Raw genomic sequence first — 43,917 nt, 5'->3', positions numbered from 1 at the left:
AGCGCCGCGGCGATCCAGGTGTCGCGGGTTCAGACGCGCCAGANCCTTCGGCCCGGCGATCCGGCGCGCCGGCTTCGGCCGAGGCGGCGAAGCCCGCCCGCGTCACCGCCGCCGCCAGCGCCTGCGCCGTCGCGGCGCCCTCCCACAGCACCACCTGCGCCCGGCGGGTCGCCAGATTGGCGCTGGCCGAGATCACCCCCGGCTGCGCCCTTAGCACCCGCTCCACCCGCCCGGTGCAGGAAGCGCAGGTCATGCCCTCCACCGAAAGCGTCAGCGCCTGCTGCCGCGCCGGGTAGCCGGCCTTGGCCACAGCCTCCGTCAGGGCCTCCGGCGTGGCGGGGGCGGCGAAACGGATCTCGGCTGCCTCGTCGGTCAGGCTGACGCGGGCCTCGCTCACCCCCGGCACGGCGGCAAGTGCACGCTCCACCCGCGCCACGCAGGAGGCGCAGCTCATGCCGTCGAGATGCAGGCGCAGGCTGGAGGCGGGGGATACCGGTTGGGAAATGGTCATGGGACTCTCCTTCGTCACCCTACATGGGGTTTCCAGTCACTGGAAGGTCAAGCCCCGTGGCGAAATGTCCTTGCCCCTTGACCTTCCCGCCACTGGAAGCCCCATCTGAAGCGGGACAGCCAGAGGAGCCGCCTATGACCACGCTTTCCATTCCCGACATGAGCTGCGGCCATTGCCGCGCCTCGATCGAGACCGCCCTCGCCGCGATTCCCGGCGCCGGGCCCGTCCGCTTCGACGCCGAGGCCCGCACCGCTCGCGTCGAGGGCGATGCCGCGCCCGAGACCCTGATCGCCGTGCTGGACGGCATCGGATTCCCGGCGACGGTGCTGCGCTGACCGACGGATTGTTTCAGTTTCGTGCAGGTTTGCGCCATTTGCTGCCAAGGCGGTAAGCACGTTGCAGAAATGACGCGGCTGTTACCGCTATCCCGCTTGTGGCCTCTGAAGGCAGGGCCTAGATCGAGCGGACTGTGTCAAGATGTCCCAGCGACAGACACGAAGAGCCAGCACCGGAGCAGTCAAATGGCCACCACCTCGCAGACCCCGCAACCGCAGCAGGGCAGCACCCCGTCTTCCTCGCAGATGACGGGCCAGTCCAGCCCGCAGCAGCCGGGTCAGCAGAAGCCGATCTTCCGCGACTGGGCCTCGATCTGATCCAGATCTGATCCTGCCCTGAACGATCTTGCGCGACGACGGCCAGCGGTTACGCTGGCCTTTTGCATTTCGGGCCGGCGCATGACCGCAATCACCACCATCCGCAATCTCGGCCCGGCAACCGAGGCCGCCTTCGCCCGCGCCGGGATCACCACGGCCGAGGAGATCCACGCTCTGGGGCCGGACGAGGCCTATCGGCGCCTGATGGAAAGCGGCACGCCGCCCCATTTCATCGGTTACTATGTTCTGGTGATGGGGCTGCAGGGTCGGCCCTGGAACGACTGCAAGGGCGCCGAAAAGGCGGCGCTGCGCAAGCGCTTCGACGCGCTGAAGGCCGGAATGCCGAAGGGCCGCTCCGAGCTGGAAGCGGCCCTCGACAGGATCGGGGTGGTGGAGCGGCGGCGCTGAGGCGCGCCGCCCCGGCCGGATCAGCCGACCAGTTCGAGGCCGGAGAAGAAGAAGGCGATCTCTTCCGCGGCGGTTTCCGGCGCGTCCGACCCGTGGACCGAGTTCTCGCCGACCGAGAGGGCGAATTCCTTGCGGATGGTGCCCGCATCGGCGTTGGCCGGGTTGGTCGCGCCCATCACTTCGCGGTTCTTCAGGATCGCGCCTTCGCCTTCCAGCACCTGCACGACCACCGGCTCGGAGGCCATGAACTCGGTCAGCTCGGCGAAGAAGCCGCGCTCGGAGTGGACGGCGTAGAACTTCTGCGCCTGGGCGAGCGACAGGTGGATGCGCTTCTGCGCGACGATGCGCAGGCCGGCATCCTCGAACTTGGCGTTGATCTTGCCGGTCAGGTTGCGGCGGGTGGCGTCGGGCTTGATGATCGAGAGCGTGCGTTCGATGGCCATGAGGCGTCTCCTCGGAGTGGTGAAAACTTGCCCGCGGCCTCTACCATGCGGACTTCTGCGACAAAAGGGCCAATCCGCGCCGCCTGCCCTGCCGGGCTGCGGTTGACATGCGCCGGTGGGTCGGTCAATCACCCGCCATGCTGCGCATCTCAGACATCACCTATTCGGTCGAAGGCCGGCCCCTGCTCGTCGGGGCCTCCGCCACCATTCCCACCGGCCACAAGGTCGGCCTCGTCGGCCGCAACGGCTCCGGCAAGACCACGCTGTTCAAGCTGATCCGCCGCGAGCTGGTGCTGGAGGGCGGCGACATCAGCCTGCCCGCCCGCTCCCGCATCGGCGGCGTGGCGCAGGAGGTGCCGTCATCGTCCACCTCGCTGCTCGACACCGTGCTGCAGGCCGACACCGAGCGCGCTGAGCTCTTGGCGGAGTCGGAAACCGCGCGCGACCCGCACCGGATCGCCGAGATCCAGAACCGGCTCGCCGATATCGACGCCTGGTCGGCGGAGGGCCGCGCCTCGGCCATCCTCAAGGGCCTTGGCTTCGACGCCGAGGCGCAACTGCGTCCCTGTTCCGATTTCTCGGGCGGCTGGCGGATGCGCGTGGCGCTGGCCGGGGTGCTCTTCGCCCAGCCCGACCTGCTGCTGCTCGACGAACCGACCAACTACCTCGATCTCGAGGGCGCGCTCTGGCTGGAAAGCTATCTCGCGAAATATCCGCATACCGTCATCATCATCAGCCACGACCGCGGCCTTCTGAACCGCGCGGTGCAGGGCATCCTGCATCTCGATGCCAAGAAGCTGACCTACTGGAACGGCCCCTACGACCAGTTCGCCCGGCAGATGGCGGAAAAGCGCGCCGTGCTGCAGGCCGAGGCCAAGAAGCAGGACGCCCGCCGCGCCCATCTTCAAAGCTTCGTCGACCGCTTCAAGGCCAAGGCCTCGAAGGCGGTGCAGGCGCAATCCCGCGTGAAGATGCTGGAGAAGATGACCCCGATCACGCCTCCCGAAGAGGCGAAGAAGCAGGTCTTCACCTTCCCCAAGCCGGAAGAGCTGTCGCCGCCTATCATCACCATGGAAGGCGTCTCGGTCGGCTACGACGGCCCGCCGGTGCTGAAGAAGCTGTCGCTGCGCATCGATCAGGACGACCGCATCGCGCTGCTCGGCCGCAACGGCGAGGGCAAGTCGACCCTGTCGAAGCTGCTCGCCGGCAAGCTGGAGCCGCGCGACGGCAAGATGGTCAGCTCCTCGAAGCTGCGCATCGGCTATTTCGCCCAGCATCAGGTCGACGAGCTGCACATCGACGAAACACCCTTGCAGCACATCATGCGGCTGCGCCCGGCCGAGGGCCAACCCCGGCTGCGCGCGCGGCTGGCGGGCTTCGGGCTGATGGCGGATCAGGCGGAGACCGTGGTTGGGCGGCTTTCGGGCGGGCAAAAGGCGCGGCTCTCGCTGCTTCTGGCCACCATCGACGCGCCGCATCTTCTGATCCTCGACGAACCGACCAACCACCTCGACATGGAAAGCCGCGAGGCGCTGGTCGAGGCGCTGACGGAATACTCCGGCGCCGTGGTGCTGGTCAGCCATGACATGCACCTTCTCGGCCTCGTGGCCGACCGGCTCTGGCTGGTGAAGGGCGGCGCCGTGGTGCCCTATACCGAGGATCTGGAGGAATATCGCCGCCAGCTTCTGGCCGGGGACGAGACGCCGAAGGAAAAGCCCGCCGTCGAGAAGCCCAAACGCGCCAGCCGCGACGACATCCTCGCGATGCGCGCCGAAGTGCGCAAATGCGAGGAACGGCTCGACAAACTGAACGTGATGCGCGACCGTCTGGCCAAGAAGCTGGCCGATCCCGAGCTCTACGAGCCGGGACGCGGGTCGGAGGCCGAGACCTGGCAGAAGAAATATGCCGAGGTCATGGAAGGGCTCGACCGGGCCGAGGCGATGTGGCTGAAAGCGCAGGAAAAGCTGGAGACAGCCAGCGCATAAGAGGGACGGATGGTCGAGAGCGCATTCCTGATCACCGCCTTCGCCACCATGTTCGTGGTGGTCGATCCGCCCGGGCTGATCCCGATGTTCATCGCCCTGACGCCGGGCATGACGCGCGAACAGCGCCGCGCCATCGGCCTGCGCGCCTGCGTGGTGGCCATCGGCATCCTCATGGCCTTCGGCCTGCTGGGCGAGGCTCTCCTGGGCTTCATCGGCATCTCGATGTCGGCCTTCCGCATTGCGGGCGGAATCCTTCTGTTCCTGACCGCGCTCGACATGCTCTTCGAGCGGCGCACCCAGCGGCGGCAGGGCCAGACCGCCGAGCACGATCACGACCCGTCGGTGTTCCCGCTGGCGATCCCGCTGATCGCCGGGCCCGGGGCCATCGCTTCGATGATCCTGCTGGTCGGTCAGGCCGATGATCTGGCGGGCGCCGTCGCCGTGCATCTGGTGATGATCGTCACCGTCGCCTCGGCCTTCCTTCTGTTCCTCGTCGCCGGTCCCATCGAGCGTTTCCTCGGCCGCACCGGCAACGTCGTCATCACCCGGCTTCTGGGCATGCTGCTCGCCGCCCTCGCCGTTCAGTTCGTCATTGACGGAATCGTGGGCACCGGCCTGCTGGACTGAGCCGCTCCCGCCCCCCATATTGCCCGGGGCAGAGCGGAGGGCAGGATGGACGGAGACATGATCGGGCGGCTGGGCTATCTCGGCCTGCTCATCGCGGTGCTCGGCGCATGGGTCATCGTGGAGTATCGCGGGCGGCTCGGGGCGGCGATCCGCGCGGGCATGGCCTGGGCGCTGATCTTCGTGGCGGTGCTCGCGGGCTACGGGCTCTGGTCCGACATCCGCGGCGAGCTGATGCCGCAGCAGGCGGTGATGCAGAGCGGCCAGATCGAGATCCCCCGGCCCGCGACGGGCATTTCTACATCACTCTCACCATCGACGGCACGCCTCTTCAGTTCATGGCCGATACTGGCGCCACCTCGGTGGTGCTGTCGCAGGCCGATGCCGAAAAGCTCGGCATCGACATCGACGGCCTTGCCTATGGCGGCGAGGCACGAACGGCCAATGGCATCGTGCGCACCTCGCGGGTGCGGCTCAGCGATGTGACGCTGGGGCCGATCACCGACAACCGGCTCGACGCCTGGGTGAACGAGGGGCCGATGGACGGCTCGCTGCTCGGGATGGATTATCTGCGCCGCTACCGGATCGAGATCGACGGCGACAAGATGATCCTGACCCGCTGAGCCGGGGAACCCGCGCGGCGCAACCGGCGTTGCCTCCTATCGCCGGTCTGCGGCGGTCCTTTGGGAGGAGGCATCGCATGAACCTTTTCGACCCCGGCGGGCACGGATCGCGCCTGCCCTTCGCGCTCTGCATCGCGGCTCTGGCACTGCTGGCCGTCCTGGCGGCGGTGCTCGACCTGCAGCTGATCCTGCCGCACGGCTGAGGCTACTTCTCGGCCTTCTTCTCCCAGCGGCCCGACTCCTCGGACCAGTATTGCGCCGGCAACCCCGCCGCGACGACGGCCTTCCACTGGCCGCGCGCGTGGTTCAGCGCTGCCTCGTCCATCCCGTCGAACAGCACCCAGACCCGTTGCAGCGGTCCGGCTTCCACCGGATCGACCGACGCGCCGTCGAGCAGCATCAGCACCGAGGCGCCGTTGCGGATCGGGCCCTCTCCCAGCAGGATCGGCTGGTCGGCGTCATGCGGCCCGCCCTCCAGCCCGTGCGGCAGGAAGTGATCGTCCGGCCCGCGCCAGAGGGCGTCATCCAGATCGCGCAGCCGAGCCGGATCGGCGCCACGCACCATCGCCCGCCACCCGGCCTGCAGGGCGCGCGGCAGCAATTGCGCCGCCGTCTCCTCCGGCGTGGACCGGGTGAGATGATAGAACATCACGACGCCCATCTGCCCGTCCTAGGCCCGGCTCACTTCTCGAACATGTCGTGGATCAGCCGGTTCAGCGCCATCACGCCCCAGCCGGTCGCGCCCTTGGGCGCCAGCGTGCTGTCGGCCTTCAACAGCGCCGTGCCGGCGATGTCGAGGTGGATCCACGGTGTTTCCGGCTTCACGAAGCGCTGCAGGAACTGCGCCGCCGTGATCGACCCGCCGTCGCGCCCGCAGGAGTTCACCATGTCGGCGATGCGCGACTTCAGCTTGGCGTCATAGCCATCGCCCATCGGCAGCCGCCAGGCCCCCTCGCCCTCCGCCGCCGCGGCCTTCAGGAAGGCGTTGCAGAGCGCGTCGTTGTTCGAAAACACCCCGGTGTTCTCATGCCCCAGCGCCACGATCACAGCGCCGGTGAGGGTGGCCAGATCGATCATGCCGGTCGGCTTGAACCGCTCCTGCGCATACCAGAGCACATCGGCCAGCACCAACCGCCCCTCGGCGTCGGTGTTGATCACCTCGATCGTGTCGCCCTTCATCGAGCGCACCACGTCGCCCGGGCGCTGCGCCTTGCCGTCGGGCATGTTCTCGACGATGCCGACGAGGCCGACGACATTGGCCTTGCACTTGCGCATCGCCAGCGTCCGCATGACCCCCGCGACGACACCGGCGCCGCCCATGTCCATCGTCATCTCTTCCATGCCGGCCGAGGGCTTGATCGAGATGCCGCCGGTGTCGAACACCACGCCCTTGCCGACCAGCGCGAAGGGCGCCTCGCCCTTGGGCCCGCCGTTCCACTGCATCACCACCAGCTTCGAGGGATGCTCCGACCCCTGCCCGACGCCCAGAAGCGCGCGCATCCCGAGTTTCTCCATATCCTCTTCCTCGAGGATCTCGACCTCCAGCCCCAGCTCGTGCATGGCGGCGAGACGGGCGGCGAAATCGAAGGTGGAGAGCACGTTGGCAGGCTCGTTCACCAGATCGCGGGTGAAAAACACGCCCTCGGCCAGCGCCGCCATCGGCGCAGCCTCGGCGGCCACGGCTTCGGGCGACTGGGTCATCAGGGTCACCGGGCCGGGCAGCGGGTGCTCGCCCGACTTGTGCGGCGTGAACTCGTAGGCGCGCATCGCGATGCCGAAGGACAGATCGGCGGTGCGCTGCAGCCCGTCGCTCAGCACCAGCGTCGCGACCTTGCTCAGGCTGCGGCCGATGGCCCCGCCCGCCTTGCGCGCGGTGGCCACGTCGGCGCGGCGGTCGAGCTTCACCAACTGCACCGCGTCGGCCTCGAGCCCGGCGGGGAAGCCCAGCTCCAGCGCCTCACCCTGCTTCAGCTTGCCGAAGGCCTCCGAGGCCGCCGCCCGCTCCAGCGCGCCGCGGGTCAGCTTGTTCAGCCGTTTCGCACCGGCTCCCAGCGCTCCGCCCTCGGCCGCGAAGGCCACGATCCGGCCCTTGGCCGTGGCGAGCTGGTCGAGATCGACATCTTGGAACTGGAGCGGAACGGGATGGGTCATGGATAGGTCTCCGGAGAACAGGACGGACAGCGCGGTTTCGCCGGACGGTAGCGGCTGGCATGCCGCTTGACCAGATATGAGTTTTCCCCGCCCGGGAATTCCGCTAGCGTCCGCCGAAAAGCAAAAGAGGGAGCAGGCCCGCGTGTCGAGATTCGACAGATACATGCTGTCGCAACTGGTTGCGCTGTTCGGCTTCTTTTCGCTGGTGCTGGTGCTGGTCTACTGGATCAACCGCGCCGTCGGACTGTTCGACGACCTGATCTCCGACGGGCAGTCGGCGCTGGTCTTCCTCGAATTCTCGCTCCTGGCGCTGCCCAACGTGATCCGGCTGGTGCTGCCGATCTCGGCCTTCGCCGCCACGGTCTACATCGTGAACCGACTGACGCAGGATTCCGAGCTGGTGGTGATGCAGGCCACCGGCTTTTCCTCCTTCAGGCTGGCGCGGCCGGTGCTCTATTTCGGGCTCATAGTGGCGCTGATGATGCTGATCCTGATGAACGTGCTGGTGCCGCAGAGCCGCGCAACACTGTCGGCCCGGAGCGCCGAGATCTCGCAGAACGTCACCGCGCAATTCCTCAAGGACGGGACCTTCATGCATCCGGCCAAGGGGGTGACGCTCTATATCCGCGAGATCACCGACCTGGGCGAGCTGCGTGACATCTTCCTCGCCGACGACCGCGGCGCGACCGAGCGCACCACCTTCACCGCCCGCAGCGCCATCCTGGCGCGCGGCGACAGCGGGCCCAAGCTGGTGATGTTCTCGGGCATGGCCCAGACCCTGACCCGCGAGGGCGCGCGGCTGGCGGTGACCCGGTTCGAGGATTTCACCTATGATCTCGGCGCGGTGCTCGGCGCCAGCGGGCCGAAACGCCGTGTGATGGAGGAGCTCCCCACCCTCGCCCTGTTCTCGCCCAGCGAGGCCTTGCTGACCGAGACCCGCTCCAGCCGCGCCGAATTCCTCTACGAGGCGCACAGCCGGATCGGCCAGCCCTTCCTCGGGATGGCGGCGGCGCTGGTCGGCTTTGCCGCGCTGCTGCTCGGGGCCTTCAGCCGCTTCGGGCTGTGGCGGCAGATCCTCTTTTCGGTGCTGCTGCTGATCGTGATCCAGATGGTCAACGTCGCGGCCTCCGGCGCCGGGGGCAAGGACGAGGCGCTCTGGCCCTTGGCCTATGCCGCGCCGGCCGTGGGGCTGGTGATCGGCGCGCTGCTCTTGTGGCTGTCGCAACGGCCGCGCCGGCTCGGGCGCGCGGTCCGGGGAGTGGCCGCCGCATGACGCTCGCCTTCTACATCTCGCGCCGCTTCCTGCGCATGTTTCTCGTCGTCTTCCTGATCTTCTTCGGGATCATGATGCTGATCGACATGCTCGACCAGATGCGCCGCTTCGCCGACGAGAACATCAGCCTCGCCCAGGCCGCCGAGCTTTCGGCGATGAGCGTTCCGTCCAGCCTCTACCGCATCCTGCCGCTGATCGTCATCCTCGCCTCGGTGTCCATGTTCCTCGGCCTCGCCCGCAGCAGCGAGCTCGTCGTGGTGCGGGCGGCGGGCCGGTCGGGGCTGCGCTTCCTGATGATCCCGGTGACGACGGCGCTGGCGGTCGGGGCCTTCGCCGTGGCGGTGCTGAACCCGATCGTCGCCGGCACGGCGAAACATTACGAGACGGTGTACAACCGGCTGCAGAATGGCGGCGGCAGCGTGCTGTCGATCAGCGACGAGGGGCTCTGGCTGCGCCAGGGCAGCGATGGCGGCCAGACGGTGATCCATGCCGCGCGCTCCAATCTCGACGGAACCCGGCTCTATGGCGTGACCTTCCTCAGCTACGATCCCGAGGGCATGCTGACCGAGCGGGTCGAGGCCGGGCAGGCGACGCTGGAGAGCGGCTACTGGCAGTTGTCGGAGGCCAAGCGCTGGGACCTTCAGGCCGCGAACCCCGAGGCGACCGCCCGGTCCGAGGGCGCGATGCGGCTCGGTTCCGACCTCACCCGCGACGCGATCCACGACAGCTTCGGCACCCCCTCGGCGATCCCGATTTGGGATCTGCCCGCCTATATCGCCGCGCTGGAGCGGGCCGGCTTCTCCGCCCGCCAGCACCGGGTCTGGCTGCAGATGGAGCTGGCGCTGCCGCTGCTGCTCGCCGCCATGGTGCTGATCGCCGCCGGCTTCACCATGCGCCACGCCCGCTCCGGCAAGACCGGCACCATGGTGCTCTTCGCCCTGCTCGGCGGTTTCGGCATCTTCTTTCTGCGCAACTTCGCCCAGGTCATGGGCGAGAACGGCCAGATCCCCATCGCGCTCGCGGCATGGAGCCCGCCGCTCGCCGCGGTGCTGGGATCGCTCGGCCTGCTACTGCATCTGGAGGATGGCTGATGCCCCGTCCGTTTCGGCCCCTGTTGAGCCTCGCCCTCTGGCTCGCCGTGCTGGCGAGCCCCGTCGCGGCGCAGGATGCCGCCAGCCTGATCGCCGACAGCGTGTCGATCAACGGCGATTCCGTGCTGGTCGCCGAGGGCAATGTAGAGGTGCTCTACCAGGGCCGCCGGCTGACCGCCGAACGCATCGTCTATGACAAGGCCGGCGACAGCCTGACCATCGACGGCCCGATCGTACTGCGGGAGGGCGAGGGCAGCTTCATCCTCGCCGATCAGGCGGCGCTGTCGGCCGATCTGGAAAACGGCGTGCTGACCTCGGCGCGGCTGGTGCTGAACCAGCAGCTGCAGCTCGCCGCCTCGGAGCTGAGCCGGGTGGGCGGGCGCTACACCTCGCTCGGCCGGACAGTCGCCTCCTCCTGCCAGGTCTGCGCCGGCAACCCGACGCCGCTCTGGGAGATCCGGGCGCGGCGCGTGGTGCATGACCAGCTGGAGCGGCAGATCTATTTCGACAGCGCCACCCTGCGCTTCGCCGGCGTGCCGGTGTTCTACGTACCCCGCCTGCGCCTGCCCGACCCGACGCTGAAGCGCACCAGCGGCCTGTTGCGGCCGTCGATCCGCACCACCAGCGGGCTCGGGGCCGGGATCAAGCTGCCGTATTTCCTGACGCTGGGCGACAGCCGCGACCTGACGCTGACGCCCTATGTCACCGCCAAGGGCGGCCGCTCGCTGGACCTGCGCTACCGCGAGGCCTTCAGCTTCGGCTCGATCGAGGTGAACGGCGCCCGGTCGCGCGACGAACTGCGGCCCGACGACAGCCGCGGCTACATCTTCGCCCAGGGCGTCTTCATCCTGCCCCGCGACTTCGACCTGCGCTTCCAGTTCGAGGAGGTCAGCGACTCCGCCTATTACTACGACTACGGCATGGAGGAGAAAGACCGGCTCGACAGCCGGATCGAGATCACCCGCACCCGGCGCAACGAGTTCATCGGGGCGCGGATCATCAACTTCCGCACCCTGCGCGAGGACGAGGACAACGACACCCTGCCCTCGGTGATCGGCGACATGGTCTTCAACCGCCGCTTCAGCGGCGGGCCGCTGGGTGGACAGGGCGGGCTGTCCTTCGAGACCCACAGCCATCACCGCAGCTCCAGCGCGGACATCGACAGCGCCCTCGACAGCGACGAGATCGCCGACGGCCGCGACATGTCGCGGGTCTCGCTCGGGATCGACTGGCGGCGCAACTGGGTGCTGCCCGGCGGTCTCGTCGGCGCGACGCTGGGAGAGGCGCGGGCCGATCTCTACCGGATCGACGATGACGCGACCTTCGGCGGCAGCACCACCCGGCTGCATGCGGCGGGCGCGGTGGAGCTGCGCTGGCCCTGGGTCCGCGGCAGCGCGAGCGGGGCGCAGCATGTGATCGAGCCGGTGGCGCAGCTGGTCTGGTCGCGCGAGCATGACGACGACCTGCCGAACGAGGACTCCGCGCTGGTCGAATTCGACGAGGGCAACCTGTTCTCGCTGAACCGCTTCCCCGGCTCGGACGCGGTGGAGGAAGGCCGGCGGCTGAACCTCGGCGTCTCCTGGACCCGCTACGACCCCGACGGCTGGTCGCTGGGGGCGACGGTCGGCCGGGTGATCCGGCAGGACGACCTCGACCAGTTCAGCAACGCCTCCGGCCTCGACGGCAGCTCCTCGGACTGGCTGGCGGCGGTGCAGGTCTCGCTGGCCTCCGGGCTCACCGCCACCAACCGCGTGCTGATCGACGACAGTTTCGAGATCACCAAGGCCGAATGGCGGCTGGACCTCGCGCGCGAAAACTACGGCCTGTCCTCGAGCTATGTCCGGGTGCTGGCCGACGCCAGCGAGAGCCGGCAGGACAACATCTCGGAGCTGCGGATGGACGGACGCTATGGGCTGACCGACTTCTGGACGGCCAAGGCCACCGGACGCTACGACTTCGAGGCCGACCGGCTGCAACGCGCCGGCCTCGGGATGGAGTTCCGCAACGAATGCCTGAAGCTCGATCTTTCCCTCTCGCGTCGCTTCGCATCCTCGACTAGTGTGAGCCCGGATACGGATTTCGGCCTCTCGGTCGATCTCCTCGGCTTTGGCAGCGGCGCGGAAGCGGGTCCGTCGCGCGTCTGTCGTAGGTAACCGGATGCCCGCCACGCCCCCCGCGTTCCGGCAACGACCGGCAGTGCGATTGACCCACGAGCAGAAACGGCTGACCGACAGATGAAGACCATGACCCTGAAGCGCCTCGCAACCCTGACGGCCATCGGCCTCGTCCTGAGCCCGGTTCTCGGCCCCGTCCTGGGTCCCGTCGCCGCCATCGCGCAGGAGAACCTCTTCGCGCCGCGGCTGATCGTGAACGATCGCGCCATCACCAATTACGAGCTGCAGCAGCGCATCCAGTTCCTGAAACTGCTGCGCGCGCCCGGCGATGCCGAGGAGGCCGCCATGGACGCGCTGATCGAGGACCGGCTGCGGCTGCAGGCGGCCGAGGCCGAGGGCATAGAGGTCACCGAGGAACAGCTGGTCGCCGGCCTGACCGAATTCGCCAGCCGCGCCAACCTTTCGGCCCAGGAGTTCACCAAGGCGATCGGCGAGGTCGGCGTCGCGCCCGAGACCTTCCGCGACTTCGTCGAGGCCGGCATCGTCTGGCGCGAGGTGGTGCGCAAGCGCTACGCCGGCAGCGCCCGCCCGACCCCGGCCGAGATCGACCGCGCCATCGCCAACATGAACCGCACCGCCGCCGTCCGCGTCCTGCTGTCCGAGATAATCATCCCCGCCGAGCCGGGCCGCGAGGCCGAGGCTCTGGCCTTTGCGCGGCAGTTGCAGTCGCAGATCAGCTCCGAGGGCGGTTTCGCCGCCGCGGCGCGCGAATATTCCGCCTCGCCCTCAGGGCAACGCGGGGGCGGCATCGACTGGCTGCCGCTGGCCAACCTGCCGCCCGCGCTCGGGCCCTTGGTGCTGACGCTGAGCCCCGGCCAGGTCTCGGACCCGCTGCCGCTGCCGAATGCCGTGGCGATCTTCCAGCTGCGCGCCATCGAGGAGACCAGCGAGCCCGCGCCGAACGGCGTCGAGGTGGATTACGCCAGCATCGCCCTGCCGAACGACGCGGATGCGCTGCAGACCGCCGCGCGGCTGACCGCCGAGACCGATAGCTGCGACGATCTCTACACTGCCGCCAAGGGCGTGCCGATCCAGCGCGAGACCCGCGCCATGGGTCAGGTGCCGCAGGATGTCGGGCTGGAGCTCGCGCGGCTCGACCCGGGCGAGACCTCGGCCACGCTGGTCAGCGGCGCGGCGCGGCGTTTCCTGATGCTGTGCAGCCGCACCCCGGTCATGGATCCGCCCCCCTCGCGCAACGACATCGGCCAGCAGCTGCTGAACCAGAAGCTCGCCGGCCTCGCCGATGGCTATCTGGCCGACCTGCGCGCCAACGCCATCATCCGCCAGCCGTGAGCAGCCGGGCCCCGGTGGCGCTGACCTGCGGCGAGCCCGCGGGCGTCGGGCCGGAGATCGCGGTGAAGGCGCGGCAGGCGCTGGGAAACCGGCTGCCGCTGTTCTGGATCGGCGATCCGTCGCATCTGCCCGAGGGCAGCGACTACCAGCTGATCGCCGCGCCCTTCGAGGCCGTCGAAGTGCCCGCCGGCGCGCTGCCGGTGCTGTTGCACCGCTTCCCCGATCCCGCGGTCCCCGGCCGGCCCTCGGGCGGCAATGCCGCCGAGGTGGTGGCGGTGATCGCCCGCGCCGTCTCGCTGGTGCAGTCCGGCGCGGCTTCGGCGATCTGCACCGCGCCGATCAACAAGAAGGCGCTGAAGGACGGCGCGGGCTTCGCCTTTCCCGGCCATACCGAATATCTCGCCTCCCTCGCCGGCTGCGAGCGCGTGGTGATGATGCTCGCCTGCCCCGGCCTGCGCGTCGTGCCGGTGACGATCCACATCCCCCTTGCGGATGTGCCCGCCGCCCTGACGCCCGACCTGCTGGAAGCCTCGTTGCGCATCACCCATGCCGCGCTGATCCGCGACTTCGGCGTGGCTGCACCGCGGATCTGGGTGACCGGGCTGAACCCGCATGCAGGGGAAGGCGGTGCGATGGGGGCCGAGGATCTGGCGGTCATCGCCCCGGTGCTGGAGCGGTTGAAGACCGAGGGGATGGACCTCAGCGGGCCGATGCCCGCCGACACCATGTTCCACGCCGCCGCCCGCGCCCGCTACGACTGCGCGGTGGCGATGTATCACGATCAGGCGCTGATCCCGATCAAGACCATCGACTTCGCCGGCGGGGTGAATGTGACGCTGGGTCTGCCCTTCATCCGGACCTCTCCCGACCACGGCACCGCCTTCGACATCGCCGGAAAAGGGCTGGCCGATCCGACCAGCCTGATCGCGGCGCTGGAGATGGCGGCGGAGATGGCCGCGGCGCGGGACTGAAGCGAACGTGAGTGCGGACAGGCCAGGGGGCTTAACGCCCCCGGGACCCCCGTGGGATATTTTTGCCAAGATGAAAGAGGAACGTGCCATGGCTGCCATCGACGGTCTGCCGCCGCTGCGCGAGGTGATCAAGACGCATGATCTGGTGGCGAAGAAGCAGCTGGGGCAGAACTTCCTGCTCGATCTGAACCTGACCGCCAAGATCGCCCGGGCGGCGGGCGATCTGACCGGCTCCGATGTGCTCGAGGTCGGTCCCGGCCCCGGCGGCCTGACCCGCGGGCTGCTGGCCGAGGGCGCCCGCCGGGTGCTGGCGGTGGAGAAGGACCCGCGCTGCCTGCCCGCGCTGGCCGAGATCGCCGCCGCCTATCCGGGGCGGCTCGAGGTGGTGAACGAGGATGCGCTGAAGCTGGATGCGGCGGCCCTGCTGACCCCGCCGATCCGCATCGTCGCCAACCTGCCCTACAATGTCGGCACCGAACTGCTGATCCGCTGGCTCACCCCAGCCGTCTGGCCGCCGTTCTGGGAAAGCCTGACCCTGATGTTCCAGAAGGAGGTGGCCGAGCGCATCGTGGCGAAGCCCCGGACCGAGCATTACGGTCGGCTGGCGCTGCTGGCGCAATGGCGCTGCGACGCCCGCATCGTGCTGGTGCTGCCGCCTGAGGCCTTCACCCCGGCGCCCAAGGTGCATTCGGCGGTGGTGCATCTGACCCGGCTGGCCGAGCCGCGCTATCCGGCGGATGAGGCGGTGCTGGGGCGGATCACCGCCATGGCCTTCAACCAGCGCCGCAAGATGCTGCGTTCGAGCCTGAAGGCGATGGGGCCGGATATCGAGGAGAAACTACGCGCGGCAGGCATCGAGCCGACGGCGCGGGCCGAGGAGATCTCGCTGGAGAAGTTCTGCGCACTAGCCCGGGAAGTCGCGGGCTGAATTTGCGCGGGTCGGGGCTCGGGCGGCTCACGTCGAGCGGTGTGCCTGACCTGACGGAGCGGGACAGCGGGGCCGGATTGCGGCCCCGCGTCGGTTCAGCTTTGCACGATCACTCGGCGGCTTCGCGCGGGTCGCCGTTCGGCGCGCCGCCCTCTCCGCCTTCTGAGCTCTCGGCGCTCGGCTTCGGCTTGCGCGGCGCGCGCGGCCGGCGCGGACGCTCGGCCTTCTCGGCGGGCGCCTCGGTTGCGGCGGGTTCGGCTGCGGGGGACTCGGCCGGCGCCGGGGCGGTTTCGGGCTGCGGCGCATCCGGTTGGGCGGCGGGCTGAGCAGCAGGCTGCGGAGCCTCGCTGCGGCGGCGCTGCGGGGCGCGGCCGCGGCTGCGGGTTTCCGGCGTTTCCACCAGACCCGTGTCATCGGCGGTTTCCGAGAGGTCGATCACCTCTGCAGGGCGCTGCGCCTCGTCGGGGCGCTGGTCCTCGTCGGAGCGGTCATCGCGACGTTCGTCACGGCGATCCTCGCGCGGGCGGTCATCACGGCGCTCGCCCCGGGGCTGGTCGTTGCGCGGCCGGTCCTCGCGGGGACGCTCATCCCGGGGGCGCTCGTTGCGCGGCTGGTCGTTGCGGGGCTGCTCGTTGCGCGGGCGGTCGTCGCGCGGGCGCTCGTCACGGCGTTCGCCGCGCGGCTGGTCGTCGCGGGAGCGCTCGCCCCGGGGCTGGTCGTCACGCGGACGCTCATCGCGGGGACGGTCGTCGCGCGGCTGGTCGCCCTGGCGGTCGTCGCGCATCTGCGGCTGGCCGTTCGACGGGTAGCCGCCCTCGGGACGGCGGGTGTCCTGCTGTTCGGCGGCCATCTCGCGCTGCGCCTCGCCCAGCATGCGGGTGTAATGCTCGGCGTGCTGCAGGAAGTTCTCGGCGGCCACGCGGTCGTTCGACAGCTGGGCGTCACGCGCCAGGAACAGGTATTTCTCGATGATCTGCGTCGGCGTGCCGCGCACCTTGCCCTCGGGGCCGGAGCTGTCGAAGACGCGGTTGACCACATTGCCGAGGGTGCGCGGGCGGTTCGACTTCGAACGCGAGCGGGACTTGGAGGATCTCATCTTGTCCTTGTATCCAGATAAACTGGCCTAGCCCGACCGCCTGCAGCTATTCAGTGCTGCTCCCGATCCGTTCACTTCGGATCGAGTCGTGTCGGGCATTTTCGGCTTATGCGCGCGGAGAACGGTCTGGCCATCCCCTCGTCGCGTAGGTCTGAGTAATCATGCTGGACACGGCCTGACAAGGGAAAAATACCGGCGCGGGCGGGATTTCGCGGAAACCGCGACCAATTGCCCGAGGCCGGCGGCGATTCCCCGGCCCTTTTGGCTCAGCCCCGGCGGGCCAGCACCACGCGGTCGCGACCGTCGAGATCGGCCTCGACCCGCAGCCCCGAAAGCCCCGCCGCCGCGAAAAGCGCCGAGACCGCCCGCCCCTGCGTCGGGCCGATCTCCACCAGGAGCCGCCCGCCCGGGGCGAGATACGCCGGCGCGGCGGCGGCGATGGCGCGATAGGCGTCCAGCCCGTCGCCGCCCGGGGTCAGCGCCAGATGCGGCTCCCAGTCGCGCACCTCGGGCGAGAGCCCCGCCATCTCGGCCTCGGCGATATAGGGCGGGTTCGAGACGATCAGGTCGAACTGGCCCTCGACGCCCGCGAACCAGTCGGCGGTCTGGAACCTCGCGCGCCCGGCAAGCCCCAGGGCCTGCGCGTTGCTCTCGGCGACGGCGAGCGCCTCCGGCGAGAGGTCGGTGCCCAACCCGCGCGCGGCGGGGCGTTCGGCGAGCAGGGTCAGCAGGATCGCCCCCGACCCGGTGCCGAGATCGAGCAGCGAGGCGAAGGGCGACTCCAGCGCCGTCTCGATCAGCGTCTCGGTCTCGGGGCGCGGGTCGAGCACGTCGCGGGTGACGCGGAAGCTGCGGCCCCAGAACAGCCGCGTGCCGGTGATCTGCGACACCGGCTGGCGCGCCTCGCGCGCCGCCAGCGCCGCCTCGAACCGCGCAGCGGCCTCGGGGGCCAGCAGGTCCTGCAGGTGGAGGGTCAGGCGGTCGGGCTCGATGTGCAGCGCATGGGCGAGAAGGCGGCGGGCGTCGCGGGCGGGTTCGCCGATCCCGGCCCCCGCCAGCCGCAGGATCGCGGCCCGGAGCGCCGCCTGCCCCGTCATGCTTCCATCTCGGCCAGCTTCGCCGCCTGATCGTGGGCCGCCAGCGCCTGCACCACTTCCGAAAGATCCCCGGCCATGATCTGCGGCAGGGCATAGAGCGTCAGGTTGATGCGGTGGTCGGTCAACCTTCCTTGCGGGAAGTTGTAGGTGCGGATGCGCTCGCTGCGGTCGCCCGAACCCACCTGCGACTTGCGGTCGGCCGAGCGCGCCTCGTCCACCCGCTGCCGCTCCAGATCGTAGAGCCGGGCGCGCAGCACCTGCATGGCGATCTCGCGGTTGCGGTGCTGCGACTTTTCCGAGGAGGTGACGATGAGCCCGGTCGGCAGATGGGTGATCCGCACCGCCGAGTCGGTGGTGTTCACATGCTGCCCGCCGGCGCCCGAAGACCGCATCGTGTCGATGCGGATGTCGGAGGCCGGGATTTCCAGCTCCACCGCCTCGGCCTCGGGCAGGACGGCGACGGTGGCGGCGGAGGTATGGATGCGGCCCTGCGCCTCGGTCTCGGGCACGCGCTGCACCCGGTGCACGCCGGATTCGTATTTCAGCCGGGCAAAGACCCCCTCGCCCTCGACATGCGCCGTCACCTCGCGGATGCCGCCAAGATCGCTCTGCTGCAATTCGAGGATCTCGAAGCGCCAGCCTTGCGTCTCGGCGAAGCGCTGGTACATGCGCAGCAGGTCCCCGGCGAAAAGCGCCGCTTCCTCGCCCCCGGTGCCGGGCCGGATCTCCAGGATGGCGGGCCGGGCGTCGGCGGCGTCCTTGGGCAGGAGAGCCACGCGCAGCGCCTGCTCCATCGCCGGGATGCGCGCCTTCAGCAGCGGGATCTCGTCTTCCGCCAGCCCGCGCATCTCGGGGTCCTTCAGCATCGCTTCGGCCTCGGCCAGATCGTCCAGCGCCTGCTGATAGGCGCGGATCTCGCTGACCACCGGCTTCAGCTCGGAATATTCGCGGCTGAGCGCGGCGATCTCGGCCGGAGGGGCGCCAGAGGACAGCTTCGCCTCGAGGAACTCGAAACGGCGGATGATCTGGAGGAGTTTGTCCATCGGCAGCATGGCGCGGGTTTGGCGCAGCGCGGCGGGCCGGTCAAGGGGCTGCGAGGCCGGAGCGGCGGGCGGCGCCGCCTCTGGCGGGTCCTGACGGGCCCGCCAGGGCATTCAAACGTCAGCGCGACAGCTCGGACAGCCAGGCGTCGACCAGCTGGCGGTTCACCCCCATGTCGCCCTTGCCGAAGCGCGAGCGGGCGTAGAGGCTGAGGCTGGTGCCCCCCGCCTCGGTCGGGGCCAGCCAGACCGAGGTGTAATCCGGGAAGCCCCAGAGCGCCGAACGGGTGACCCAGGTCTTGTGGAAGCCCTCGCCGGCCAGCAGCGCGGTGCGCGGGGTGGCGGCGGCGACCGCCTCCAGCTTCGCCGCGATCTGGTCGGGCGGCAGGTCGAAGAGCACCGGCTCCATGTCGCCGCCGGGGGCGATCAGCCAGCTGTTGAGCTTGCTGTGCGCGGTCACCGTCTGCGGATCGACGTGCCAATCGGGCGCGTCGCTGGGCGCGGCCCGGACATAGAGGGCAAAGCCCAGCACCAGCAGCGCCAGCGCAATCAGCACATAGAACATCCGTTTCATCCCCGCCTTTTCCAACCGTAGAGACAGATCAACTCGTAGGCCACATGTGCGCCCGCAATCGCCGTGGCGCCAGTGGTGTCATAGGGGGGCGACACTTCGACCACATCGCCGCCGACGAGGTTGATCCCCGCCAGATCGCGCAGGATCGCCGCCGCCTGCCACGAGGCGAGCCCGCCCCAGACCGGCGTGCCGGTCCCGGGCGCGAAGGCCGGGTCGAGCGCGTCGATGTCGAAGGTCAGGTAGGTCGGGTTGTCGCCGACGATGGCCTTCGCCTTGGCGACGACGGCCGCCACGCCCGCCTCATGCACCTCGCGCGCGTCGATCATGTGCATGCCGAGGTAGTCGTCGCAATGGGTGCGGATGCCGATCTGCACCGAACGCGCCGGGTCGACGTAGCCCAGCTTCACCGCCTTGTACATCATCGTGCCATGGTCGATGCGGCTGAAGTCGTCATCCTGCCAGAGGTCGGAATGCGCGTCGAACTGGATCACCGAGATCGGGCCGAACTTCTCGGCATAGGCCTTCAGGATCGGCAGGGTGATGTAATGATCGCCCCCCAGCGTCACCGTCCCCGCCCCGGCTTGCAGGATACCGCGGATATGCGCCGTCAGCGTCTCGGGAAAATCGGCCACCTTGGCATAGTCGAAGGCCAGATCGCCGTAGTCGATCACCGACATCTCTTCCAGCGGATCGAAGCCCCAGCCATAGGGCGGATCGTAGGGCTGCAAGGACGAGGCCTCGCGGATCGCGCGCGGGCCAAAGCGGGTTCCGGTGCGATGCGTCACCGCCTGATCGAAGGGCACGCCGGTCACCGCCAGATCGACGCCGGTCAGATCCTTGGTGTAGCTGCGCCGAAGAAAGCTCGTCGCGCCGCCGAAGGCATTCTCGAAGGCATAGCCGCGCAGGCCCTTGCGGGTGAAGGCGGTATCGACCTCGTTCTTCGCATCTTCCAGAGCCATCAGCCTAGTCTCACCTTCTCGCGGATCAGGGCGTCCGTCACCTGACGGATCGCGGTTTCAAGCATGTCGCCCACCAGCTCCACATCGCTGGCGGTCAGGGTCAGCGGCGGCGACATGACGTTCAGATGGCCCAGAGGGCGCACGATCAGCCCCATCGCCTCGCAGGCATCGGCGATGCGGGTGCCCACGTCCAGATCGTCCGGCAACAGCCGCTTCGTCGCCTTGTCGGCCACGTTCTCGACGCAGATCATCAGCTTACGGCCCCGCACCTCGCCCACCAGCGGCAGGGCCTCCAGCGCGTGCATCCGTTCCTCGAACAGGGCGCCCACCCGCATGGCATTGCCCAGGAGATCCTCGCGCTCGATGATCTCGATGTTCTTCAGCGCCGCGGCGCAGGCGACCGGATGGCCGGAATAGGTGAAGCCCGAGGTGAACCAGCGTGACCCGTCCTCGGCCATCGCTCCCCAGATCCGGTCGGAAAATATCATCGCGCCCAAGGGGATATAGCCCGACGTCAATCCTTTGGCGCAGGTGATGATGTCGGGCTCCACCCCGAATTCCTCCAGCGAGGCGAACCAGTGGCCGATGCGCCCGAAGGCCGTCACCACCTCGTCGGCGATGAACAGGATGTCATGCCGCCGGCAGACCTGCCACATGCGGTGGAGGTAATCCTTCGGCGGCACGATCACCCCGCCCGAGGCCTGGATCGGCTCGGCGAAGAAGCCGCCGATGTTGCCCGCGCCGACCCGGTCGATCAGCGCCTCGAACTCGGCCACCAGATGGTCGCAGAAGGCCGCCTCGTCCATCCCCTCCGGCGCGCGGTAGAGATAGGGCGCGGACAGATGGTGGATGCCATCCTCTTTGTAGCGGAATTGCGGCACCCGGTCGCCGTTGCGCTTGCCGATGCTCTGCGACAGATAGGTCGAGCCGTGATAGCTCGCCTCGCGCGCCACCAGCTGCACCTTGTCGGGACGGCCCATGCAGGTCTGATAGAAGGCCACCATCCGCGCGGCGGTATCGACGGCGGTGGAGCCGCCGGTGGTGAAATGCACCCGGTTCAGATCGCCCGGCGCAAGGCTCGCCAGCTTGCCCGCCAGCCGGGCCGAAGGATCGTTGGTATTGTCGACGAAGCTGTTGGAAAAGCCCAGTTTCAGCGCCTGCGCGGCGATGGCGTCGGCCATCTCCTGCCGCCCCAAGCCGATGTTGGTGCACCACATGCCGCCGACCGCATCGAAATACTGCCGCCCCTCGGTGTCCCACAGAAGACAGCCCTCGCCACGCTCGATGACCATGGAGCCCTTGGCCTCGAACGGGCCGAAGTTGGTCCAGGGGTGCAGCGCATGGGCGCGGTCCAGTTCCCAGGTGGAGACATTCGAGAGCGTCATGAAAGGCCTGTCCGTTGTTGCGACGCGGGGCAGTCTAGCCGACGCATTGCCGAACGCCAGCCCGCATCGGCGGGGAGGTCCCCGCCTGCAGGCTGGCAATCGACGGAGGGCGGCTCAGCGCAGCGGCTGCGCCCGTTCGACCAGCCGGGCGAAGAAGCTGGCCCCGATCGGCGCCGCCTCGTCGTTGAAATCATAGGCCGGATGGTGCAGCCCCGCCCCCGGCCCGATCCCCATGAAGAGATAGGCCCCCGGCCGCGCTTCCAGCATGTAGGCGAAATCCTCCGACCCCATCTCGCGGTTGGCGCGCGCATCGACCGCCTCGGCGCCGGAGACCTCCCGCGCCACCTCGGCGGCGAACTCGGTCTCTTCGGGGTGGTTCACCGTGGGCGGATAGCCCAGCTGATAGTCGATCCGCGCCTCGACCCCATAGGCCGCGGCATGGCCCTCGACGATCTCGCGGAACCGCTTTTCGGCCAGCTTGCGCACCTCGGGGGTGAAGCTGCGGATCGTGGCGCAGAACCACGCCTCCTCGGGGATGATGTTCGAGGCCGTGCCGGAATGCACCTGCGTCACCGACAGCACCAGCTCGTCCAGCGCATAGAGGTTGCGGCTGATGATGGTCTGCAACGCCCCCACCATGCCGCACATGGCCACCACCGGATCGACCGTCTCATGCGGCGTGGCGCCATGCCCGCCCTTGCCGGTCAGATAGACATAGGCCGTGTCCACCGCCGCCATCAGCGGCCCCGGCGTGGTGATGAACTTGCCCAGCGGGATGTTCGGCGCATTGTGGATGCCGTAGACCTGGGTGACGCCGAAGCGGTCCATCACCCCTTCCTTCACCATGATCTCGCCGCCGCCGCCATCCTCCTCGGCCGGCTGGAACATCAGCGCCACGCGACCGGCGAAGTTGCGGGTCTCGGCCAGGTATTTCGCGGCGCCGAGCAGCATGGTCACATGCCCGTCATGGCCGCAGGCATGCATCCGCCCCTGCACGGTCGAGGCATGCTCCGCCCCGGTGATCTCCTCGATCGGCAGCGCATCCATGTCGGCGCGCAGCCCGATGGTCGGGCCCGCGCCCTGCCCGTTGATGATGGCGACGATGCCCGAGGTCGCGATTCCCTCGTGGACCTCGTCCACCCCGAACTCGCGCAGCCGCTCGGCGATGAAGCCCGCCGTGGCGTGGCAATCGAATTCCAGCTCGGGATGCTGGTGCAGATAGCGGCGCCACCCTGTCATCTCGGCCGAGTAGTCGGCGATACGGTTCAGAACGGGCATGGTGGACTCCTGCAGGCTGTCGATGGCAAGACCGCAACAGACCCGAAAACCGGAAGGCCCGCAATGCCAGATCTGCCCCGCATCGCCCCGCTTGACCCAGCGTCCTCCGCCGCGCTGATCGCCGATCCCGAGGGCGGCCTGCCGCGCCTTCTGGAGATCATGCGCCGCCTGCGCGACCCCGCCACCGGCTGCCCCTGGGACATCGAGCAGGACTTCGCCAGCATCGCGCCCTACACCATCGAAGAGGCGCATGAGGTGGCCGACGCGATCCAGCGCGAGGCCTGGGACGAGCTGGAAGGCGAGCTGGGCGATCTGCTGCTCCAGACCGTCTATCACGCGCAGATGGGGGCCGAGGCCGGGCTCTTCGACTTCGGCTCCGTCACCCGGGCCATCGCCGAAAAGATGGTCGCCCGCCATCCGCATGTCTTCGGCACAGAGTCGCGGGAAAAATCCTCCGACCAGCAGACCGCCGATTGGGAACGGATCAAGGCGGCGGAGCGCGCGGGCAAGGCGCAGGACCGCGTGCTCGACGGCGTGGCGCTGGGGCTTCCGGCGCTCACCCGCGCGGTGAAGCTGCAAAAGCGCGCCGCCCGCGTCGGCTTCGACTGGCCCTCCACCGACGAGGTGCTGGACAAGCTGATCGAGGAATCGCGCGAGCTGGTCGAGGCCCGCGACACTCTGACCCAGACCGAGGTCGAGGAGGAGTTCGGTGACCTGATGTTCGTCATGGCCAATCTCGCGCGGCACATGAAGGTCGATCCGGAAACCGCTCTGCGGGCGGCAAATTCCAAGTTCACCCGGCGCTTCGCCCGCATCGAGGACTGGCTGGCCGAAACCGGCCGCAGCCCCGCCGACAGCGATCTGGCCGAGATGGACGATCTGTGGAATCGCGCCAAGGCCGAGGACAAGGCGGGGCTCAAAAAGCCGCAAGACGGTTGACTTGAGTAAAACGCTCGGGAATAAAACGGCCATATTCCGAGTAGAGGACTCAACAATGATCCGCACCAGCCTTCTCGCGCTCGCCCTCGGCAGCACCGCCCTTCCCGTGCTCGCCGAAGAAGTGAACATCTATTCCCACCGCCAGCCCGAGCTGATCCAGCCGCTGATCGACGCCTTCACCGCCGAGACCGGCATCGACGTGAACATCGCCTTCGTCGACAAGGGCATGGTCGAGCGGCTGCAGGCCGAGGGCGACCGTTCGCCCGCCGATCTGGTGCTGACCGTCGACATCGCCCGGCTGATGCAGGTGGTCGATGCCGGCGTCACCCAGCCGGTGCAGTCCGAGGTGCTGGAAGCCAACATTCCCGCCGAATTCCGCGATCCGGACGACCGCTGGTTCGGCCTGACCACCCGCGCCCGCATCGTCTACGCCAGCAAGGAGCGCGTGGCCGATGGCGAGGTGACCACCTACGAGGATCTGGCCTCGGACAAGTGGAAGGGCCGCATCTGCACCCGCTCGGGCACCAACGACTACAATGTGGCGCTGCTCGGCGCGGTCATCGCGCATGACGGGCTGGAGAAGGCGAAGACCTGGGTCGAAGGCCTGAAGGCCAATCTCGCCAAGAAGCCCGACGGCGGCGACCGCGATCAGGTGAAATCGATCTGGGCCGGCGAATGCGACATCAGCCTCGGGAACACCTATTACATGGGCCAGATGGTGAACGACCCCGAGCAGAAGGAATGGGCCGACTCGGTGCGGATCGTTTTCCCGACCTTCGAAGCCGGCGGCACCCACATGAACGTCTCGGGCGTGGCGATGACCAAGTCGGCCCCGAACAAGGAAGCCGCGCTGAAGCTGATGGAGTTCCTCTCCTCCGACGAGGCGCAGCACATCTATGCCGAGACCAACCACGAGTTCCCGGTGAAGCCGGGCGTCGAGCGCTCGGAGCTGGTGGCGAGCTGGGGCGAGTTCACCCCCGACACGCTCAACCTGATGGAGGTCGCGGCGCAGCGCGCCGACGCGCTGAAGCTGATGGAAGAAGTCGACTTCGACGGCTGATCCGGCCTGTCACGAAGACCGGGAAAGGAGGGCTCAGGCCCTCCTTTTCGCATGGACAACCCCGACGGCTTGGGGTTTTGTGCTCAGCCTAAGGAGGAGCAGTCCATGCCGGCACCGCGCAAGATCATCATCGACACCGATCCCGGTCAGGACGACGCCGTGGCCATCCTGCTGGCCTTGGCCAGCCCGGAGGACATGACCGTGCTCGGCATCACCGCCGTGGCGGGCAACGTGCCGCTGGAGCTGACGCAGAAAAACGTCCGCATCATCTGCGAACTGGCCGGCCGCTGGGACATGCAGGTCTTCGCCGGCTGCGACGCGCCCTTGGCCCGCGCCCTCGTCACCGCCGAACATGTGCATGGCAAGACCGGCCTCGACGGCCCGGTGCTGCCCGAGCCGGTGATGGCGCTGCAGGAGCAGCACGCGGTCGACTTCCTGATCGAGACCCTGCGCCGCGAGCCCGAAGGCGCCGTCACCCTCTGCGCCCTTGGGCCGCTGACCAACATCGCCACCGCCTTCGACAGCGCCCCGACATCATCGGCCGGGTGAAGGAGATCGTGCTGAGTGGGGGGGGCCTATTTCGAGGTGGGCAACATCACCCCCGCCGCCGAGTTCAACATCTACGTCGACCCCGAGGCGGCGGAGATCGTGTTCGGCTCCGGCGTGCCGCTGGTGGTGCTGCCGCTCGACGTCACCCACCGCGCCCTCACCACCTCCGAACGGGTCGAGGCCTTCCGCGCCATGCGGACCGAGGTCGGGAACATGGTCGCCGAATGGACTGATTTCTTCGAACGCTACGACAAGATGAAATACGGCGCCGATGGCGCGCCGCTGCACGACCCCTGCGTCATCGCCTGGCTGATCCGGCCCGAGCTGTTCTCCGGCCGCCACATCAACGTCGAGATCGAGACCAAGGGGACCTACACCACCGGCATGACCGTCGCCGACTGGTGGGGCGTGAGCGAGCGCAAGCCCAACGCGCTGTTCATCCGCGACGTCGACGCCGAGGGCTTCTTTACCCTGCTGACCGAACGCATCGCCCGGCTCTGATCCGCGCAGGACGGCCGGGACCATCGGCCGCCCCCGCCGCTCCCCGTAGGGTGGGTTCACCCCATCCCGCGCCCCCGCCGCGCAAGCCGGAGCCTCTCACCCAAACATCACCCCCGCGGCAGGATCACGATGAACCGGCTGCCCTGCCCCAGCTCGCTCTCGATCCGGAACCGGCCCCGGTGGCGGTTGATGATGTGCTTGACGATCGCCAGCCCCAGCCCGGTGCCGCCCTGCTCGCGCGAGCGGTGGCTGTCGACGCGGTAGAAGCGCTCGGTCAGCCGCGGCAGGTGGATCGGGTCGATGCCCTCGCCGCGGTCGACCACCTCGATCCGCACCGCCGGCCCCAGCCGCCCCAGCGCCTGCGGCTCCGGCCCGACCTCGACCGTCACCAGCTTGCCCGGCGCGCCGTATTTCACCGCGTTCTCGATCAGGTTGTGGAACACCTGGGTCAGCTGGTCGGCGTCGCCCGGCAGGAGCAGCGGCCCGGGCTGGCCGGTGCGCTCGATCTGCACCCCGGCGGCCTCGGCCATCGGCCGCAGCGTGGTCGCGGCGCTGTCGATCAGCCCGATGATGTCGAGCCGCCCGGTCGGCCGCAGCCGTTCGTCCGATTCGACCCGACTCAGCGACAAGAGATCGCGCACCAGCCGGTTCATCCGCTCGGCCTCGCGCGCCATGATGCCGAGAAACCGCGCCCGCGCCGCCGGATCGTCGCGGGCATTGCCCTGCAGCGTCTCGATGAAGCCCAGAAGCGCGGTCAGCGGCGTGCGCAGCTCGTGGCTGACATTGGCCACGAAGTCGCGGCGGATCTGGCCCATCTGCTCCTGTTCGGTGATGTCCTCGAAGGCGCAGAGCGCGCCGCCGCGGCCCTCGCCCTCGACCGGCGAGACGGTGACGCGATAGGTGATCTCGCGCGACGGCCCGGTGACGATGTGCCGCGCCTGCCCCGGCTGGCGATGGCGCAGCGTGCCCTCGATCGCGTCAAGCAGGCCCGGCTGCCGCATGGCGAGGATATAGTGCCGCCCGACGATGCCGGCGCCGAACAGCGCCAGCGCCGGCTCGTTCGCGCCGCGGATCCGCTCCGCCGCGTCGATCATCACCAAGGGCATCGGCACGGCCGCCAGCACCGAGCGCGCGAAGTCTGATTCCATGTCCGTCCTGCCGCCCCGATCCAGTCCGCCGCTGTATAGCCGAGCGGCGCGGCGCTGACCAACAGTCGCTGCGCCGCGGCGCGCCGGGGCGGCTCAGCTGTTGTCGCGCTGCCAGATCCAGTCGTGGTCGGGATGGTTGCCGAAGCGCCACTTGCGGATCGGCCCGGCCATGACGTTCAGGTAATACATCTCGTAGCCATAGGGTACGCCGCAGGGATGATGCCCCTTCGGCACCAGCACCACGTCATGATCCTGCACCGCCATGGTCTCGTCGAGCGACCCGTCCTCGGTGAAGACCCGCTGGAGACCATAGCCCTGCGCCGGATTGAGCCTGTGATAATAGGTCTCCTCCAGATAGGTCATGCGCGGGAAGTCATCCTCGTCATGCCGGTGCGGCGGGTAGGAGGACCAGTTGCCCGAAGGGGTGAAGACCTCGGTCACCAGCAGGCTGTCGGCATAATCCTCGGTCTCCATCGCGATGTTGTTGATGAAGCGGGTGTTGGCGCCCTGCCCGCGCTGGGTCAGCGCGATGCCCTCCGGCCCGATCCGCCGCGCGGCATGGCCGCCCTTGCCCGGCGCCGAGCAGACGGCGAGCACGCAGTCGGTGCTGGCCTCCGCCGCCCAGTCGCTGCCGTTCGGTACATAGAGACAATGCGGCGGCGTCTTCTCGAAGACGCTCATCCGCTCGCCCAGCTCGCCGAAGTCCTCGCCCCCCGCCGAAAGCCGCGCCTTGCCCTCGACCAGCACGAGGATCACCTCCCGCTCTCCCGTCACCTCCGCCGCGCGCTCGCCCGCAGCCAGTCGGTAGAGCCCGAAACCGACATAACCCCAGCCCGCATCCTCGACCGAGATGTCATGCACCTTCCCCGAAACGCCCACCGGCTTACACAACAGCTCCATCCCGCCCCTCATTTTCTGTCTCTAAATATCCTCGGGGGGTCCGGGGGGCAGACAGCCCCCCGGCGCTCTCATCCAGCGCTCCGGTCCAAGCCTACCGCCCCCGCCATCTCCCGCAGCGCCTTCAGCCCCATCGACTGATAGACCACCGGGTCGCGCACTGCCGCATCCTGCTCGGCCTCGATCACCAGCCAGCCCTCGTAGCCGTGCTCGGCGGCGACCTTCAGCACCGGCACGAAATCGACGCCGCCTTCGGCATCGCCCGGAACGGTGAAGACGCCGCGGCGCACGCCCTCAAGGAAGGACAGCCCATGATCGCGCACCTCGCGCATGATCGCCGGGCGCACGTTCTTGGCATGGATATGCCGCACCCGGCCCATGTGGCGCTGTGCCAGCGCCTCGGGGTTGCCGCCGCCGAAGAAGCAATGCCCGGTGTCGAGCAAGAGATGGGTATGCGGCCCGGTGCCCGCCATCAGCCGGTCGATCTCGGCCTCGGTCTCGACGATGGTGCCAATGTGGTGATGGTAGACCAGCGTGATGCCCTGCGCCGCGGAAAAGGCCGCCAGCGCCTCGATCCCGGCGCAGAAGCCGGGCCAGTCGGCCTCGTCCAGCACGGGGCGGTCGTTCACCGCCGTGCCGTCCGCGCCATGGATGGCGTTCGAGGTCTCGCAGACGATGATGACCTTGCAGCCCATGCCCTTGAGGATGTCGAGAAACGGCTGCATCGCCGCCGTTTCGGCCTCGACCGGGTTCACCAGCAGGTTGGTCGAATGCCAGCCCGAGACGAAGCGCAGGCCGCGCGGCTCCAGAACGCCCTTCAGCCCCTCGACCGTGGTCGGGAACTTGTGGCCCTTCTCGATGCCGTCGAAGCCGATCTTCGCGCAATCGTCGAGACAGTGCTCCAGCGAGATATGCGCGCCGAGCGTCTGGTCGTCATCGTTCGACCAAGCGATCGGATTGGTGCCGTAGAGGATCATGCATCACCTTCTGTTCAGCCGCCAACCTGCTGACGGCCCACGTTCACTTCATAGTCCTTCCGCGCCTGCGCCAGTTTCTCGGTCCGCCCGACCTCCGGCACCGCCACATCCCACCAGCCGCCGCCGATCCCCGCGCCGGTCTCGGCCTCGGTGTCGATCACGATCACCGAAGGCCCGGCGCGCTCCCGCGCTGCCGCCAGCTCCGCCTCCAGCGCCGCGATATCCGCGGCCTTCACCGCGAAGGCGCCCATCGAGCCCGCATGGGCGACGAAATCCAGCGCCGGCGGGTTCACGATCCGGCTCTGGGCATAGAGGTTGTTGAACGGCACCCCACCCGTGCCCTGCTGCAGCCGGTTGATGCAGCCATAGCCGCGGTTGTCGGTCAGCACGACGGTGAAGCGGATGCCCATCATCGCCGCCGTCGCCAGCTCGGAATTGGCCATCATGTAGCTGCCGTCGCCGACGAAGCAGATCACCTCGCGCTCCGGCTCGGCCATGGCGATGCCAAGCGCCCCCGCGATCTCGTAGCCCATGCAGGAAAAGCCGTATTCCATGTGATAGCCGCCCTTCGACGACCGCCAGAGCACCTGCAGCGCCCCCGGCATCGTCCCCGCCGCGCACATCACCAGCGTCTGCGGCCCGGCATGGCGCTGCACCGCGCCGATCACCTGCGCATCCGAGGGCAGCGCATTCCCCGCCTCCGGCGCCGCCATCACCTTGCCCGTCGCCGCGAACCAGGCCTCGCGCAGCCCGGGATCCGGCCCCTCGAAGCGATGCTCGCCGAGGCCTTCCCCGATCCGCTCCAGCGCCACCTTGGCGTCGCAGACGAGCGGCATCGCCCCATGCTTGGCCGCATCATAGCCCGCTAGGTTCACCGAGATCAGCCACCGCGCCGGGTTGGCGAACAGCGTCCGGCTGCCGGTGGTGAAATCCTGAAACCGCGTGCCGATCCCCAGCACCAGATCCGCCTCGGCGCAAACCCTGTTGGCGCAATCGCTGCCGCAGACCCCGGGCGAGCCGAAGTTCAGCGGATCTTCCCAATCCACCGCCCCCTTGCCCGCCTGCGTCTCCACAACCGCAATCCCGTGCTTCGCCGCAAAGGCCGCCAGCGCCGCCTCCGCCCCGGAATAGAGCACCCCGCCCCCCGCCACGATCACCGGCGCCTTCGCCGCCTTCAGCGCCGCCACCACCTCCCCCAGCTCCCGCGCGTCGGGCTCGGGGCGGCGGATGTGCCAGACGGTCGGCGCGAAAAACACTTCCGGCCAGTCGAAGCCCTCGGCCTGAACGTCCTGGCAGAAGGCCAGCACCACCGGCCCGCAATTCGCCGGGTCGGTCATCACCCGCATCGCCCGCGGCAGCGCGGTCAGCAGGTGTTCGGGCCGCGAGATCCGGTCGAAATAGCGGCTGACCGGGCGGAAGCAGTCGTTGGCCGAGACCGTCCCGTCGTCGAAATCCTCGATCTGCTGCAGCACCGGGTCCGGCCCCCGGTTGGCGAAGACATCGCCCGGGATCAGCAGCACCGGCAGGCGGTTCACATGCGCCAGCGCCGCCGCCGTCACCATGTTGGTCGCCCCCGGCCCGATCGAGGAGGTCACCGCCATCGCCCGCCGCCGCTGCTTGGCCTTGGCATAGGCGATGGCCGCATGGGCCATGGTCTGCTCGTTCTGGCCGCGCCAGGTCGGCAGCGCGTCGCCCATGCCCTCCAGCGCCTCGCCGATCCCCGCCACATTGCCATGGCCGAAGATCGCCCAGACGCCCTCGATGAAGCGGTCGCCCTCCGGCGTCAGCTGCACCGAAAGCCAGCGCATCATCGCCTGCGCGGCGGTCAGACGGATCGTGGTCATGCTGCAAGTCCTCTTGTCCCGCGCGCCGCATCCCAGAGCGCACAGAGCCTCCGGTAACGCTGCGCCATCATCTCGACCGCCGCGGCGTCGTCCATCTCTCCGGCCAGCCAGCCGCGCGCCGCATCGGCAAAAATGGTGCGGCCCACGGCGAAACCCTTCACCAGATCATGCCGCGCCGCAAGCGCCAGCGAGGCGGCCAGTTCGGCCTCGCCCGCATCCAGCCCCAGCACCACCACGCCGCGCACATGCGGGTCGTTCTCGGTGATCGCGGCACAGGCCCCGGCCCAGGCGGCGTCGGTGGTGAAGGGCTCCAGCTTCCACCAGTCGGGGTAGATGCCGATCTCGTAGAACCGCCGGATCAGCGCTGCCGAGGTCTCGTCGTCCACCGGCCCGACCTTCGACGGGATGATCTCCAGCAGGAACTCCAGCCGGTTGCGCCGCGCCGCGTGGAACAGCCGCGTCACCGTCGCCTCCTGCACTGCCCGCATCTCCGGCGTGTCGGTCGGATGGCAGAAGCACAGCACCTTCACCACATGCTCCAGCGGCCATTCCGACAGCCCGCCGAAATCCGGCCCGATCTCCGGCTCCAGTTCCAGCGGGCGCGAGCCCGGCCATTCCACCGGCCGCCCGATCCAGAGCCCGGTGCCCGCCGCACGGTGCAGCGCCCGCCGCCCCAGACGGCTGTCGCAGAGAATGCCGTGGCCCGGCTGGTCCTCCGCCACCTGCAGCGCCGCCGCAAGGCACAGCTCCTTGAAGGCGCCGATCTTCCGCGCGTCCGCCCCCGGCATCGCTTCCAGCTGCATGCGGTGGTCGAAGGCGAAGACCCGCATGGTCTGACGGTCGCCATGCCGGTTGGTCGCCCAATGCACCTGCTCCAGCGCCGCATCCTTGCGCAGCGCCGGGGTGACGACGCCGCGTTTCAGGAAGAACTGCAGTTCTTCCCAGCTCGGATAAGCGGGGGTGCAGCCATGCCGGCTGACCGCGAAAGCGCCGCAGGCATTGGCATAGGTCAAGGCCACCGGCCAGGGCTCGCCGTCGAGCCAGCCCTTCAGCAGCCCCGACATGAAGCCGTCGCCCGCGCCCAGCACGTTGAACACCTCGATGGGAAAGCCCGGCCCCGCCTCGCCCTCGTCCAGACTGTCGGGAATGGCACCGCTGAAGGCCGCGGCCCCCATCGGCCCGCGCTTGCACACCAGCGTGGCGGCCGAAACCGCGCGTACCGTCCGCAGCGCCGCGATGGTGTCGGTCGTGCCGCCCGCGATGTGGAACTCCTCTTCGGTGCCGACGATCAGGTCAAAGAGATGCAGCGTTGCCTGCAATTTCGCGGTGACGGCGGCGCTCTCGATAAAGCGGCTCTCGCCCGCGCCATGCCCGGCCAGCCCCCAGAGGTTCGGGCGATAGTCGATGTCGAGCGCGGTCTGCGCCCCGGCCTCCCGCGCCAGATGCAGCGCCTTCAGCACGGCGGCCTCGGTGCGCGGATGCGACAGATGCGTGCCGGTCGCCACCACCGCCCGCGCCTCGCCGATGAAGGCCGGATCGATGTCCTCCTCGCAAAGCGCCATGTCGGCGCAATTCTCGCGGTAGAAGATCAGCGGAAACTGGGTCTCGTCGCGGATGCCCAGGAGCACCAGCGCCGTCAGCCGTTCGGGGTCGGTGACCACGCCGCGCACGTCGACGCCCTCGCGCGCCAGCTCCTCGCGGATGAAGCGGCCCATGTGCTCGTCGCCGACCCGGGTGATCAGCGCCGATTTCAACCCGAGCCGCGCGGCGCCCGCCGCCATGTTGGTGGGCGAGCCGCCGATGTATTTCTGGAAAGACCCCATGTCCTCCAGCCGCCCGCCGACCTGCGCGCCGTAGAGGTCGACCGACGAGCGGCCGATGGTGATGACGTCGAGCGTCTTCATGGACTCCCCTCCCGTGCATGTCCTGTGCATCGGTTGTGCATCGCCGTGTGGAGCCGGCTCGCAGGACGTTTTGGAATATTTATTCCATTCATCCCGTCAGGGGAAGCATTTTCTGCGGCTCAGCCGGTCGAGGCCTCATCCCGCGCTGAACCCACGGCGACCGCCAGCGCCAGCGCCATGGCGATGGTGGCGGAAAGCGAGCGGAAGGCGCCGAAATCCACCTCGGGCACCGCCACCACCGCATCGGCCAGCCGGGCCAGCGGGCTGGTCAGATGGTCGGTCATCGCTACCACCGGCAGCCCCCGCGCCCGCGCATCCTGCGCCAGCGTCAGCGTCTCCTCGGAATAGGGGGCAAAGGTGATCGCCAGCAGCGCATCGCCCGGCCGCAGCGCGAAACGGTGGTCGAGCTTGCCGACCCCATCATGTAGCATCGCCGGAACCGACATCTTCTCAAAGACATAGGCGAGGTAACTCGCCACCGGAAAGGCCCGCCGCAGCCCCACGACATGCACCGTCTCGGCCTTGGCCAGCCGCGCCACCGCCGCCTCCAGCGCCGCCTCGTCCACCGATTTCGCCAGCGCCTCCAGCGACAGCCGCCCGGCCTCGACAAACTCCGCCAGCAGCGCCGCAGGGCTGCCTGCGCCATTGTCCTTCAGGTTGCGCAGCCGCGTCGAATAATCCGGCCAGCCGGGGGTATAGGCGTCGCGGAAAAGCTTCTGCATTTCCGAGAAGCCGGAAAACCCCATGATCTGACAGAAGCGCATCAGCGCCGAAGGCGGCACCTCCGCCCCCGCCGCCAGTTCCGCCACGGTCGAGACCGCGATCCGATCGGCATTGGCGGCGACGAAATCGGCGCATTGCCGCATCCGCCGCGGCAGGCTGTCCGACAGCGCCGAAAGACGGTCGCGGAACTCCTCCACCGTGGTCGGAGCCGGAAACGGCGGGGCAGCATGATCCATGCGGTTTTCCTTGCAGGACGAAACGGGCTCAGGCTACACGGATGGAACAAATATTCCAATCGGAAAGCTCGGAGGGCGGAATGACAAAGATCGGCGTCGGCGTGATCGGCACGGGTTTCATGGGCAAAACCCATGCCCTCGCCTGGCGCAATGTCAAGGCGGTGATGGGCTGCGCGGCGGCGCCGGAGCTGGCGGTGCTCTGCGACACGCCGCTGGACCGGGCGGAGGCCTTTGCCGGACAGCTGGGCTTTGCCCGCGCCACCGACGACTGGCGGACGCTGGTGGCCGATCCGGCGGTGCAGGTGGTGTCGATCACCACGCCGAACCGGCTGCATCACGAGATGGCGCTGGCGGCGCTGGCGGCGGGCAAGCATGTCTGGTGCGAGAAGCCGATGGCGCTGACCCTGGCGCAGGCCGAGGAGATGGAGGCGGCGGCGCGCAAGGCGGGGGTGGTGACGCTGGTCGGCTACAACTACCTGCGCAACCCCGCCTATGCCCATGCGCAGCGCCTGCTGGCCGAGGGCGCCATCGGCCGCGTGGCGCAGTTCCGCGGCTGGGTGGATGAGGACTATCAGGCCGATCCCGAGCTGCCCTGGACCTGGCGGGCGACGTTGGCCGAGGCGGGGCTGGGCGCGCTCGGCGATCTCGGCTGCCACCTCGTTTCGCTCGCGACCGGCCTCATGGGGCCGGTGGAGAGCCTGATCGCCGACACGCAGGTGATCCACCAGACCCGGCCCCTGCCCGAAGGCGGGCGCGCGGCGGTGGAGAACGAGGACGCCGCCTCGGCGCTCCTGCGCTTCGCGGGCGGCGCGCAGGGGTCGATGGTGATCTCGCGCTCGGCCTGGGGGCGGAAGTCGCGGCTGGGATTCGAAGTGCATGGCACGGAGGGCATGATCGTCTACGATCAGGAGCGGATGAACGAGCTGCAGCTCTACCAGAACCGCGGGCCGCTGGCCGAGCAGGGCTTCAAGACCATCCTCACCGGCCCGGCGCATCCGCCCTACGGCGCCTTCTGCCCGGCGCCGGGGCACCAGCTGGGATTCAACGACCTGAAGGTGATCGAATGCGCGGCGCTGGTCGAGGCGCTGTCGGGCGGCGCGAAGGCGCATCCCGACTTCACCGATGCGCTGGTCTTCGAGCGGGCGATCCACGCCATGGCCGAGAGCGCGCGGACGGGGCAGCGGGTGACGCTCTAACCCGCCACCCCGCGCAGGAGCCGCGCGCGGGCGGGCGGAATGGCGCGGATCTCGAGCCCGGTGAAGACATGCAGGGTGTTCAGGTCACGGTCGACCACGGCGTGATCCGACACCCAGCCGCCCATCAGCAGATAGGTGCGCAAGAGCGGCGGCATGCCCGACATGGCGCGCTTCACATCCGGCTTCATCCGCGCCAGCTTCTGCGCGAAGCGGAAGACATTGGGCGCCTTCACCCGCGGCAGCCAGCGTTTCGGCGCGAGATGGCTGTCCTTCAGCATGGCGAAGGCGTCGGCATAGGTCTCGGCCTCGGTGCCCTGGAAGGAGGAGCAGCCGAACAGCAGCTCCACCCCGGTGCTGTCGACATGGGCGGTCATGGCCCCCCAGGCGACGCGCAGGATGTCGGGGTCGCGCCAGGCGGGGTCGATGCAGAACCGGCCCATCTCGACCATCGGGCCGGAAAAACTTTCCAGCGCCGAGAGCTCGTAGAACTGCGCCGAATAGCTGCGGCGGATCTCGCCGCCGCCGGACAGCGCCATCAGCCGGAAACAGCAGACCAGCGCGCCGCTGCGCGCCTCCTCGACCATGACATGGCTGCAGATCCCGTCGAAGGCGTCGGCGTCGAGCCCCTCGGCCCCGGCGCGGAAGGCGCGGTGGCGCAGGGCCTGGCAGGCGCGGAGATCCTCGGGGGTGGCGGCGACGCGCGCGGCATAGCGGCCTTTGCTCAGAGCCAGCACAGGCAAACTCCTCATGCCTTGGCGAAGCGGGATCGACCGCCTAGATATGACCACCACCTATCCTGCACGCAAGCGGCGACCGCAATGCGACAGGATGAATGCCCTCAGGAGGATCGCATGACCGACCGTATCACCAAAACGGATGCCGAATGGCGCGCCCAGCTCTCGCCGGAGGCCTACAAGGTGGCCCGCCAGCACGGCACCGAACGCGCCGGCTCGCATGACAACTTCCCCAAGGAGCCGGGCGTCTTCCATTGCGTGGGCTGCGGCGCGGCGCTGTTCGATCAGGCGCAGAAGTTCGAGAGCGGCACCGGCTGGCCCAGCTTCTGGGCCCCGATCGACGAACAGGCGGTGGAGACCAGCGAGGACCGCAAGTTCTTCATGCGCCGCACCGAGGTGCATTGCGCCACCTGCGAGTCGCATCTGGGCCATGTCTTCCCGGACGGGCCGCAGCCGACCGGGCTGCGCTACTGCATGAACGGGGTGGCGATGACCTTCGAGCCGAAGGCCTGAGGCTCCCTGCCCGGCCGCCGGATCTCCGGCGACCGGGCGGGTTTCAGCGCTCTTCCTGCGGGATGAACTGGTCGGCGCGGAACTGGCCGATGTTGCCGAGCAGTTGGCCGATCAGGCTGACGCCCTTGATGTTGCTCTCGGTGACGCGGCGGGACAGCGGCACGACCTTGCCCTGTTCCAGCCCGAAGCGCTCGACATTCTCGACGGTGCCGTTCGGGGTGAAGCTGATCGCCACCACCTGCCGCTCGATCTCCTCCGGGCGGCGCGCGCCGAAGTGGCGGTAGCGGCTCTGGACATAGTACCAGCCCTCGTCGTTCAGGAGGCCCGCGGCGGAGGGGCGGCCGACGATCTCGGCCACGGTGTCGCGGGTGTCCTTGCCGACGGTGATCTGGGCCAGCGCGGTATCCTCCGGCGCGTAGCCGTGGTTGCGGTAGACCGGCGCGCAGGCCACCACCGCGACGAGGCAGAGCCCCAGCGCCGCCTGCCGCAGGCCGCGCCGCGCAACCGCCCTGAACCCCGCGCTGCGGACCAGCGCAACCGTCTTGAACCCGCCTGCCCCGCCCATACCGACCTCTTGCCTTGGGGGCCGAAGCCCCGTATCCCCAACCCTGACGCAACAGCCCGTCCCGGCTTTGTCTCCGGCTTACAGAAGGTCAGCCCCGGGTTCAAGAAAGGAACGCGTGGCAGGCCCGCTGCAAGCGGCGAGAGCCGACCAGCACGCCGCCCGACCGGCTCCGCGCCCCGTCACGGGGAGGAGCTGCGCCGCCAATATCCCGAATTCCGAAAGAAACATCGCCATGACTGATCCGATGCACGCATCCAGCGAAGACCTGCCGGTTTCCCGGCCGTTCCGCGTGTCGGCCCTGCCCGCGCGCAAGCCCACGCATTTCGACATCGCCCCCGACAAGCCGGCCCAGGCGCTGGTGGCGGCGCTGCTCGGCATCTCCGAGGTGCGCGGAATGCATTTCAAGGGCGAGATCCGCGCCTCCGGCAAGCATGACTACGTGCTGGAGGCGCGGCTGGTCGCCACCGTGGTGCAGCCCTGCAGCGTCAGCCTCGCGCCGGTGACCACCCGGATCGACGAGCCGGTGATCCGCCGCTACCTCGCCGATTACGCCGCCCCCGAGGGCGACGAGGTGGAGATGCCGGAGGACGACAGTTCGGAACAGCTGCCCGAAGTGATCGACGCCGGCGCGGTCGCGGTGGAGGCGCTGGCGCTGGCGCTGCCGCTCTACCCGCGCGCGCCGGGGGCGGAGCTCGGCGAGGTGGCGGTGGCCCCTCCCGGCGCGGCCCCGCTGCGCGACGAGGACCTGCGGCCCTTCGCCGGTCTCGCGGCGCTGAAGGGCAAGCTGACCGGCGAGAGCAGCGAGGGCGGTTCGGGCGGCGATGCCTGACCGGGCGTGGCGGGGAGCCGCGGGGATACGAAAGGGGCTTGCGCCGCGCCAGAATCCCACTATGTTCCGCGCCTCGTTCAAAGCGTGGATCCGACGCGCCCTGCCGTTTGGGCAATGGCCAGATCCCAAAGGAAAATCAGGGGCTTGCCCCTCAGTAACCCAAGGTTGAGACATGGCTGTCCCTCAGAACCGAGTCACCAAATCCAAGCGCAACATGCGCCGGGCCCATGACGCTCTCGTGGCTTCTAACCCCGCCGAATGCTCCAACTGCGGCGAGCTCAAGCGCCCGCACCACGTCTGCGGCGCCTGCGGTCACTATGACGCACGCGAAGTCGTCGCGATGACGACCGAGACCGATCTGGACGAGGACGCGGCGTAAGCCGCGCCGTTCGCCCCGGAAGCGCCATGTCGAACGGAAACATCACTCCGGTCAAGGGCGAGGGGCGCATCGTCATCTCCGTCGATGCGATGGGCGGCGATCGCGGGCCGGCGGCAGTGGTTGCCGGTCTGGTTCAGTCTGCGGAAAAGAACCCGGACATCGGGTTCATCCTGCATGGCGACGAGGCGGAGCTGCGCGGCCTGATCGGCAAGCGCAAGGTCCTCGCCGATCGCTGCGAGCTGCGCCACGCCCCCCGCGTCGTCACCATGCACGACAAGCCGAGCCAGATCATGCGCCATGGCGAGGGCACCTCGATGTGGTCCTGCATCGAGAGCGTGAAGAAGGGCGAGGCCACGGTCGCCGTGTCCTGCGGCAATACCGGCGCGCTGATGGCGGTGTCGATGATCCGGCTGCGCAAGCTGCCCGGCGTCAACCGTCCGGCCATCGCCTGCCTCTGGCCCTCGCGCAATCCCGGCGGTTTCAACGTGATGCTGGACGTCGGCGCCGACATCAAGGCGGATGCCGGCGACTTCCTGCAATACGCCACCATGGGCGCCTCCTATGCGCGCAATGGTCTGAACCTCGACCGTCCGCGCGTCGGTCTGCTGAACGTCGGCACCGAGGATCACAAGGGCAGCGCCGAGTTGAAGCTGGCCAACGACCTGATCGCGGCCCATGCCGCGGCGGGCGGCTACGAGTATGTCGGCTTCATCGAGGGCGGCGACATCCCCGGCAATCGCTGTGACGTGATCGTGACCGACGGCTTCACCGGCAACATCGCCCTGAAGACCGGCGAGGGCACGGCCAAGCTGATCTCCGACTTCCTGCGCGAGGCCTTCGGGGCCAACGTGCTGTCGAAGATGGCGGCGGTGCTGGCGCTCGGCTCGCTGAAAAGACTGCAGAAACGGATAGATCCGCGCCGGGTGAACGGCGGCGTCTTCCTCGGGCTGAACGGCACCGTGGTGAAATCGCACGGCTCGGCCGACGCCACCGGCGTGTCGGCGGCGATCAAGCTGGCCTTCCAGCTGGCGCAGTCGGGCTTCAACGACCGGCTGGCGGCACGGGTTGCATCGGCTGGCCGCGCGGGGCAGGATGCCCCTCGGGACGACAGCGCCCCAAGCAATTCAGGCAACGGTATCAAATAATGACAACGCGCGCCGTGATGATGGGCGTCGGGCATTACCTGCCCGAACGCATCGTGCCGAACTCGGAACTCGAAGAGCGGATCGACACGACCGACGAGTGGATCCGCACCCGGTCCGGGATCGAGCGGCGGCATTTCGTGGCCGAGGGCCAGACCACCTCCGACCTCGCCACCCGCGCCGCCCGCGCCGCGCTGGATGACGCGGGGCTGGTGGCCGACGATCTGGACGCCATCATCCTCGCCACCTCCACCGCCGACCTCACCTTCCCCTCCGCCGCCACAATGGTGCAGGCCGCCATCGGCATGACCCGCGGCTTTGCCTATGACGTGCAGGCGGTCTGCGCCGGTTTCGTCTTCGCGTTGGCCAATGCCGATGCGCTGATCCGTTCGGGTCAGGCGAAGCGCGTGATGGTGATCGGGGCCGAGACCTTCAGCCGGCTGATGGACTGGACCGACCGCACCACCTGCGTGCTGTTCGGCGACGGCGCCGGCGCGCTGATCCTCGAGGCCGCCGAGGGCGAGGGCAAACCCTCCGACCGCGGCATCCTCTCGACCGACCTGCATTCCGACGGGCGCTACCGCGAACTCCTCTACGTCGACGGCGGCTCCTCGACCGGGACCACCGGATACCTGCGGATGCAGGGCAAGGAGGTCTTCCGTCATGCCGTTGAAAAGCTGGCGGAAACCGCGCATCTCGCGCTGGACAAGGCCGGGCTCTGCAGCGCCGATGTCGACTGGATCGTGCCGCATCAGGCCAATCTGCGCATCATCAGCGCCACGGCGCAGCGCATGCAGGTGCCGATGGAGCGGGTGGTGCTGACGGTGCAGGACCATGGCAACACCTCGGCCGCCTCGATCCCGCTGGCGCTGTCGGTGGGCAAGGCCCGCGGCCAGATCAAGCGCGGCGATCTGCTGGTGACCGAGGCGATCGGCGGCGGTCTGGCCTGGGGTTCGGTCGTCCTGCGCTGGTGAGGGCTCATTTGCGCTGGTAAACGCGCATCAACCTGCCCTTCCAAGCCGTTGATATTGACTCGGAAAATCAAACGGCTCATCCTGCCCCAAATCAACCCGGGGGATGGAATGAGCGAAAAGACTCTCACGCGCATGGATCTGAGCGAGGCCGTGTTTCGCGAGGTCGGCCTGTCGCGCAATGAATCCGCGCAATTGGTTGAATCTGTTCTGCAACATTTGTCCGATGTACTGGCCTCCGGCGAGACGGTGAAGATCTCGTCCTTCGGCACCTTCTCGGTGCGCGACAAGTCGGCGCGGGTCGGGCGCAACCCCAAGACCGGCGACGAGGTGCCGATCAGCCCGCGCCGCGTGCTGACCTTCCGCCCGTCGCATCTGATGAAGGATCGCGTGGCCGCCGGCGCGAAACGCTGATCGGGCCCCGCATGGAAAAATCTGCAGACGCCTTTCGCACGATCAGCGAGGTCGCCGAGGTTCTCGAAACCCCGGCGCATGTGCTGCGCTTCTGGGAAAGCCGCTTCCCGCAGATCCGCCCGGTGAAACGCGCCGGCGGCCGCCGCTACTACCGGCCCGCCGATATCGCCCTGCTCGCCGGGATCAAGCGGCTGCTGCATGACGAGGGCATGACCATCCGCGGCGTGCAGAAGATCCTGCGCGAACAGGGGGTGCGCCATGTCGCCGGCCTGACCACGATCGAGCCGCGCGGCTACGAGCCGGTCGAGGACGCGGAGGAGTTCGTCAACGAGGCGGAGCCGGAGGAAAACCCGCGCATGGGCGAGGTGCTGGCCTTCTCGCTGCCCCCGACCGAGCCGAGGGCGCGCCCCGCCGCGCCTGCGTCGGAGGCGGCTGCAGAGCCCGAGGAGGACCTGCCGCAGGAAGCGCAGGCCGACTGGCAACCCGAGGCGCTTGGGGTGCCAGAGGCAGAGCAGGAGGCGGAGGCCGACTGGCAGCCGGAGGACGAGGCGGAGCTGAAGCCCACCGAATCGATGCCGGAAGAGGTGGCCCCGCCCGCGCCGGACGAATCGGACGAGGTCGCAGGGGAGGCGGAGCTGCCGCAGGAGCCGGCCCTGCCCTCCGACCCAGACGCGGCGGAGGAGGCTCCCGGCCTCTGGCTGCCGGCGGCGCTGCGGGCCCTGCCCCCTTCCGCCCTTGCAGGCAAGCGCGAGGCGCTGCTGCCGTTGCAGGCGCGGCTGGTGCAGCTGCGCGACCGGCTGGCCTCGGCGCATCGCGGCGGGCGCAGGTAAGGCGAAAAAGCTGTGCTTTCCGGCTTGCCCCTGCCGGTAAACTCGTTATGTATCCCGCGTGTCGGGCCGTGGCGCAGCCTGGTTAGCGCGTCCGTCTGGGGGGCGGAAGGCCGCGAGTTCGAATCTCGCCGGCCCGACCAACCGAAACGGCCCGCCCTTGGCAACAGGGGCGGGCCGTTCCGTTTTCACCGAAGGGGAATGACATGACCGGCGTGCTCGCATCGCAAACCCTCCGGTCGATGATCGACGCCGGCGTGATCCGGGCCGAGCCGCCGGTGCTGGCCGAGCAGATCCAGCCCGCCAGCCTCGACCTGCGGCTGGGCCGGGTCGCCTACCGCGTCCGCGCCTCCTTCCTCGCGGGACATGGCCGCTCGGTCGCCGAGCGCATCGCCGAATTCGAGATGCACCGCGTCGACCTCTCCGCCGGGGCGGTGCTGGAGAAGGGCTGCGTCTATGTCATCCCGCTAATGGAATCGCTGGCGCTGCCTCCGGGGATCACCGCAGTGGCCAATGCCAAATCCTCCACCGGGCGGCTGGACCTCCTGACGCGCACCATCGCCGATGGCGGGGTGGAGTTCGACCGGATCCCCGAAGGCTATGCCGGCCCGCTCTATGCCGAGGTCTGCCCGCGCAGCTTCTCGGTGCTGGTGCGCCCCGGCATGCGGCTGAACCAGATCCGCTTCCGCGCCGGACAGGCGGTGCTGAGCGACGCCGAACTGCACGCGCTGCACCGCAAGGAGCCGCTGGTCTCGGGCGAGGCGCTGATCTCGGAAGGCCTGGGCTTCTCGGTCGACCTGCGGCCCTCGGAGGGCGATCTGGTGGGCTACAGGGCCAAGCCGCATACCGGGGTGATCGACCTCGACCGCATCGGCCATTACGCCGCGCAGGACTACTGGGAGGAGGTTCGGACCAGCGAGGGCCGGATCATCCTCGATCCCGGCGCCTTCTACATCCTCGTCAGCCGCGAATCCGTCACCATCCCGCCGGACTGCGCCGCCGAGATGGCCCCCTATCTGGCGATGGTGGGCGAGTTCCGGGTGCATTACGCGGGCTTCTTCGATCCGGGCTTCGGCCATTCTGCCGCCGGCGGATCGGGATCGCGCGGGGTGCTGGAGGTGCGCTGCCACGAGGCCCCCTTCGTGCTGGAGCACGGGCAGGTGGTCGGGCGGCTGGTCTACGAGCGGATGAGCGTGCTGCCCGACATGCTCTATGGCGCGGGCATCGCGTCGAACTATCAGGGCCAGGGGCTGAAGCTGTCCAAGCATTTCCGCGTGGACAGCCGCAGCTGATCCGGATCAGCGCCCGGAATTAGCGGCCCACGCGGCGGGTGACGCGGGCGGCCTTGCGGGCGCGCTTGGCGGCCTCGCGGGCGGTGTTGCCCTGCAACCGTTCGGCGGTGGCCTGCTCGCGCGGCTTCTTCGCCACGCTCTTGGCCGGCTTGGCCTTCCGGCCGAAGATCCCCGCAATCCTGCCGATGATGCTGCTCAGTTTCATGCCCAGTCCCAATCCCCGAAAAAGTCCTAATCCTCGAAAAGCTCGCTCTGGCCGGTGACCGGCTCGTCCTCCTCCGTCGGACGGACGGATCCGGGCAGCGGCCGGTTGTCGAGCAACCCTGCCGCGCGCAGATCCTTCAGCCCCGGCAGGTCACGCGCCGATTCCAGCCCGAAATGGTCGAGGAACTGCTCGGTCACCACGAAGGTCACCGGGCGACCCGGCGTCATGCGGCGGCGACCGAAGCGAATCCACTCCAGTTCCAGCAGCTGATCTACCGTGCCGCGCGACACCGCGACACCCCGAATCTCTTCGATCTCGGCGCGTGTCACCGGCTGGTGATAGGCGACGATGGCCAGCGTCTCGACGGCGGCGCGCGACAGCTTGCGTTGCTCCACCGTCTCCTTGCGCATCAGGTGGCCGAGATCGGGCGCGGTGCGGAAGGCCCAAGCGTCACCGACCCGCACCAAGGCCACGCCGCGGCCCTCGTAGCGCCGGCGCAACGCCGCCAGCGCCTCGGCCGGGTCGGAGCCGTGCGGCAGCCGCGCGGCGAGCTCGGCCACCGTCACCGGGTCGGCGGAAGCGAAGAGGATTGCCTCGACCATCCGCTCCTGCTCGGACATCGCGGGGGCCTCGAACAGGCTGCGCTCGGGGGTCTCGTTCATGCGCCCTCCCTCCGGCGGATCTGGATCGGCGAGAAGGTGTCGCCCTGTCGCAGCTCGATCTGGCCGCGCTTGGTCATCTCCAGCACGGCCGCGAAATGCGCCGCGGTGGCCGAGCGGCGGCGCTGCGGATGCTCGCCCCAGCCCTCCGGCAGATAGCTGGTGAGGTCGGCCCAGTCGCCGAACCAGTTCAGCATGCCGCGCATCCGGTCAAGCGCCTGCTCCATGGTGAAGACATGGTCGCGGTCCATGACGAAGGGGCGGAACTCGTCCTTGGTGCGGATGCGGGCATAGGCGCGCATCAGGTCGATCAGCGTGGCGGAATAGGTGACCTTGCGGTGCCGGGTGATGTCCTCCGGCAGGCCGCGGGCGAAGAAGTCGCGGCCCTTCTGGTCGCGCGCCATCAGCTGCGCCGCCGCCTCGCGCATCGCCTGCAGCCGCTCCAGCTGGAAAGCCAGATGCGCCGCCAGATCCTCGGCGGAGGGGCCTTCCTCGGTCGGGTCGGGCGGCAGCAGCAGGCGGGATTTCAGATAGGCGAGCCAGGCGGCCATCACCAGATAGTCGGCCGCAAGCTCGATCCGCAGCGCCTTGGCCTCGGTGACGAAGACCAGATACTGCTCGGCCAGTTGCAGCACCGAGATGCGGCGCAGATCGACCTTCTGGGTGCGCGACAGGGTCAAGAGCAGGTCGAGCGGGCCTTCGAAGCCCTCGACATCGACAATCAGCGCCTCGGCCGCCAGCCGATCCGCAACGCTGAGCCTCTCGCCGCCTTCCCAGTCGTCAGCCATGCCCACGCCCGCTCAGAAGGCCCGAATGCTCGGCCTCCAGCGCCGCGATGTCAACCGGCTCGGGCGGG

Annotated in this window: 46 protein-coding genes, 1 tRNA gene and 2 pseudogenes (1 of these 49 cut by a window edge); 26 read left to right on the top strand and 23 right to left on the bottom strand. The window is 68.9% G+C overall.

Annotated features, from left to right (window positions below; translation table 11 throughout):
- A partial coding sequence (locus C5F48_RS01245; protein WP_441302622.1) for a heavy-metal-associated domain-containing protein occupies positions 1-454 on the bottom strand: 454 nt, incomplete at its 3' end.
- 191 nt (positions 455-645) lie between these two features.
- Between C5F48_RS01245 and C5F48_RS01240 the strand changes: the two genes are divergently transcribed.
- From C5F48_RS01240 to C5F48_RS01235, 3 genes are all read left to right on the top strand, one after another.
- A complete protein-coding gene (locus C5F48_RS01240; RefSeq protein ID WP_107662091.1) occupies positions 646-846 on the top strand; it encodes a heavy-metal-associated domain-containing protein in 201 nt (66 codons plus the stop codon).
- A 186-nt stretch (positions 847-1,032) separates the two neighbouring features.
- Positions 1,033-1,164: a hypothetical protein gene (locus tag C5F48_RS25915; protein ID WP_258186475.1), complete on the top strand. Its 132-nt coding sequence runs from the start codon at positions 1,033-1,035 to the stop codon at positions 1,162-1,164.
- A gap of 81 nt (positions 1,165-1,245) precedes the next feature.
- On the top strand, positions 1,246-1,572 hold the full coding sequence (locus C5F48_RS01235) for a TfoX/Sxy family protein (RefSeq protein ID WP_107662090.1): 327 nt from the start codon (positions 1,246-1,248) through the stop codon (positions 1,570-1,572).
- A gap of 20 nt (positions 1,573-1,592) precedes the next feature.
- Here the strand turns inward: C5F48_RS01235 and ndk are convergent, their stop codons facing one another.
- Entirely contained in the window at positions 1,593-2,015 is a 423-nt protein-coding gene (gene ndk, locus C5F48_RS01230; RefSeq protein WP_107662089.1) for a nucleoside-diphosphate kinase, read from the bottom strand.
- Positions 2,016-2,152: 137 nt separating this feature from the next.
- Here ndk and C5F48_RS01225 point away from each other — a divergent pair, with 137 nt between their 5' ends.
- The 4 genes and pseudogenes from C5F48_RS01225 to C5F48_RS25910 all read left to right on the top strand — a co-directional run bounded on the left by C5F48_RS01225 (position 2,153) and on the right by C5F48_RS25910 (position 5,450).
- Complete coding sequence (locus C5F48_RS01225) at positions 2,153-4,000, top strand: ABC-F family ATP-binding cassette domain-containing protein (RefSeq protein WP_107662088.1); 1,848 nt, start codon at positions 2,153-2,155, stop codon at positions 3,998-4,000.
- 9 nt (positions 4,001-4,009) lie between these two features.
- Positions 4,010-4,627, top strand: a complete 618-nt coding sequence (locus tag C5F48_RS01220; RefSeq protein ID WP_107662087.1) for a MarC family protein — start codon at positions 4,010-4,012, stop codon at positions 4,625-4,627.
- Between the two features lie 45 nt (positions 4,628-4,672).
- Positions 4,673-5,247: pseudogene (locus C5F48_RS01215) on the top strand (retropepsin-like aspartic protease family protein).
- Between the two features lie 77 nt (positions 5,248-5,324).
- Complete coding sequence (locus C5F48_RS25910) at positions 5,325-5,450, top strand: hypothetical protein (protein WP_258186474.1); 126 nt, start codon at positions 5,325-5,327, stop codon at positions 5,448-5,450.
- A 2-nt stretch (positions 5,451-5,452) separates the two neighbouring features.
- Here C5F48_RS25910 and C5F48_RS01210 read toward each other — a convergent pair whose 3' ends face one another.
- Positions 5,453-5,908 (bottom strand): DNA polymerase III subunit chi, encoded by a 456-nt coding sequence (locus C5F48_RS01210; RefSeq protein WP_107662086.1) that lies wholly within the window; start codon positions 5,906-5,908, stop codon positions 5,453-5,455.
- A 20-nt stretch (positions 5,909-5,928) separates the two neighbouring features.
- The gene (locus tag C5F48_RS01205; RefSeq protein WP_107662085.1) at positions 5,929-7,398 is read right to left on the bottom strand and encodes a leucyl aminopeptidase; all 1,470 of its coding nucleotides are present in this window, start codon (positions 7,396-7,398) and stop codon (positions 5,929-5,931) included.
- 142 nt (positions 7,399-7,540) lie between these two features.
- Between C5F48_RS01205 and lptF the strand changes: the two genes are divergently transcribed.
- The 6 genes from lptF to rsmA all read left to right on the top strand — a co-directional run bounded on the left by lptF (position 7,541) and on the right by rsmA (position 15,128).
- Entirely contained in the window at positions 7,541-8,671 is a 1,131-nt protein-coding gene (lptF, locus tag C5F48_RS01200; RefSeq protein WP_107662084.1) for an LPS export ABC transporter permease LptF, read from the top strand.
- Complete coding sequence (gene lptG, locus C5F48_RS01195; RefSeq protein WP_107662083.1) at positions 8,668-9,762, top strand: LPS export ABC transporter permease LptG; 1,095 nt, start codon at positions 8,668-8,670, stop codon at positions 9,760-9,762. The genes lptF and lptG overlap by 4 nt, the downstream gene beginning before the upstream one ends.
- On the top strand, positions 9,762-11,915 hold the full coding sequence (locus C5F48_RS01190; protein ID WP_107662082.1) for an LPS-assembly protein LptD: 2,154 nt from the start codon (positions 9,762-9,764) through the stop codon (positions 11,913-11,915). The genes lptG and C5F48_RS01190 overlap by 1 nt, the downstream gene beginning before the upstream one ends.
- Positions 11,916-12,005: 90 nt before the next feature.
- Positions 12,006-13,229 (top strand): peptidylprolyl isomerase, encoded by a 1,224-nt coding sequence (locus C5F48_RS01185; protein ID WP_107662094.1) that lies wholly within the window; start codon positions 12,006-12,008, stop codon positions 13,227-13,229.
- Positions 13,226-14,200, top strand: coding sequence for a 4-hydroxythreonine-4-phosphate dehydrogenase PdxA (gene pdxA / locus C5F48_RS01180; protein ID WP_107662081.1), 975 nt, complete (start codon positions 13,226-13,228; stop codon positions 14,198-14,200). The genes C5F48_RS01185 and pdxA overlap by 4 nt, the downstream gene beginning before the upstream one ends.
- Before the next feature lie 88 nt (positions 14,201-14,288).
- Complete coding sequence (gene rsmA, locus C5F48_RS01175; RefSeq protein ID WP_107662080.1) at positions 14,289-15,128, top strand: 16S rRNA (adenine(1518)-N(6)/adenine(1519)-N(6))-dimethyltransferase RsmA; 840 nt, start codon at positions 14,289-14,291, stop codon at positions 15,126-15,128.
- A gap of 109 nt (positions 15,129-15,237) precedes the next feature.
- On the opposite strand, the gene C5F48_RS01170 is transcribed toward rsmA, so the two are convergent.
- The 7 genes from C5F48_RS01170 to C5F48_RS01140 all read right to left on the bottom strand — a co-directional run bounded on the left by C5F48_RS01170 (position 15,238) and on the right by C5F48_RS01140 (position 22,557).
- On the bottom strand, positions 15,238-16,224 hold the full coding sequence (locus C5F48_RS01170; RefSeq protein WP_107662079.1) for a DUF4167 domain-containing protein: 987 nt from the start codon (positions 16,222-16,224) through the stop codon (positions 15,238-15,240).
- A gap of 266 nt (positions 16,225-16,490) precedes the next feature.
- Complete coding sequence (gene prmC, locus C5F48_RS01165) at positions 16,491-17,321, bottom strand: peptide chain release factor N(5)-glutamine methyltransferase (RefSeq protein WP_107662078.1); 831 nt, start codon at positions 17,319-17,321, stop codon at positions 16,491-16,493.
- On the bottom strand, positions 17,318-18,373 hold the full coding sequence (prfA, locus tag C5F48_RS01160) for a peptide chain release factor 1 (RefSeq protein WP_107662093.1): 1,056 nt from the start codon (positions 18,371-18,373) through the stop codon (positions 17,318-17,320). The genes prmC and prfA overlap by 4 nt, the downstream gene beginning before the upstream one ends.
- Before the next feature lie 109 nt (positions 18,374-18,482).
- Positions 18,483-18,935 (bottom strand): DUF1499 domain-containing protein, encoded by a 453-nt coding sequence (locus C5F48_RS01155; protein ID WP_170139619.1) that lies wholly within the window; start codon positions 18,933-18,935, stop codon positions 18,483-18,485.
- Entirely contained in the window at positions 18,932-19,894 is a 963-nt protein-coding gene (gene speB / locus C5F48_RS01150; RefSeq protein ID WP_107662076.1) for an agmatinase, read from the bottom strand. The genes C5F48_RS01155 and speB overlap by 4 nt, the downstream gene beginning before the upstream one ends.
- Positions 19,894-21,279 carry an aminotransferase gene (locus C5F48_RS01145; RefSeq protein WP_107662075.1) on the bottom strand — a complete coding sequence of 462 codons (1,386 nt, stop codon included), beginning with the start codon at positions 21,277-21,279 and terminating at the stop codon, positions 19,894-19,896. Before C5F48_RS01145 ends, speB begins: the two co-directional genes overlap by 1 nt.
- Before the next feature lie 114 nt (positions 21,280-21,393).
- Positions 21,394-22,557 carry a M20 aminoacylase family protein gene (locus C5F48_RS01140; RefSeq protein ID WP_107662074.1) on the bottom strand — a complete coding sequence of 388 codons (1,164 nt, stop codon included), beginning with the start codon at positions 22,555-22,557 and terminating at the stop codon, positions 21,394-21,396.
- Between the two features lie 63 nt (positions 22,558-22,620).
- On the opposite strand from C5F48_RS01140, the gene mazG reads away from it, so the two are divergent.
- The 3 genes and pseudogenes from mazG (at position 22,621) to C5F48_RS01125 (ending at position 25,606) form a co-directional block, all read left to right on the top strand.
- Positions 22,621-23,496 (top strand): nucleoside triphosphate pyrophosphohydrolase, encoded by an 876-nt coding sequence (gene mazG / locus C5F48_RS01135; RefSeq protein ID WP_107662073.1) that lies wholly within the window; start codon positions 22,621-22,623, stop codon positions 23,494-23,496.
- 55 nt (positions 23,497-23,551) lie between these two features.
- The gene (locus C5F48_RS01130; RefSeq protein WP_107662072.1) at positions 23,552-24,556 is read left to right on the top strand and encodes a Fe(3+) ABC transporter substrate-binding protein; all 1,005 of its coding nucleotides are present in this window, start codon (positions 23,552-23,554) and stop codon (positions 24,554-24,556) included.
- A 51-nt stretch (positions 24,557-24,607) separates the two neighbouring features.
- A pseudogene (locus tag C5F48_RS01125) lies at positions 24,608-25,606 on the top strand (nucleoside hydrolase).
- Positions 25,607-25,713: 107 nt separating this feature from the next.
- Here C5F48_RS01125 and C5F48_RS01120 read toward each other — a convergent pair.
- From C5F48_RS01120 to C5F48_RS26355, 6 genes are all read right to left on the bottom strand, one after another.
- Positions 25,714-26,754: a sensor histidine kinase gene (locus C5F48_RS01120; RefSeq protein ID WP_107662071.1), complete on the bottom strand. Its 1,041-nt coding sequence runs from the start codon at positions 26,752-26,754 to the stop codon at positions 25,714-25,716.
- A 93-nt stretch (positions 26,755-26,847) separates the two neighbouring features.
- Positions 26,848-27,654, bottom strand: a complete 807-nt coding sequence (gene iolB / locus C5F48_RS01115) for a 5-deoxy-glucuronate isomerase (RefSeq protein ID WP_107662070.1) — start codon at positions 27,652-27,654, stop codon at positions 26,848-26,850.
- A 68-nt stretch (positions 27,655-27,722) separates the two neighbouring features.
- Positions 27,723-28,628, bottom strand: coding sequence for a myo-inosose-2 dehydratase (gene iolE / locus C5F48_RS01110; protein WP_107662069.1), 906 nt, complete (start codon positions 28,626-28,628; stop codon positions 27,723-27,725).
- Between the two features lie 14 nt (positions 28,629-28,642).
- On the bottom strand, positions 28,643-30,472 hold the full coding sequence (gene iolD, locus C5F48_RS01105; RefSeq protein WP_107662068.1) for a 3D-(3,5/4)-trihydroxycyclohexane-1,2-dione acylhydrolase (decyclizing): 1,830 nt from the start codon (positions 30,470-30,472) through the stop codon (positions 28,643-28,645).
- Entirely contained in the window at positions 30,469-32,376 is a 1,908-nt protein-coding gene (locus C5F48_RS01100; RefSeq protein ID WP_107662067.1) for a bifunctional 5-dehydro-2-deoxygluconokinase/5-dehydro-2-deoxyphosphogluconate aldolase, read from the bottom strand. Before C5F48_RS01100 ends, iolD begins: the two co-directional genes overlap by 4 nt.
- Before the next feature lie 119 nt (positions 32,377-32,495).
- Positions 32,496-33,335, bottom strand: coding sequence for a MurR/RpiR family transcriptional regulator (locus C5F48_RS26355; RefSeq protein WP_107662066.1), 840 nt, complete (start codon positions 33,333-33,335; stop codon positions 32,496-32,498).
- A gap of 80 nt (positions 33,336-33,415) precedes the next feature.
- On the opposite strand from C5F48_RS26355, the gene C5F48_RS01090 reads away from it, so the two are divergent.
- Positions 33,416-34,531 carry a Gfo/Idh/MocA family protein gene (locus tag C5F48_RS01090; RefSeq protein WP_107662065.1) on the top strand — a complete coding sequence of 372 codons (1,116 nt, stop codon included), beginning with the start codon at positions 33,416-33,418 and terminating at the stop codon, positions 34,529-34,531.
- Here the strand turns inward: C5F48_RS01090 and C5F48_RS01085 are convergent.
- Complete coding sequence (locus tag C5F48_RS01085) at positions 34,528-35,265, bottom strand: GNAT family N-acetyltransferase (RefSeq protein WP_107662064.1); 738 nt, start codon at positions 35,263-35,265, stop codon at positions 34,528-34,530. The genes C5F48_RS01090 and C5F48_RS01085 overlap by 4 nt on opposite strands.
- 117 nt (positions 35,266-35,382) lie before the next feature.
- Between C5F48_RS01085 and msrB the strand changes: the two genes are divergently transcribed.
- Positions 35,383-35,778, top strand: coding sequence for a peptide-methionine (R)-S-oxide reductase MsrB (gene msrB, locus C5F48_RS01080; protein WP_107662063.1), 396 nt, complete (start codon positions 35,383-35,385; stop codon positions 35,776-35,778).
- A 43-nt stretch (positions 35,779-35,821) separates the two neighbouring features.
- On the opposite strand, the gene C5F48_RS01075 is transcribed toward msrB, so the two are convergent.
- Positions 35,822-36,343: an outer membrane protein assembly factor BamE gene (locus C5F48_RS01075; protein ID WP_107662062.1), complete on the bottom strand. Its 522-nt coding sequence runs from the start codon at positions 36,341-36,343 to the stop codon at positions 35,822-35,824.
- A 232-nt stretch (positions 36,344-36,575) separates the two neighbouring features.
- Between C5F48_RS01075 and C5F48_RS01070 the strand changes: the two genes are divergently transcribed.
- From C5F48_RS01070 to C5F48_RS01035, 8 genes are all read left to right on the top strand, one after another.
- Complete coding sequence (locus tag C5F48_RS01070; protein ID WP_107662061.1) at positions 36,576-37,172, top strand: YceD family protein; 597 nt, start codon at positions 36,576-36,578, stop codon at positions 37,170-37,172.
- Between the two features lie 172 nt (positions 37,173-37,344).
- Positions 37,345-37,551, top strand: a complete 207-nt coding sequence (rpmF, locus tag C5F48_RS01065) for a 50S ribosomal protein L32 (protein WP_107662060.1) — start codon at positions 37,345-37,347, stop codon at positions 37,549-37,551.
- A 26-nt stretch (positions 37,552-37,577) separates the two neighbouring features.
- The gene (plsX, locus tag C5F48_RS01060; protein ID WP_107662059.1) at positions 37,578-38,696 is read left to right on the top strand and encodes a phosphate acyltransferase PlsX; all 1,119 of its coding nucleotides are present in this window, start codon (positions 37,578-37,580) and stop codon (positions 38,694-38,696) included.
- Entirely contained in the window at positions 38,696-39,667 is a 972-nt protein-coding gene (locus C5F48_RS01055) for a beta-ketoacyl-ACP synthase III (RefSeq protein WP_107662058.1), read from the top strand. Before plsX ends, C5F48_RS01055 begins: the two co-directional genes overlap by 1 nt.
- A 108-nt stretch (positions 39,668-39,775) precedes the next feature.
- Complete coding sequence (ihfA, locus tag C5F48_RS01050) at positions 39,776-40,078, top strand: integration host factor subunit alpha (RefSeq protein WP_107662057.1); 303 nt, start codon at positions 39,776-39,778, stop codon at positions 40,076-40,078.
- A gap of 11 nt (positions 40,079-40,089) precedes the next feature.
- Positions 40,090-40,908, top strand: coding sequence for a MerR family transcriptional regulator (locus C5F48_RS26350; protein ID WP_107662056.1), 819 nt, complete (start codon positions 40,090-40,092; stop codon positions 40,906-40,908).
- Positions 40,909-40,970: 62 nt separating this feature from the next.
- Positions 40,971-41,048 (top strand) — tRNA-Pro (locus C5F48_RS01040).
- 63 nt (positions 41,049-41,111) lie between these two features.
- The gene (locus C5F48_RS01035; RefSeq protein WP_107662055.1) at positions 41,112-42,197 is read left to right on the top strand and encodes a 2'-deoxycytidine 5'-triphosphate deaminase; all 1,086 of its coding nucleotides are present in this window, start codon (positions 41,112-41,114) and stop codon (positions 42,195-42,197) included.
- 19 nt (positions 42,198-42,216) lie between these two features.
- Here C5F48_RS01035 and C5F48_RS01030 read toward each other — a convergent pair whose 3' ends face one another.
- The 4 genes in view from C5F48_RS01030 to nagZ are tightly spaced (at most 26 nt apart) and all read right to left on the bottom strand, a layout consistent with a single transcriptional unit that may run on beyond the window.
- On the bottom strand, positions 42,217-42,402 hold the full coding sequence (locus C5F48_RS01030; RefSeq protein ID WP_107662054.1) for a hypothetical protein: 186 nt from the start codon (positions 42,400-42,402) through the stop codon (positions 42,217-42,219).
- A 26-nt stretch (positions 42,403-42,428) separates the two neighbouring features.
- On the bottom strand, positions 42,429-43,064 hold the full coding sequence (gene scpB / locus C5F48_RS01025) for an SMC-Scp complex subunit ScpB (RefSeq protein WP_107662053.1): 636 nt from the start codon (positions 43,062-43,064) through the stop codon (positions 42,429-42,431).
- The gene (locus tag C5F48_RS01020) at positions 43,061-43,849 is read right to left on the bottom strand and encodes a segregation and condensation protein A (RefSeq protein ID WP_107662052.1); all 789 of its coding nucleotides are present in this window, start codon (positions 43,847-43,849) and stop codon (positions 43,061-43,063) included. Before C5F48_RS01020 ends, scpB begins: the two co-directional genes overlap by 4 nt.
- Positions 43,842-43,917 carry the end of a beta-N-acetylhexosaminidase gene (gene nagZ, locus C5F48_RS01015; protein ID WP_107662051.1) on the bottom strand. Its footprint extends 938 nt past the window's final position, so the window shows 76 of its 1,014 coding nt (coding positions 939-1,014); its start codon lies beyond the right edge, outside the window; the stop codon is at positions 43,842-43,844. The genes C5F48_RS01020 and nagZ overlap by 8 nt, the downstream gene beginning before the upstream one ends.

It is taken from the genome of Cereibacter changlensis JA139 (genome assembly GCF_003034985.1).
Taxonomy (GTDB): Bacteria; Pseudomonadota; Alphaproteobacteria; order Rhodobacterales; family Rhodobacteraceae; genus Cereibacter; species Cereibacter changlensis.
Note: the sequence above shows the minus strand (reverse complement) of the source record. Positions and strands in the feature narration are given on the sequence as shown.

Excerpts from the sequence above, each read along its gene's own strand:
- C5F48_RS01055 (WP_107662058.1), top strand. The coding sequence starts at position 38,696 with ATGACAACGCGCGCCGTGATGATGGGCGTCGGGCATTACCTGCCCGAA.
- C5F48_RS01090 (WP_107662065.1), top strand. The coding sequence starts at position 33,416 with ATGACAAAGATCGGCGTCGGCGTGATCGGCACGGGTTTCATGGGCAAA.
- speB (WP_107662076.1), bottom strand. The coding sequence starts at position 19,894 with ATGGCTCTGGAAGATGCGAAGAACGAGGTCGATACCGCCTTCACCCGC.
- C5F48_RS01020 (WP_107662052.1), bottom strand. The coding sequence starts at position 43,849 with ATGGCTGACGACTGGGAAGGCGGCGAGAGGCTCAGCGTTGCGGATCGG.
- C5F48_RS25910 (WP_258186474.1), top strand. The coding sequence starts at position 5,325 with ATGAACCTTTTCGACCCCGGCGGGCACGGATCGCGCCTGCCCTTCGCG.
- msrB (WP_107662063.1), top strand. The coding sequence starts at position 35,383 with ATGACCGACCGTATCACCAAAACGGATGCCGAATGGCGCGCCCAGCTC.
- prmC (WP_107662078.1), bottom strand. The coding sequence starts at position 17,321 with ATGACGGGGCAGGCGGCGCTCCGGGCCGCGATCCTGCGGCTGGCGGGG.
- lptG (WP_107662083.1), top strand. The coding sequence starts at position 8,668 with ATGACGCTCGCCTTCTACATCTCGCGCCGCTTCCTGCGCATGTTTCTC.
- ndk (WP_107662089.1), bottom strand. The coding sequence starts at position 2,015 with ATGGCCATCGAACGCACGCTCTCGATCATCAAGCCCGACGCCACCCGC.
- C5F48_RS01120 (WP_107662071.1), bottom strand. The coding sequence starts at position 26,754 with ATGGAATCAGACTTCGCGCGCTCGGTGCTGGCGGCCGTGCCGATGCCC.
- C5F48_RS01075 (WP_107662062.1), bottom strand. The coding sequence starts at position 36,343 with ATGGGCGGGGCAGGCGGGTTCAAGACGGTTGCGCTGGTCCGCAGCGCG.
- C5F48_RS01070 (WP_107662061.1), top strand. The coding sequence starts at position 36,576 with ATGACTGATCCGATGCACGCATCCAGCGAAGACCTGCCGGTTTCCCGG.
- iolB (WP_107662070.1), bottom strand. The coding sequence starts at position 27,654 with ATGGAGCTGTTGTGTAAGCCGGTGGGCGTTTCGGGGAAGGTGCATGAC.
- C5F48_RS26355 (WP_107662066.1), bottom strand. The coding sequence starts at position 33,335 with ATGGATCATGCTGCCCCGCCGTTTCCGGCTCCGACCACGGTGGAGGAG.
- C5F48_RS01225 (WP_107662088.1), top strand. The coding sequence starts at position 2,153 with ATGCTGCGCATCTCAGACATCACCTATTCGGTCGAAGGCCGGCCCCTG.
- C5F48_RS01035 (WP_107662055.1), top strand. The coding sequence starts at position 41,112 with ATGACCGGCGTGCTCGCATCGCAAACCCTCCGGTCGATGATCGACGCC.
- C5F48_RS01210 (WP_107662086.1), bottom strand. The coding sequence starts at position 5,908 with ATGGGCGTCGTGATGTTCTATCATCTCACCCGGTCCACGCCGGAGGAG.
- C5F48_RS01240 (WP_107662091.1), top strand. The coding sequence starts at position 646 with ATGACCACGCTTTCCATTCCCGACATGAGCTGCGGCCATTGCCGCGCC.
- rpmF (WP_107662060.1), top strand. The coding sequence starts at position 37,345 with ATGGCTGTCCCTCAGAACCGAGTCACCAAATCCAAGCGCAACATGCGC.
- prfA (WP_107662093.1), bottom strand. The coding sequence starts at position 18,373 with ATGCTGCCGATGGACAAACTCCTCCAGATCATCCGCCGTTTCGAGTTC.
- C5F48_RS01100 (WP_107662067.1), bottom strand. The coding sequence starts at position 32,376 with ATGAAGACGCTCGACGTCATCACCATCGGCCGCTCGTCGGTCGACCTC.
- C5F48_RS26350 (WP_107662056.1), top strand. The coding sequence starts at position 40,090 with ATGGAAAAATCTGCAGACGCCTTTCGCACGATCAGCGAGGTCGCCGAG.
- C5F48_RS01130 (WP_107662072.1), top strand. The coding sequence starts at position 23,552 with ATGATCCGCACCAGCCTTCTCGCGCTCGCCCTCGGCAGCACCGCCCTT.
- C5F48_RS01140 (WP_107662074.1), bottom strand. The coding sequence starts at position 22,557 with ATGCCCGTTCTGAACCGTATCGCCGACTACTCGGCCGAGATGACAGGG.
- C5F48_RS01170 (WP_107662079.1), bottom strand. The coding sequence starts at position 16,224 with ATGAGATCCTCCAAGTCCCGCTCGCGTTCGAAGTCGAACCGCCCGCGC.
- C5F48_RS25915 (WP_258186475.1), top strand. The coding sequence starts at position 1,033 with ATGGCCACCACCTCGCAGACCCCGCAACCGCAGCAGGGCAGCACCCCG.
- C5F48_RS01030 (WP_107662054.1), bottom strand. The coding sequence starts at position 42,402 with ATGAAACTGAGCAGCATCATCGGCAGGATTGCGGGGATCTTCGGCCGG.
- iolD (WP_107662068.1), bottom strand. The coding sequence starts at position 30,472 with ATGACCACGATCCGTCTGACCGCCGCGCAGGCGATGATGCGCTGGCTT.
- C5F48_RS01220 (WP_107662087.1), top strand. The coding sequence starts at position 4,010 with ATGGTCGAGAGCGCATTCCTGATCACCGCCTTCGCCACCATGTTCGTG.
- ihfA (WP_107662057.1), top strand. The coding sequence starts at position 39,776 with ATGAGCGAAAAGACTCTCACGCGCATGGATCTGAGCGAGGCCGTGTTT.
- rsmA (WP_107662080.1), top strand. The coding sequence starts at position 14,289 with ATGGCTGCCATCGACGGTCTGCCGCCGCTGCGCGAGGTGATCAAGACG.
- C5F48_RS01190 (WP_107662082.1), top strand. The coding sequence starts at position 9,762 with ATGCCCCGTCCGTTTCGGCCCCTGTTGAGCCTCGCCCTCTGGCTCGCC.
- C5F48_RS01145 (WP_107662075.1), bottom strand. The coding sequence starts at position 21,279 with ATGACGCTCTCGAATGTCTCCACCTGGGAACTGGACCGCGCCCATGCG.
- C5F48_RS01155 (WP_170139619.1), bottom strand. The coding sequence starts at position 18,935 with ATGAAACGGATGTTCTATGTGCTGATTGCGCTGGCGCTGCTGGTGCTG.
- mazG (WP_107662073.1), top strand. The coding sequence starts at position 22,621 with ATGCCAGATCTGCCCCGCATCGCCCCGCTTGACCCAGCGTCCTCCGCC.
- C5F48_RS01205 (WP_107662085.1), bottom strand. The coding sequence starts at position 7,398 with ATGACCCATCCCGTTCCGCTCCAGTTCCAAGATGTCGATCTCGACCAG.
- plsX (WP_107662059.1), top strand. The coding sequence starts at position 37,578 with ATGTCGAACGGAAACATCACTCCGGTCAAGGGCGAGGGGCGCATCGTC.
- iolE (WP_107662069.1), bottom strand. The coding sequence starts at position 28,628 with ATGATCCTCTACGGCACCAATCCGATCGCTTGGTCGAACGATGACGAC.
- scpB (WP_107662053.1), bottom strand. The coding sequence starts at position 43,064 with ATGAACGAGACCCCCGAGCGCAGCCTGTTCGAGGCCCCCGCGATGTCC.
- C5F48_RS01185 (WP_107662094.1), top strand. The coding sequence starts at position 12,006 with ATGACCCTGAAGCGCCTCGCAACCCTGACGGCCATCGGCCTCGTCCTG.
- C5F48_RS01235 (WP_107662090.1), top strand. The coding sequence starts at position 1,246 with ATGACCGCAATCACCACCATCCGCAATCTCGGCCCGGCAACCGAGGCC.